This is a genomic window from Hymenobacter montanus (assembly GCF_014699115.1).
Lineage (GTDB): Bacteria > Bacteroidota > Bacteroidia > Cytophagales > Hymenobacteraceae > Hymenobacter > Hymenobacter montanus.
This window is the reverse complement of sequence record NZ_JACXAD010000001.1, coordinates 344,975-402,645: the sequence shown is the minus strand read 5'-3', so window position 1 is coordinate 402,645 and position 57,671 is coordinate 344,975. Positions and strand designations below refer to the sequence as shown.

47 protein-coding genes (2 of these 47 running past the window's edge) are annotated in these 57,671 nt (G+C 60.2%); 23 read left to right on the top strand and 24 right to left on the bottom strand.

What is annotated here, in order from left to right; translation table 11 throughout:
• Positions 1-472, top strand: the 3' portion of a protein-coding gene (locus tag IC235_RS01575; protein WP_191003396.1) for an NAD-dependent epimerase/dehydratase family protein. It extends 206 nt beyond the left edge of the window; 472 of the gene's 678 nt are visible here — the last part of the coding sequence; the start codon falls outside the window, past its left edge; it ends in the stop codon at positions 470-472.
• 70 nt (positions 473-542) lie between these two features.
• Entirely contained in the window at positions 543-1,136 is a 594-nt protein-coding gene (locus IC235_RS01570) for a hypothetical protein (protein ID WP_191003395.1), read from the top strand.
• Between the two features lie 172 nt (positions 1,137-1,308).
• Here the strand turns inward: IC235_RS01570 and IC235_RS01565 are convergent, their stop codons facing one another.
• Positions 1,309-1,668: a DUF3140 domain-containing protein gene (locus IC235_RS01565; protein WP_191003394.1), complete on the bottom strand. Its 360-nt coding sequence runs from the start codon at positions 1,666-1,668 to the stop codon at positions 1,309-1,311.
• Between the two features lie 133 nt (positions 1,669-1,801).
• Positions 1,802-3,037 carry a serpin family protein gene (locus tag IC235_RS01560; protein WP_191003393.1) on the bottom strand — a complete coding sequence of 412 codons (1,236 nt, stop codon included), beginning with the start codon at positions 3,035-3,037 and terminating at the stop codon, positions 1,802-1,804.
• Positions 3,038-3,632: 595 nt separating this feature from the next.
• Between IC235_RS01560 and IC235_RS01555 the strand changes: the two genes are divergently transcribed.
• From IC235_RS01555 to IC235_RS01535, 6 genes are all read left to right on the top strand, one after another.
• Complete coding sequence (locus IC235_RS01555; protein WP_191003392.1) at positions 3,633-4,118, top strand: hypothetical protein; 486 nt, start codon at positions 3,633-3,635, stop codon at positions 4,116-4,118.
• Between the two features lie 403 nt (positions 4,119-4,521).
• Entirely contained in the window at positions 4,522-4,998 is a 477-nt protein-coding gene (locus IC235_RS01550; protein ID WP_317173511.1) for a plasmid recombination protein, read from the top strand.
• Positions 4,914-5,345: a recombinase family protein gene (locus IC235_RS22540; RefSeq protein ID WP_191003451.1), complete on the top strand. Its 432-nt coding sequence runs from the start codon at positions 4,914-4,916 to the stop codon at positions 5,343-5,345. The genes IC235_RS01550 and IC235_RS22540 overlap by 85 nt, the downstream gene beginning before the upstream one ends.
• 132 nt (positions 5,346-5,477) lie before the next feature.
• Positions 5,478-5,606 carry a hypothetical protein gene (locus IC235_RS22420; protein WP_262892808.1) on the top strand — a complete coding sequence of 43 codons (129 nt, stop codon included), beginning with the start codon at positions 5,478-5,480 and terminating at the stop codon, positions 5,604-5,606.
• Positions 5,596-6,102, top strand: coding sequence for a hypothetical protein (locus IC235_RS01540; RefSeq protein WP_191003390.1), 507 nt, complete (start codon positions 5,596-5,598; stop codon positions 6,100-6,102). The genes IC235_RS22420 and IC235_RS01540 overlap by 11 nt, the downstream gene beginning before the upstream one ends.
• 836 nt (positions 6,103-6,938) lie before the next feature.
• On the top strand, positions 6,939-7,316 hold the full coding sequence (locus IC235_RS01535; protein ID WP_191003389.1) for a VOC family protein: 378 nt from the start codon (positions 6,939-6,941) through the stop codon (positions 7,314-7,316).
• Positions 7,317-7,346: 30 nt separating this feature from the next.
• On the opposite strand, the gene IC235_RS01530 is transcribed toward IC235_RS01535, so the two are convergent.
• From IC235_RS01530 to IC235_RS01505, 6 genes are all read right to left on the bottom strand, one after another.
• Positions 7,347-7,961: a hypothetical protein gene (locus IC235_RS01530; RefSeq protein WP_191003388.1), complete on the bottom strand. Its 615-nt coding sequence runs from the start codon at positions 7,959-7,961 to the stop codon at positions 7,347-7,349.
• Positions 7,962-8,171: 210 nt separating this feature from the next.
• On the bottom strand, positions 8,172-8,459 hold the full coding sequence (locus tag IC235_RS01525; RefSeq protein WP_191003387.1) for a hypothetical protein: 288 nt from the start codon (positions 8,457-8,459) through the stop codon (positions 8,172-8,174).
• A gap of 150 nt (positions 8,460-8,609) precedes the next feature.
• Positions 8,610-9,293: an OmpH family outer membrane protein gene (locus IC235_RS01520; RefSeq protein WP_191003386.1), complete on the bottom strand. Its 684-nt coding sequence runs from the start codon at positions 9,291-9,293 to the stop codon at positions 8,610-8,612.
• A gap of 695 nt (positions 9,294-9,988) precedes the next feature.
• Positions 9,989-10,945 carry a succinylglutamate desuccinylase/aspartoacylase family protein gene (locus tag IC235_RS01515; RefSeq protein ID WP_191003385.1) on the bottom strand — a complete coding sequence of 319 codons (957 nt, stop codon included), beginning with the start codon at positions 10,943-10,945 and terminating at the stop codon, positions 9,989-9,991.
• Between the two features lie 207 nt (positions 10,946-11,152).
• Positions 11,153-12,100 (bottom strand): 30S ribosomal protein S6--L-glutamate ligase, encoded by a 948-nt coding sequence (gene rimK / locus IC235_RS01510; protein WP_191003384.1) that lies wholly within the window; start codon positions 12,098-12,100, stop codon positions 11,153-11,155.
• A 64-nt stretch (positions 12,101-12,164) separates the two neighbouring features.
• On the bottom strand, positions 12,165-12,647 hold the full coding sequence (locus tag IC235_RS01505) for an ATP-dependent zinc protease family protein (RefSeq protein ID WP_191003383.1): 483 nt from the start codon (positions 12,645-12,647) through the stop codon (positions 12,165-12,167).
• Positions 12,648-13,266: 619 nt separating this feature from the next.
• Here IC235_RS01505 and IC235_RS01500 point away from each other — a divergent pair.
• Positions 13,267-14,397 (top strand): glycosyltransferase family 87 protein, encoded by a 1,131-nt coding sequence (locus IC235_RS01500; protein ID WP_191003382.1) that lies wholly within the window; start codon positions 13,267-13,269, stop codon positions 14,395-14,397.
• A 14-nt stretch (positions 14,398-14,411) separates the two neighbouring features.
• Here the strand turns inward: IC235_RS01500 and IC235_RS01495 are convergent, their stop codons facing one another.
• Complete coding sequence (locus tag IC235_RS01495; RefSeq protein WP_191003381.1) at positions 14,412-15,569, bottom strand: PQQ-dependent sugar dehydrogenase; 1,158 nt, start codon at positions 15,567-15,569, stop codon at positions 14,412-14,414.
• Between the two features lie 31 nt (positions 15,570-15,600).
• Positions 15,601-15,903, bottom strand: a complete 303-nt coding sequence (locus IC235_RS01490; protein WP_191003380.1) for a 2TM domain-containing protein — start codon at positions 15,901-15,903, stop codon at positions 15,601-15,603.
• Between the two features lie 247 nt (positions 15,904-16,150).
• Between IC235_RS01490 and IC235_RS01485 the strand changes: the two genes are divergently transcribed.
• The 3 genes from IC235_RS01485 to IC235_RS01475 all read left to right on the top strand — a co-directional run bounded on the left by IC235_RS01485 (position 16,151) and on the right by IC235_RS01475 (position 18,574).
• The gene (locus IC235_RS01485) at positions 16,151-16,687 is read left to right on the top strand and encodes an O-acetyl-ADP-ribose deacetylase (RefSeq protein WP_191003379.1); all 537 of its coding nucleotides are present in this window, start codon (positions 16,151-16,153) and stop codon (positions 16,685-16,687) included.
• Between the two features lie 217 nt (positions 16,688-16,904).
• Positions 16,905-17,999, top strand: coding sequence for a mechanosensitive ion channel family protein (locus IC235_RS01480; protein ID WP_191003378.1), 1,095 nt, complete (start codon positions 16,905-16,907; stop codon positions 17,997-17,999).
• A gap of 56 nt (positions 18,000-18,055) precedes the next feature.
• Positions 18,056-18,574, top strand: coding sequence for a hypothetical protein (locus IC235_RS01475; protein ID WP_191003377.1), 519 nt, complete (start codon positions 18,056-18,058; stop codon positions 18,572-18,574).
• A 126-nt stretch (positions 18,575-18,700) separates the two neighbouring features.
• On the opposite strand, the gene IC235_RS01470 is transcribed toward IC235_RS01475, so the two are convergent.
• Positions 18,701-19,591, bottom strand: coding sequence for a 4-hydroxy-3-methylbut-2-enyl diphosphate reductase (locus IC235_RS01470; RefSeq protein ID WP_191003376.1), 891 nt, complete (start codon positions 19,589-19,591; stop codon positions 18,701-18,703).
• 702 nt (positions 19,592-20,293) lie between these two features.
• On the opposite strand from IC235_RS01470, the gene IC235_RS01465 reads away from it, so the two are divergent.
• The 4 genes from IC235_RS01465 to IC235_RS01450 all read left to right on the top strand — a co-directional run bounded on the left by IC235_RS01465 (position 20,294) and on the right by IC235_RS01450 (position 26,445).
• Positions 20,294-21,445, top strand: a complete 1,152-nt coding sequence (locus IC235_RS01465) for a DUF4856 domain-containing protein (protein WP_191003375.1) — start codon at positions 20,294-20,296, stop codon at positions 21,443-21,445.
• A 92-nt stretch (positions 21,446-21,537) separates the two neighbouring features.
• Positions 21,538-22,650: an imelysin family protein gene (locus IC235_RS01460; protein ID WP_191003374.1), complete on the top strand. Its 1,113-nt coding sequence runs from the start codon at positions 21,538-21,540 to the stop codon at positions 22,648-22,650.
• Positions 22,650-24,014, top strand: coding sequence for an HTTM domain-containing protein (locus tag IC235_RS01455; RefSeq protein WP_191003373.1), 1,365 nt, complete (start codon positions 22,650-22,652; stop codon positions 24,012-24,014). The genes IC235_RS01460 and IC235_RS01455 overlap by 1 nt, the downstream gene beginning before the upstream one ends.
• Entirely contained in the window at positions 23,995-26,445 is a 2,451-nt protein-coding gene (locus tag IC235_RS01450) for a TonB-dependent receptor (protein WP_191003372.1), read from the top strand. Before IC235_RS01455 ends, IC235_RS01450 begins: the two co-directional genes overlap by 20 nt.
• Before the next feature lie 266 nt (positions 26,446-26,711).
• On the opposite strand, the gene pbpC is transcribed toward IC235_RS01450, so the two are convergent.
• Positions 26,712-29,126: a penicillin-binding protein 1C gene (pbpC, locus tag IC235_RS01445; protein WP_223847010.1), complete on the bottom strand. Its 2,415-nt coding sequence runs from the start codon at positions 29,124-29,126 to the stop codon at positions 26,712-26,714.
• A 390-nt stretch (positions 29,127-29,516) separates the two neighbouring features.
• Positions 29,517-35,006 (bottom strand): alpha-2-macroglobulin family protein, encoded by a 5,490-nt coding sequence (locus IC235_RS01440; RefSeq protein WP_191003371.1) that lies wholly within the window; start codon positions 35,004-35,006, stop codon positions 29,517-29,519.
• Positions 35,007-35,334: 328 nt separating this feature from the next.
• Here IC235_RS01440 and IC235_RS01435 point away from each other — a divergent pair, with 328 nt between their 5' ends.
• Complete coding sequence (locus IC235_RS01435; RefSeq protein WP_191003370.1) at positions 35,335-36,198, top strand: M28 family peptidase; 864 nt, start codon at positions 35,335-35,337, stop codon at positions 36,196-36,198.
• 80 nt (positions 36,199-36,278) lie between these two features.
• Here IC235_RS01435 and IC235_RS01430 read toward each other — a convergent pair whose 3' ends face one another.
• On the bottom strand, positions 36,279-39,281 hold the full coding sequence (locus tag IC235_RS01430; protein ID WP_191003369.1) for a YCF48-related protein: 3,003 nt from the start codon (positions 39,279-39,281) through the stop codon (positions 36,279-36,281).
• Between the two features lie 101 nt (positions 39,282-39,382).
• A complete protein-coding gene (locus IC235_RS01425; RefSeq protein WP_191003368.1) occupies positions 39,383-41,953 on the bottom strand; it encodes a T9SS type A sorting domain-containing protein in 2,571 nt (856 codons plus the stop codon).
• Positions 41,954-42,790: 837 nt separating this feature from the next.
• Between IC235_RS01425 and IC235_RS01420 the strand changes: the two genes are divergently transcribed.
• Positions 42,791-44,650 carry a polysaccharide deacetylase family protein gene (locus IC235_RS01420; protein ID WP_191003367.1) on the top strand — a complete coding sequence of 620 codons (1,860 nt, stop codon included), beginning with the start codon at positions 42,791-42,793 and terminating at the stop codon, positions 44,648-44,650.
• A 228-nt stretch (positions 44,651-44,878) separates the two neighbouring features.
• On the opposite strand, the gene IC235_RS01415 is transcribed toward IC235_RS01420, so the two are convergent.
• From IC235_RS01415 to IC235_RS01390, 6 genes are all read right to left on the bottom strand, one after another.
• Positions 44,879-45,934: an alkane 1-monooxygenase gene (locus IC235_RS01415; RefSeq protein WP_191003366.1), complete on the bottom strand. Its 1,056-nt coding sequence runs from the start codon at positions 45,932-45,934 to the stop codon at positions 44,879-44,881.
• 97 nt (positions 45,935-46,031) lie between these two features.
• Complete coding sequence (locus IC235_RS01410; protein ID WP_191003365.1) at positions 46,032-46,307, bottom strand: DUF167 domain-containing protein; 276 nt, start codon at positions 46,305-46,307, stop codon at positions 46,032-46,034.
• A gap of 219 nt (positions 46,308-46,526) precedes the next feature.
• Positions 46,527-47,267 carry an endonuclease III domain-containing protein gene (locus tag IC235_RS01405; RefSeq protein ID WP_191003364.1) on the bottom strand — a complete coding sequence of 247 codons (741 nt, stop codon included), beginning with the start codon at positions 47,265-47,267 and terminating at the stop codon, positions 46,527-46,529.
• A 216-nt stretch (positions 47,268-47,483) separates the two neighbouring features.
• Positions 47,484-48,452, bottom strand: a complete 969-nt coding sequence (locus IC235_RS01400; protein WP_191003363.1) for a hypothetical protein — start codon at positions 48,450-48,452, stop codon at positions 47,484-47,486.
• A gap of 317 nt (positions 48,453-48,769) precedes the next feature.
• Positions 48,770-49,180, bottom strand: a complete 411-nt coding sequence (locus IC235_RS01395; RefSeq protein WP_191003362.1) for a response regulator — start codon at positions 49,178-49,180, stop codon at positions 48,770-48,772.
• Positions 49,181-49,273: 93 nt separating this feature from the next.
• Positions 49,274-50,764: a sensor histidine kinase gene (locus IC235_RS01390; RefSeq protein ID WP_191003361.1), complete on the bottom strand. Its 1,491-nt coding sequence runs from the start codon at positions 50,762-50,764 to the stop codon at positions 49,274-49,276.
• An 82-nt stretch (positions 50,765-50,846) separates the two neighbouring features.
• Between IC235_RS01390 and IC235_RS01385 the strand changes: the two genes are divergently transcribed.
• The gene (locus IC235_RS01385; protein ID WP_191003360.1) at positions 50,847-51,668 is read left to right on the top strand and encodes a TrmH family RNA methyltransferase; all 822 of its coding nucleotides are present in this window, start codon (positions 50,847-50,849) and stop codon (positions 51,666-51,668) included.
• A gap of 114 nt (positions 51,669-51,782) precedes the next feature.
• Here IC235_RS01385 and IC235_RS01380 read toward each other — a convergent pair whose 3' ends face one another.
• Both IC235_RS01380 and typA read right to left on the bottom strand, forming a co-directional pair.
• Positions 51,783-52,301 (bottom strand): DUF6630 family protein, encoded by a 519-nt coding sequence (locus IC235_RS01380; protein WP_191003359.1) that lies wholly within the window; start codon positions 52,299-52,301, stop codon positions 51,783-51,785.
• Positions 52,302-52,405: 104 nt separating this feature from the next.
• Positions 52,406-54,217: a translational GTPase TypA gene (typA, locus tag IC235_RS01375; protein ID WP_191003358.1), complete on the bottom strand. Its 1,812-nt coding sequence runs from the start codon at positions 54,215-54,217 to the stop codon at positions 52,406-52,408.
• Between the two features lie 236 nt (positions 54,218-54,453).
• Between typA and msrB the strand changes: the two genes are divergently transcribed.
• The 3 genes from msrB to IC235_RS01360 all read left to right on the top strand — a co-directional run bounded on the left by msrB (position 54,454) and on the right by IC235_RS01360 (position 56,384).
• Positions 54,454-54,999 (top strand): peptide-methionine (R)-S-oxide reductase MsrB, encoded by a 546-nt coding sequence (gene msrB, locus IC235_RS01370; RefSeq protein ID WP_191003357.1) that lies wholly within the window; start codon positions 54,454-54,456, stop codon positions 54,997-54,999.
• A 161-nt stretch (positions 55,000-55,160) separates the two neighbouring features.
• Positions 55,161-55,952, top strand: coding sequence for a DUF3050 domain-containing protein (locus tag IC235_RS01365; protein ID WP_191003356.1), 792 nt, complete (start codon positions 55,161-55,163; stop codon positions 55,950-55,952).
• A gap of 75 nt (positions 55,953-56,027) precedes the next feature.
• Positions 56,028-56,384, top strand: coding sequence for a hypothetical protein (locus IC235_RS01360; RefSeq protein WP_191003355.1), 357 nt, complete (start codon positions 56,028-56,030; stop codon positions 56,382-56,384).
• Positions 56,385-56,676: 292 nt separating this feature from the next.
• On the opposite strand, the gene IC235_RS01355 is transcribed toward IC235_RS01360, so the two are convergent.
• Positions 56,677-57,426, bottom strand: coding sequence for an OmpH family outer membrane protein (locus tag IC235_RS01355; protein WP_191003354.1), 750 nt, complete (start codon positions 57,424-57,426; stop codon positions 56,677-56,679).
• 231 nt (positions 57,427-57,657) lie between these two features.
• On the opposite strand from IC235_RS01355, the gene metG reads away from it, so the two are divergent.
• Positions 57,658-57,671: the 5' end (the start) of a methionine--tRNA ligase gene (gene metG / locus IC235_RS01350; protein ID WP_191003353.1), read on the top strand. The gene runs 2,029 nt beyond the window's last position; 14 of the gene's 2,043 nt are visible here — the first part of the coding sequence; its start codon is at positions 57,658-57,660; its stop codon lies off the right edge, out of view.

Sequence of the window (57,671 nt, the reverse complement as noted above, 5' to 3'; positions counted from 1 at the left end):
GCTCATCGCCGACGATGTGTTTTGCTGCCTGGGCACTACCATGCGGCAGGCGGGCTCTAGGGAAGCGTTTTACCGGGTCGATTTCCTGTACGTGGTGGCTTTGGCGGCGCTAACGGCCAGTAATTTCGCCGCCCAGTTCCTGGTGGTGTCGAGCCTGGGAGCTGATGCCGAGTCGCGGGTGTACTACAGCCGGGTGAAGGGCGAAATGGAGGCGGCCGTGCGCTCGTTGCCGTTTCGGGCCATTCATATTTTCCGCCCCTCACTGCTGCTAGGCCAGCGCGCGCAGCTCCGCTTGGGTGAGCGCGTCGCGGCGGTAGCGCTACGGGTGTTGCGGCCATTGATGCGCGGGCCCTTGCGGCAATACCGGGCGGTAGATGCCGCTACCGTGGCCGCAGCCATGCTGCGCGCCGCCGAGGAAGAAGGGGCTGGCGCCCACGTTCATCTATCCAATAAAATCGCGGCGCGAGGGTAGACTATGCGAAAAGTCTGCGGCTGATTGCTTAGTTTTGTTCAAATTATCAGTTATTCCGATTAGCTACCATATGAGAGAGTTACAGTTTACCTTATTTTTTCTATTTTTATTATTATCCGGTCTAGGGGCTCAGGCCCAATCCAAAAAGAAAAGCAGCTCCGGAGGTGGCAGTAGCAATTCCGGCTATAACACGGGCCTCGGCCTACGCGGCGGTGGCTACTCTTCGGGGCTTACCCTCAAGCATTTTCTGAGCGGTAAAAACGGGATTGCTATTGAAGCATTGATCACGACAGAGTACAAAGCTCACGGGGCCCGCCTCACCATTCTGGGCGAAAAGCATAAAAGCATCGCCGACGCGAAAGGGCTGCAGTTTTACTACGGGGCGGGCTTTCACGCCGGGGCCTACCAGGGGCGCTACTACTTCGCCGACGACCGCTACTACTACAAAGGTCGCAAAGGCGACATCTATTTGGTTCGGGGCGATTACCGCTACGACGAGGCTACTTACATCGCGTTTGGTGCCGACTTGATTCTGGGCTTAGAGTACAAGCTCCAGGATTTGCCCTTCGTGGTGGGCGTCGACTACAAGCCGTTTTTCGAGGTCTTCAATGGTTATACCGGGTTTTACAACGACGCCGCGATAAGCCTGCGCTACACCTTCTAGCTGCTTTTGCGCCGGATGCTGATTCCGGCTCCAGCCAATCAATAAAAAGCCCCGTCAGCTGCTGACGGGGCTTTTTATTGATTGGCTTTTTTCTCAGCTCTTACTATAGTAACCGGCCGCTGCCTCCTCTTACGGAGAGGGGTGGGGGCGAGGCACCGGTCGGGCTGGGCAATTACTGGCCTTGTTTACTCTTCTTCAGTGGGTCGTGGCCCCAGTTCATGAGGGAGTAGCGCCAGCGGGAGGTTTCCACGTCGGCGGCGTGGTGAGGACCTTGGGCCGAGTGGCGACTCACGTAGCTGTGTACCTTGTGCATGTGGGCCTCGTCGTCGGGCGTGAGGTCGGCTTTGGACTTGTGCAGGATGCTGACAATGCGTTCGCCCGAGTGGTGGCCAATGCTACTGCCGTCGCTACTATCCTGGCCCACCGACTTAGACTCGTCGGTTTTAAGCCATTTTTCTAGTTCCGAAGCCGTCATGTTGACGTCGTGCTGGAAGGAAGCGTAGATGTTGCCCGAGTCGGAAGAGGCTGCCATGGTGCGGAGAGAGTTTGGGGTAGCGGAAATACTTATCCCTACTCAGCCCCACGCCGTATGGTTGCGCTTGGGGCCGCCCGGGCTTTCGCGGCCCGGGCGGCCACCCCGTGGGGAGTTCCCGCACGGCTCCCCACTAAGGGTTCATTATCTGCCCGATAAACAGAATGGCATTCGACGACTTCTCCCGAATGAGGAACAGGAAGGGCCGATTCACCAGCACTACCTCGGGTATACTAGTGACCGTGACGCCAACCGAGGTCGCGGCCGCCGCCTCGGTGCCTTCCTCGTTCACTTCCAGAAACGTTTTGTGCTGAACCTCGCTGATTTGCAAGTTGATGGTCCTACCAGCCAGCATACGACCAAAATTGGCCTGGTCCGTAAAGGCTACGCCCATACCCAACTGGGCGAGGGCATCGTTGAGCTTCTGCGCGTACTCGAGCCGGAATTTGGGTAGGCGCAGTTCGAGAGAGGTCACGTTGGCTGCGGCCAGGCAGGTATCGAGCTGGGAGCGCGTAAGACGGCCAGCGACGTCGGCGAGAGTGCTTCGGCCCTGCGGCACCACCAGCGTCATGCTAAAATGCTGGTTGCCATAGGGCAGGTCCACTATTAGCTTCTGGCCATCGGCGTAGCGCCGGTACCGGCCCCTGGTCAGGCTCATGAAGTTCTTGGTGATGGGGCTCCCATTCTCCCGGTAGAATGGTCCGGGCTGGGTACTCTGCGGATCGAAGCGGTAGGCCCAGGTGCCTTTGAAGTACAGCGCATTGATCAGGTACATCACATCATCGGGCTTGGTCGCCTCCACAATGGTCGGGATCTTGCCGCCGGTTTGGGTATTCACCCAATTATTGATAACGTCCTTGGTGGCGGACGAACGGAAATCTACCCCCCGCACCGTGGCGCCGAAATAGGTCTGGTTTTGCTGCACGAACGGCGTTTGCAGTTGGTACTGCTGCCCGTACCAGATGGAGTTGCCAGTAGTAAAGGTCACGTTTGGGTCCAGGCTGCCCAGCCAGCTGAACAACGAACGAAACGACTCGTTGATTTCGGAGTCGGTCTGCGGCTGAAAGCCCAGGGCTTGTTTCATGGCGGTCTTGGTGGTGCCGTCGGCGCCGTTGTAGGCCATGGTGAGGGCCGCCGAAATACTCAGCGGCGAGATGCACAGGTTATCGGCCGGTGCCGCGCCGCGCAGCGTACCGAAGGCTCGAAACGCAAAGTCGTTGGCGTTGGCTACGGTACTCCTCTCCGCGTCGCTCAGCTGGTGCACGTACGGCGGTTGGTCGGGCGTGGCGCCATTTTTTTGGCAGGCCGTGAACAGCAGTGCCCCGGCCAATAAACTGGGCAGGAACAGCTTGGAAGAAGAAGTGAGCATGATACAAAGGAGTAAGGTTGTAAAATAGAGTTGTGGCCACCCAAGGCCACTCTCTGAGCGCCTGACCGGTGCGGGCGCGTCTTGGTTGCACCGCTACTATCTCGCTCGGCCGTGCTACGCTTTTTCGGGGGCATGCTCGTCTTACCCAGTTCACCCCGGTCTGGCTTTATAAGCTCCAGGGCTCTCTTTAAAAAAAATGCGGGAGGCTGTAACGTTCTCTCTTATCGTCGGTACCCACTCTTGAAAGCGCCTATTAATCTTTTCGCTGTACGAATGATGCTCTCCCACCGCGGCCTCTCTCGCAAACGTCAGTTGATGTTCTCAGCCGGCTCGCTGGAACGACGGTCTCTTTTAAGCCAAGCTGGGAGCCGGTTAGCTTAGGAAAGGCGAATTATAACTCATCCGACAAATTTTCCAGAAAAATTTTATCGCTGATAATCAGTAAGTAATACAGATTGATTGTCGGAACGTGTAGAGTTTTTGAAACAGTACCTTGCTTTACAAAGTACCTACCATACATTTGTACTGTTCCTGACCCAGTACTATAACCAAAAGGGACCTCTCATTTTTTCATTTCACTTTTTTCTCTGTACTCATGAACCGCTCAATCCTCCTCCGTTCCGCTCAGTCGATGGCCGTTGCAACTGCTACGACCCGTACTCAAATTCTTACCTTAAAGCCATATCTGCGGGCCGCGCTGCTCAGCGGCCTAGTTTTGATCGGCAGTATCGGCTCAGCCCTGGCCCAGGAAGGTCCGTCGGTAAAAGCGAAGCAGGGCAACGCTCACAGCTTGTACCTGACCATCGAGAACCCCACGCAGCAGCGGCTGCAAATGCAGGTTCTCTCCTTGTCCCAACCTCAATACACCTGCCTGGTGGATGAAGTGAATCACCAGTCGTCTTACGGCAGCCAACTAAACTTTAACGGGATGCCCGCCGGACACTATGCCGTCCTGCTACGCATAGGGCGTGAGCGCTACCGCTACACCGTGCAGGTGCCAAGCCAGCCTAAAGCTCCCATCCTGGTCAGCGAGCTAACGCCAGCCCTAGCCTCAGAAATGGTTGCCTCGGCCGCCCACTAGCCGCACCCGAGAACGTTGCCGCTAGTACTTAGGCTTTACGACAACTGTCGGCCCCTGATGATGTGAGGTTATCTTCGTACCATCAGGGGCCAGCAGCTGTCACGGCAGCAGTCCTGACCTCGGTTAAAAGTTTGGTACAGAAGTTAAGCGGGTCACTTCCAAACGAGGCACCTATATGTTAAAAACCCGCATCTAGGGCTTGTTAGGGCCGTTTGTTCAGTGAAATCTCCCTATAACTGTACGATACTTCAAAGGCCAGTACCGAGCAACCTGGGCAGGAAACGCACCAAATTGGTTCAGATACCTTGTTCAGCAATCGAACTACAATGAACCCTGCCTGTACGACAGGAAAACTGTACTTTAACTCCGAAAATGGCCGTCTGAATGCACTAAATCAGCTTTTTTGCTGTGCGAACTCACTGTCAATATCTATTCTCGTATAGAAAAGTGGCGGTTGACAAGCTCCACAATTAACCTTTGTACCAAACTTTTAACCGAGGCCAACGTTGTGAATGCGGTGCTGCACCTCGATGAGCAGACTCCGCACATCCACGCCACGGTCGTGCCCATCGACGCGGCTGGCAAGCTCAATTGCCGGGCGATGCTGGGCGACCGGCAGAAGATGCGCAGTATGCAAACCAGCTTTGCCGCCCAGTTGGCCCCACTCGGGCTGCAGCGTGGGGTGGAGGGCAGCCAGGCCCAGGACCAGGAAGTGAAGCGCTTCTACGGGTTGGTGAAGGAACTCAACCCGCAGCTCGAGCAGGAAGCGCAGCGCCAGCGGGCGACACGGTCTACATCTACAAGCTCGACCGGCTGGGCCGCTCGCTCACGCACCTGCTCGACCTGGTGGCCGACCTGCAGCGCCGCGGCGTCGGGTTGATTTCGCTGACCGACGCCATCAACACCTCGTCCGCCCAAGGCCGGCTCGTGCTCAACCTGTTTGCCTCGCTCGCGGAGTTCGAGCGCGAACTCATCCGCGAGCGCACGCTGGCCGGGCTGGCGGCGGCACGTGCCCGGGGCCGCGTCGGCGGCCGCAAGCCGGGCTTATCGGACGAAGCTCAGCGCACGGCCCGCGCGGCCGAGCTGCTCTACAAGGCCCGCGAGCTCAGCGTCGACGACATGGCCCGGAGCCTGCGCATTTGCAAAGCCACCTTCTACAAGTACCTGCACCACCGCGGCGTGGCCCTGCACGTTCAGCCCTTGTCCAGTCCGGTGGCGCCTGCGTGAACCCCCGCCCGGGAACGCGACTCGTGCCCCCGTGGTTAGCGTCGTGCGTATCTTTATCCCGTTGCCGGCACGGTCGCTGGCCTCCTTCCCTCCGTTATGGCAAAGCTGACGCGTCACCCAAGCTTTCAGGCCTTGAAATCGGACGTCCCCCCGGTCCGCGTGCCGGCCGCGGCGCGCGGCCAAGCCCACGCTGCGTTCGAGGAGTTTATCCGGCAAGCGCAGCGCGCACGCGCCAAGCCCCGGCCCACCGATGAACGGTAGCCTACTGGAGCGCCTGCTGGCCGTGTGCCGCGTGCTCAACGACCACGGCGTGGAATACCTCACGGTCGGCGGCACGGCCGTCGCGCTGCACGGCTACTACCGCCTCTCGACGACCCCCGCCGGCGCGGTGACCGACAAACCCGACGTGGACCTGTGGTACCGCCCCACCTACGGCAACTACTTTCGGCTGCTCCAGGCCCTGGAAGCGCTCGGGCAGGACGTGCGCGCCTTCCGGGAGGAGCAAGCGCCCAACCCCAAAAAGTCATTTTTCAAGTACGAGTTCGAGCAATTCACGCTGGATTTGTTGCCCGCGTTGAAAGCCCCCTTGTTGTTTGGGGCGTCGTATCGGAACCGGGAGGTATTCGCGCTGGAGGACGTGGCCATTCCCCTGATTAGCCTCGACGATTTGCTCACCGATAAAGCCGCGAACGCGCGACCAAAAGACCGTGTCGACATCGCGCACTTGAAAGCGAACCGAAAAGAGAGCAAAGAATAGGGTGAGTCCCTCCGTACACGGAAAGGAGGGATAATTAATGGTCGGCTAGTACCGAACGAGTCATGCTTTCCCCTATATACGCTGGTACATTTGGGCGCTTAAACTCAACTCATTCTACATGAGCGACTTCTCCTCCTGTTATTAATGGTCGGCCCCGCCCTGGCTCAGGCGCAAACCGTCAAGAGTGGCCTCAGTTAAAAGTTTGGTATAGAGGTTAAGCGGGTCACTTCCAAACGAGGCACCTATATGTTAAAAACCCGCATCTAGAGTTTGTTAGGGCCGTTTGTTCAGTGAAATCTCCCTATAACTGTACGATACTTCAAAGGCCAGTACCGAGCAACCTGGGCAGGAAACGCACCAAATTGGTTCAGATACCTTGTTCAGCAATCGAACTACAATGAACCCTGCCTGTACGACAGGAAAACTGTACTTTAACTCCGAAAATGGCCGTCTGAATGCACTAAATCAGCTTTTTTGCTGTGCGAACTCACTGTCAATATCTATTCTCGTATAGAAAAGTGGCGGTTGACAAGCTCCACAATTAACCTTTGTACCAAACTTTTAACCGAGGCCAATCCTTAAGCGGCTAGCCTGTCTGGCTTAATCTACGCCTGCTCCCCAGGCCCAGCCCCAAAGCCACGCACTGTCGCCTACCTCTACTGACCACTGGCTACGCTATTTGAAGATCAGGATGTGATGCTCAGGCTAAAGAAAATACTTCCCAGCAGGACGGGCGTACTCATTCTCACTTACCACCCCGCCGCTGGGCCGCTTTAACGCTACCTTCACGGCCTTCAACATCCATCCCATAGCCCACTCCACTGTCTAGCAGAGCCATGCATCTAGAGCTTCAACTAATCCCCGTGCCGGTAGCCGACATCGACCGCGCCAAAGCGTTCTATGTCGAACAGGTCGGCTTCATTTTGGACCATGATGTGCGGCCCAGTGCGACGGTCCGGGTGGTGCAGCTTACGCCGCCGGGCTCGGCTTGCTCCATTGTGCTGGGCGCCGGCCTGCCCGGTATGGCCATGCCGGCGGGATCGCTCCGGGGCCTGCACTTAGTGGTGGCCGACATCAATGGAGCGCGCCGAGAGCTGGCTGGTCGGGGCGTAGCCATGGGTGAGGTTCAGGACCTGGGTCGCATTAAATACGCCAGCTTTGCCGATCTCGACGGCAATACCTGGGTGCTGCAGGAAATATCGCCGACGGCGTAGCGCCCCCGTTTTCCCAGCGTACTGGCGTGGCTATTTCTGCGCCAGCGGTGCGGCCACCACCGTCGTGTTGGCCGGGAGGGGAAGCTCGCGTGCGGTTTCAAAGGTCCCGGGTTCGGCGGCAGCTTCATCGACCCGGCGTTGCACAATGCGCAGGTAGCGGCCTTTCACTTGCAGCACGGCCAGATCGGAACTGATGCCCGACGAGGCTTGGTAGCTCCGAAAGCCCAGGAGCATGCCGCTGGGAAAGCCCGCCAGCTTGGCTTTGGTGGCGTCGACCAGGTCGGGCCGACCGGCAAACTTGCCCAGGTCAACATTCAGGGGCTTGCTGCCCTGGATCAGGAGGTGGACACTCGTTTGGGGGTGCGCCGGGTCGGCCGGATTAGGCACCGGCTTAAAGGCGAAGGAAGCCTTGAGCGTTTCGTTGGTTGGTAGTGCCGGGGCGTTGGGCGTGGCCGTTTTATCGGCGGACGGCGCCACAGCGGTAGGTGCCGCGGGGGAAGCAGTCGCAGAGCTATCGGCCGTGGAGCTATCAACTGCGGAGCTTGCTGCCGGGGCCGTAGCCGTGGGCGCGGAGGTGACCGGAGCGGTTTGGTTACAGCCCGCCAGCAGTCCGGCGACGCACAAAACCAGAGAACAAGATTTCATGGAGAACATAGCTAAAGCTTTTGTTTACGCAAGGGTAAGCATAATTACCGGACAATATGCCCCTGAAAGCCCACTTTCTTTATTCTCCTTCAGTGCCCATGCGCGCCCCCGACCCTGAACAACTTACGGCCGTACGTCTAAGTGAAAAGAGCCCCGCTACCAAAGTAGCGGGGCTCTTTTCACTTAGACGTACGGCCGTGTCAACCAGGTTTACCAGCGACGGCCAGGGCCGCGGTAGTAGGGGCGGGGCGCATAGTATCTCCGCGGGGGGTAGTACGGGGCCGGCACCACTACCACTGGTTGGGGCACGGCATAGACCACGGCCGGGCGGGGCGGATAGTAGAATCGCGGGCCATAGTACCCACGGGGTGGGGGGCAGTAATACCCTCGCGGCGGTCCGTAATAGCCACCCCACCCTACCACTTGGGCGTTGGCCGCCTGGCTGACCAGTAAGAGCAGGCCCAGGCTGAAAGCAAAAAACAAGGTTTTCGTCCGCATAATAATTCGCGCAGCGCGCGTCAGTAAATGATAGTAAGGATAATTATGGCTAATAGACGTAAATCCAACGCCTGGGTTTAATCGGGCCTTTCCTTAGCTTCAAATACAATACTATCGCGGGGGCTCCTGGCGGAAATCCGGCCAGGGCAGCTACTTTTTGCGGTATTCGGCGTTCAGGTACGCCAGTACCGGCGTGGTGATGTCGAGGTCCTTTTGGCCGTAGGCAATGGTGCCGCTGGGGGCCGCAATCAGGATCAGCTTGTAACCGTGGGCTTTGCCGTAGGCTTCCACTTTCTTATTTATGCTTTCGAGCACTTTCTGCGTCAGCTTGGCTTCTTCCTCCTGGGCCTGGGCCTGGAGCTGCTGCTGCTTCTGGCCAACTTCCTGCTGCTGGGCCTGCAGCTTCTGCTCGGTAGCGGCCCGCTGCTCGGCCGAGAGGGTAGGAGCTTGCTTCTGGTACGATTCCACGGCTGTTTTGAACGTGGCTAGCATGCCCTGATTTTGCTTTTCCCAACCCCGGGCCTTGGCTTCGAACGCTTTACGCGCGTCTTTCATGCCCTGATACCCGTCGAGCATCTTACCGGATTCCACGTAGGCAATTTTGCCTTCGGTGCTGCCGGCAGGGGCCGTCGTGGCAACGGGTTGAGCCGTTGTGGGAGCGTCGGGAGCCGCCGTGCTATCGGCAGTGTTCAGGCTGGGCGAAGCCATTACGACCGCGGGTTTGTTGGCGGCAGTAGCCGGCCCGGCCGCGCCGCGGCTGAAATGCAGGTAGTACAAAATGGCCACGGCCAGCAGCAGCACGCCGTTAATGGTAAGCTGAATCGGGTTTCTCATTGACGAAAGAAGATGAAGAAAAGACAAAAGTAACGCTTCGCCTCAGTCGTGCCGACCATCCGCCGCCTTCAGTAGCGCGGCCACCCAAGGCCAACATTGCTCATCGGCGGGAACCGCCACGACCATCCCAATGGCCCAAGTACTGGTTTCCTCCTTGCCGAAGAAGGACCAGAAAAGCGTGCCAAGACGTGCCTCTTGGCGTCCAGATGCGAAAGAGCGAGCATGTTCCTAATGCCTGCCTGATATTCGGCGGAAGGAGCCAGACAGGTTGCCTGGCGCTAAGAATACCTGACAAAACTGCTTGAGACGCTGCGACTGGAGCCACTATCGGGTGTGCCGCTTGTTTTCTGAAGCAGGTCCAAAGGTTTTGTTAGAGCGGTTCTCCAGTCAGGGTACGGTTTTTTAGGAATTAAAAATTAAAAATGAAGAATTAAAAATCGGCTGGTCAATTTTTAATTCTTCATTTTTAATTTTTAATTCTTAATTCTTTTCCGAGAACTGCTCTAGGTGCTCTAAATAAGGCTTATACCTTCGATTTCCGGCCTGGGTGCCTGTGGTCGGCCCCCGTTCTCCGTGCTTCGCGAATCCGGCTAAGCAGGGGCTGGCCGGGTACGCCCCGGCAATCGGCACGAGCGGGCCCCACGACTGCCCCAGCACCCCAACCCAGCAACCACTCTGAAAAATTGGTTGCGGCCTTATTCCGGCACGGCAAGGTGGAGCAGCGCATCGCCTTGGTTAACCACGGGCATGTGGTTCAGCCCAATAACGTAGCCGCTTACGGGCGATTCCAGTCGCACGGACTGCTGCCCGTACGGGTCGGCCACGGAGCCGTAAATCTGACCTTTTTCCACAAACTGCCCGTTCTCAACGTGAGCCCGGAACAACCCGGCAAACCGGGCCCTTAGCCACGTATGGCGCCGGCACACAATGCTGGGCCGGACCGGTTCCGGCCCGGCCGGCCCCATGCCCAAGTGGTGCATCACGCGCAAGGTGCCCGCCAGCGCTTCTTCAATGCCCGGCTCATCAAGCCGCAGGCTTTCGCCGGTTTCGTACACGATGGTGCGCTTACCCAGCCCCTGCGCCGCCTCCCGGAACGAGCCCGGCCGCAGGGCGGCGTGCAGGGTAAACGGGGCCGCGAAGGCCGCCGCCAACGCATCCACCTCCGGATCGACGCCAAGCTGACAGCGGACCTGCGGGTAGTTAGCCCGCGCGGCCCCGCCAGTGTGGAAATCGATGCCGTAATCAATCAGCGGCATGATTTCGCGCATGAAGCGGTGGGCGACCCGCCCGGCCAGCGACCCGCGCGGGAAGCCCGGAAATGACCGGTTCACGTCCTTGCCGTCGGGCACCTCGCGGCTGAAATTCAGAAAGCCGTAGATGTTGAGAATGGGAATGGCGATGATGCTGCCCCGCAACGGCCGTAACAGCTCCCGCCGCACCAGCCGCCGAATGATTTCGATGCCGTTCACCTCGTCGCCGTGCATGCCCCCCATTAGCAGCAGGGTAGGGCCGGGCTCCACGGCGCGGAAAACGTGCACGGGCACGTCGATCACCGTACCCGAAGGCAGCTTGGAAATGACCAGCCGCGTGAGTTTCTGCTCGCCGGGTTTGATGGCGTAGCCGTTGAGATGAAACGAGGATGCAGGGGGCATAACCCGGAGTACTGGTGGGATAATGACTTCCCCCTACTTGATTAAATAAAGCAGGGGGCGTAGGCCGAAAGAAGGCGCGCAGACGGAACTGCCCGTGCCCGCATTATTCAAGAATCGTTCCGGCCGGGCTAGGCCAAGGGCTTCCGACTCAGAGTCCTGCTCACCCCAATCCAGGAACTTAAGGCCCGCCGAGCGTTTGAAGCTTTATTACTCTGTGGGCACGTCCGACTGCGCGTCGACGGGGCGGGCGGTATCCTTGGCCTTTGCTTTGGCTTTTTTCTTGCCCGCCAGGTTAGCAGTGTATTCGATGATGCGGCCGGCAATGTCGTGCTGGGTGGCTTTCTCGATGCCTTCCAGGCCCGGGGAGGAGTTAACTTCCAGCACCAGCGGGCCACGCTTGCTCTGCAACATATCGACCCCCGCAATGGCCAGGCCCAGCGCCTTGGTAGCCAGCAGCGCCGCGGCTTTTTCGGCCCGGCTGAGCTTGACCAGGGTCCCTACGCCGCCGCGGTGTAAGTTCGAGCGAAACTCGCCCTCCCGGCCCTGCCGCTTCATGGCACCTATTATTTCGCCGTCGACCACGAAGGCGCGCAGATCGGCCCCCTTGCTCTCGGCAATAAATTCCTGCACGATGATGCGAGCCTTGAGGTTGTGGAAGGCTTCGATAACCGATTGCGCCGCCTTGGCCGACTCGGCCAGCACGACGCCCAGGCCCTGGGTGCCCTCCAGCAGCTTGATAATGACCGGCGCGCCCCCCACCTGGTTGATCATGGCCGGCACGTCTTCGGAGTAGTTAGTAAAAGCCGTTTTGGGCATGCCCACGCCGGCCCGGCTCAGAATCTGCATGGAGCGCAGCTTGTCGCGGCTGCGCACAATGGCCTGGCTTTCGACGGCCGTGCGCACTTTCATCATCTCAAACTGCCGTACTACCGCCGTGCCGTAAAAGGTTACCGAGGCCCCGATGCGCGGAATAATGGCGTCGAAACCTTCCAGCCGCTGGCCGTGGTAGATAATGCCGGGCTGCCCTTGCTCCAGCACCAGGTTACATTGCAGATGGTCGACGACCAGCGCCTCATGGCCCCGTATGGTGGCCGCCTCCACTAGCCGCCGGGTGGAATATGATTTCGGCTCACGCGAAAGAATAGCCAGTTTCACGGGAAGGTTGCGGTTGGGTGGAAGGAAGGAGAAGAAATGGCAACAAACTACGGCATAAACCGGCTCAGGAGCGGGTACGACGGGCCGCCGCGCGGGCCAAAGCTTTGTAGGAAAGGTTCCGCTTAGCTACGTCGACCACGAAGCGGCCCTGGCGCAACAGGCTGCGGCCCAGCAGCACGGGGTACTTCATGTCGGAGCGGTCGGAGAGGGAAAAGTCGGCTTCAAAATTTTCGCCATACAGCTGCACTACGGCCCGGATAACATAACGTTCCTGCACCTCACCGTTCGACGAACGGATGTCGCGCAGGGCAAACTCGCTAAACGTTAGCGGGTGGCCGTCGGTACCGTCGCGACCGGGGTCGAGCAGGTACACTACCAGCACGGGGCGTTGTTCAGCATCCGTCTCGATGTGGATGTTAGCGCAGTGAATGGCGCTGGTATAAGCTCCGGTGTCCACCTTGGCCTCTATCCCGCCCAGCGCGAACGTAGGGAAGTTGACTAGCTCGCGACGACCGAGCAGGCGCTTAGGAGAACGAGCAGAAGTCATGCGGCGAAAGAGAGGCGGAAGCAATAGTGAGCTCCCTGCGTTCAAAAATAAGGTAAGCCGCCCGGGCGCGGCCCTTCTACCCGGAGTATGAGTGCAAGACTCGGCCCAGTACAAGATACGGGTAGTGCCGCGTGAGCGCGGCTCCGGCCCGCCCACCAGCACTACCCGGCCAGGTAGATCGGGCGGGCTTTGCAGCGTCCTTCTACGGCATTGCCCGAATGTTGATGCACGAATGCCCGCTTAAATAACATTCGAGCGGCGCGTTGTAGCTACCGCTGGCGCGGCTATTCCGCCAGGTGTCGGGGCAAGGGCAAGTAAGCTCAGGCATTCATGGCGTGAGCAGTCGTTGAAGATCAACTGGCAGCTTACCCCATGCTTCCCAGCACGCCTTTTACCCGGACCCGGCAGGGCGGCATCTTCTTCATAGTTAAGAATGAGGGTGACACCTGATAAGCCCCTGAGCTTGGTGCAAGTTTCGAAGGCTTCTGCCAGGTAAAAGAATACGAGCATCCGGACTGTGGTCTGGCAATGTGGCTACCTTTGCCGCCCGCCTCTTGTCGTTTCCACCGTGCCCTCGTTAACCACCCGCTTTCCTGCGTTTTGGCTTCGCCCCCACGCTATGGGCTGGCTTTATGCCGTGCTCACTGTGTTCATCACGGCTCAGCATTACCTCAAGGGCCCGGGCTCTTACAATAATTACCTGATTTTCGTCAAGCCATTTTTCAACCTGCTGAGCGAGAAGAATCTCTATCTCGAATACCCGAACTACTACCAGGATACCTACAAGTACAGCCCCACCTTTGCCCTGTTTATGGGCCCACTGGCCGTGCTGCCCACCTGGCTTGGCCTTTTCTTATGGAATGCGCTGAACAACGCCGTGTTTTACTTCGCCGCCCGGCGGCTCTTCCCTGAGGCCCGCCGGCAGGCCCTGTTCCTGGTGCTCGTGCTTATCGACGTGCTCACGGCCCTGCACAACGCCCAAGCCAACTGCCTGCTTGCCGGCCTAATGCTATGGACCTACATCCACCTGCAAAACCGGCAAGCCGCCTGGGCTGGGCTGTGCCTGTCCCTGGCGGCCTTCATCAAAGTTTACGGCATCGCCATTGGCCTGCTATTTTTATTTTACCCCGGCTTCTGGCGCAATACGCTGTGGGCGGCCGCGTGGCTAGCCTTGCTGGCTCTGGCACCGCTGCTGGTGGTTTCCTGGCCAGCTTTTCTGATGCTTTACCAGGGGTGGTACGCCATTGTGCGCGAGTCGGCCACGGGCATTCAACTTTCCCTCATTGGCATCCTGCAAAGTTGGTTTGGCTTCCCCTTGCGGCTCAGGGGCGTGGTGCAAGCCGTGGGGCTGGGCCTGCTGGTGTTCCCCGTGCTCTATCGGCGGGCCTGGGGCGAAGCCGCTTACCGTCGTCTCTACCTGGCTTCCTTGCTCATCTTTGTGGTCATCTTCAACCAGATGGCGGAGTCGCCCACCTTCATTATTGCCGTAGCGGGCTTCATGTTCTGGTTTCTGCACTACGGACGCCGCTCCGCGCCGGGCTGGCTGCTTTTCTGGTTTGTGTTTTTATTCACTTCCCTCTCGGCTACCGACTTGCTGCCCCACGCCCTGCGCGAGGCTTATTTCGATTTCTACAAGCTCAAGGCTGTGCCCATGGTGATAGCCTGGATGGTGATTCAGGGCCAACTACTGTTTTACCACCGGTGGCCCGTCGCCGGAGAACCAGCAGATTCTGTTCTGGCCACTACCTAGCAACTGGCGGGCGTCTATCCCGCGTACCAAATCCGGAACACGGCCCCGCCCTGGTCGTCGCTTACCAGCATGGAGCCGTCGGGCAACATCAGCAGGCACACCGGGCGGCCCCAGCTTTGCTGGCCCTGCAGCCAGCCTTCGGCGAAGGGTTGATAGGCAATGGCTTGCTTTCCGGTGGCATCGAGCTTCACCATCGAGATGCGGTAGCCGCTCTTTTTGCTGCGGTTCCAGGAGCCGTGCTCGGGAATAAAGATCTGGTTGCGGTACTGGGCCGGAAACTGGGTGCCGGTGTAGAATTTCATGCCCAGCGCGGCGACGTGCGCGCCCAGCTTGCGGGCGGGCGGGGTGTACATATCGGCGGTTTTGCCGGCGCTCAGCTCGGGGTCTGGAACGTCGCCGGCGAAGAAATACGGAAAGCCGAAGTGCTGTCCCGGCTTGGCCAGCCGGTTCAGCTCATCAGCGGGCAGGTCGTCGCCGAGCAGGTCGCGGCCGTTATCCGTGAACCACAGCTCCTTGGTCACGGGGTGCCAATCGAAGCCGACGGTGTTGCGCACGCCCGTGGCGATGTTTTGAAAGCCGGTTCCGTCGGGCCGGAGGCGGTTGATGGTTCCGAAGATGGGTTGCGCGGGCTCGCAGGAGTTGCAGGGCGCGCCCACCGGCACGTAGAGCAGGCCATCGGGCCCGAAAGCAATGTAGCGCGGGCCATGCCAGGGGTTATCGGGCAACTGGTCGTACACGACCACGGGCTTGGGCGGCTTCCGCAAATTGGCCGCGATGTTGTCGAAGCGGATGATGCGGTTGAGCTCCGCCACGTACAAGCTGCCCTGCCGCACGGCCACGCCGTTGGGAGCCAGCAGGCCAGTGGCAATGGTGATAACGGCATCGGCCTGGCCGTCGTGGTTTTTGTCGGGCAAGGCGTACACCCGGCCCCCGGCGCTTTTGGTGCCCACGTACACCGTGCCGTCGGGCCCCAGGGCCAGCTCGCGCGCATCGGGCACATTCCGGGCGAAGTAGCTAATCCGAAATCCCTTGGGCAGCTTGATGTTGCTTAGGTTGCCGGGCGCCTTCGCGGGCGGCCGGGCCCCGGGCGGCGCCTGAGCCAAAGCCGGGCCCGCCGCCAGCAGCGACCCGGCCAGTAGGGGAGCCAGTAGGTGCGACAAGTTGGTTTTCATACTTGGGCAAACTGCCTCCCACGACCGAAGGTTACGCCTGGGGCACGGAATTACGGCCGTCCTGCTCGCGCAACAACCGCTCGTATTCCCGTTGGGTGCGCTGGGGCTCGCTCAACCCCCCGTAGGCCGCCAGGCCGTTCATTGCCAGGCCCAGCCCCCAGAAAGCCCCCGCCCACACCGGCCACGGCACCAGTCCGTCGCGCCCCTGGTCGGTCAGGGCCCAGATTACCCAAAAACCGGTATTTATGACCAGGTACACCACCAGGTGCGATTTAAATTTGGCGCGGGCTTTGGCCTTCTGCCACAGGTAAGGGTCGCGGTTCAGGGGTTCCATGAGCGTAAGAGTTTTAAGGGTGGAGTGATTAAACTTGCTGGTCAAAGCTACCGGGTCACGATAGGGAAGAGCCAATTCCTGTTGCCGAAGTGTAGCATTACCCCGCTCAAGCGTTGTTGGAGATGGCCGAAGCGCGGGCAGGCTGGCTTTGGAACGAACCGCGACCGATCTCGTTAACTGCGCTCACTGGCTTCAGTCCGAGTCCATTACCAAGGCATCCGTTCGGCTACTCTCTCAACGCTCCGCTATGTCCACCAACTCTTCTTCCGACCGCATTCAGCTCGTGCAAGGCGACATCACCCGCCAAGAAGTCGCCGCCATTGTGAATGCCGCCAACTCCAGCCTACTCGGCGGGGGCGGCGTAGACGGCGCCATTCACCGCGCTGGCGGCCCAGTCATATTGGAAGAATGTCGCGCTATTCGGGCCCGGCAGGGCGGCTGCAAAACCGGCGAGGCTGTCATCACCACCGGTGGGCGCCTGCCGGCCGCCCACGTCATCCACACCGTGGGCCCGGTGTGGCACGGCGGCCACCGGGGCGAACCCGAGCTGCTGGCCAACTGCTACCGTAACAGCCTGCGCCTAGCGGCCGAGCACCGCCTCGACAGTATAGCCTTTCCCGGTATCAGCACCGGCATTTACGGTTACCCGAAAAAGGAAGCCACCGTTATTGCTTTGCAAACAGTTCGGGCATTCCTGGCCCAGAGCCCGCTACCGAAAACGGTGGTCTTCGTGGTGTTCGATGACGAGAGCCGGCGCTACTACGAGCAGGAGCTACGCAGCTAGGCCGAAGGAGGGAGTAGCCCCGAGAGGCTCGGCGAAGTGGCTGCCCAAGGTAGGTTATTGCCTGGCTTATATGAGCCTGAAATAATTAACTGCCAACTGGATATCCCCAGAGCCAGCCGGACTTAGCCGTATAGTTTACGGCTCAGAAGCCAACCTTTCATGGGAGACCGGGGTACAAACCGCGATGTCTGGAGTAGGGCAGAACGGCTGGTAAGGCATGAAAGAAAACATCCTTCTCTTATTTAGGCAGTTGCCCGACGCGCTGACGACGCTGCTCATCGTGGTGGGCAGCATAGTGGGGGGCTTGCTGGTAAGAGGGCTGTTGTTTGGCGGGCTGCGGGCCTACGAACGGCGCCGCAAATCGGCCCTGGCCCGCTCGGTGTGCCAGCACCTGCGTTCCCCCCTGGGCTACTTCCTGCCTATTCTACTGCTGTCGATGCTGGTGCCGTTGATGCCGCTTGATGGGCGGCCTTTCGAGGTGCTACACCGCCTGGTGGAAACAGCCTTCATCGGCAGCTTCGCCTGGGGGCTGATCCGCACCGTGGACGTAGTTCAGGACAGCCTGCTGCGCCACTACCAGTTGTCGCGGGAAAATAACCTGTCGGTGCGCAAGCTTTTTACGCAGCTGCAATTCGTTAAGAAGCTGGTGGTTTCGCTTATCGTCCTCGTCGCCGTGGGCATGGTACTCATGAGCTTTGCCACCGTGCGGCGCATCGGTACGGGCCTGCTCACCTCGGCCGGCATTGCCAGCGTTATCGTCGGTTTTGCGGCCCAGCGCTCCATTAGCAACTTGCTGGCCGGCTTTCAGCTCGCCTTTACCCAGCCGCTGCGCATCGACGACGTGCTGGTGGTGGAAGGGGAGTGGGGCCGGGTGGAGGAGATTACCTTCACTAACGTGGTGCTCCGCCTGTGGGACGAGCGCCGGCTGGTGTTGCCGCTCAACTACTTCATCGAAAAGCCCTTCCAAAACTGGACCCGCTCGTCGTCGCAACTGCTGGGCACGGTGCTTCTCAACGTCGACTACACTATTCCGGTAGAGGCCGTGCGGGCCGAGCTACAGCGCATCGTGGCCGACACCGAGCGCTGGGATAAGCGGGTGTGCGCGCTGCACGTCACCGACGCCAAGGAGCGCACGCTGGAACTACGCGCCCTGGTGAGCGCAGCCGATGCGGGCGCTATCTGGGAGCTGCGCTGCGAAGTGCGCGAGAAATTGGTGGCCTTCGTGCAGCAGCATTACCCCGAGTGCCTGCCCAAAACCCGCTCGATGGTCGACGCGTCGGAACAATACTTGCAGGTGGGCACCGAAGTGTAGCGCCCCGCAGCACGTTAGCTGCTAATTAAAAAGCTGAATAACGATTACCCTTTCCGATGAAGAAAGATGGCCCTTTAGAAATATTGCAAATTGACTGGCAAAGTCACGAATATGGGCTGATTGCCTCAAAAGAAGTGTATATCGCGCCAATCGAAAGCCAGGTTGAAATTTGGATAAATAAAGAACGTAAAGCGCAAATTTTATTTAGCAGAAAACAAAAATTAGCTTTTGATAACTTCCTGGCTATAGATAGTGTAGAAATTCAAAAAATATATGCTGCCCTAAAAAAATATGCATCTGAGCTAATCTCCGACCAAAGAATTACAAAAAAGAGCATTGTTGGACCAACTGCATACAAGCTGAATTTTAGAGCGATTATTATTCCTAAGCAGAGTAGGACTTCGAAGAAGTATGTACTGGTTTTGGCTGATACAAATTGGAAAATCAAAGGGAGTATCTATGATTTAGAAATAGAAATATTGATTGAGAATAATAAATTCGAATTTTTGCAAGAATATTCGGGATTATGGACAAGGCTTGACTGGAACTATTGCTATAATACAAAAGAAAATTAGCGGTAAGGAAAACACCTGTTAATAAGGCATTTGCGTCAGGCAGTTGAAGTATAAACTTCAATAATAGTGCTCCGATTGCCAGCTCAAGCGTAAAGAAAGCGGCAGAGCAGAATGTACCGCTCGCGCTCAACTCACCGCGTCCATTTCTTGTACTCCCTCCACCCGCTGGGCCACTTGCTGCATCAGCCAGAGGGGAGTGCTGGTGGCCCCGCAGATTCCGACAGTACCCGCACCCGCCAGCCAGCACTCGTTGATTTCAGCTTCGCTTTCGATGAAGTAGCTGCGCGGGTTTACCGCGTTTACCACCGAGAACAAGGCTTTGCCGTTGGAGCTTTTCCGGCCGCTGACGAACAGCACCACGTCGTATTCCGTCGCGAACCGGGCCAAGGCAGGCTCCCGATTGCTTACCTGCCGGCAAATGCTGTCGTTTGCGTCAAAGCTTTCGAGGGCGCCGCCCGCGGCTTGAATTCGGGCTTCCATCAGGCCCTTCATTTTGTAAAAGCCCGCCGTGCTTTTGGTCGTTTGGCTGAACAGGGTAACCGGCCGGGAAAAGTCAATCTGGTCGAGGTCGGCTTCGTTCAGCACGATGATGGCGCGGTTGCCGGTCTGCCCGGTGAGGCCGGCAACCTCGGCATGGCCCGGCTGGCCATAAATCACGATCTGGCCGTCCTGGCGCTGGCTCAGGTCGAAGGCATGCTTCACGCGGTTTTGCAGCTTAAGAACCACCGGGCAGCTCGCGTCAATCAGCTCCAGGTTGTTTTGCAGGGCCAACTGGTACGTTTCGGGCGGCTCGCCGTGGGCCCGGATGAGCACCTTGCAGTCGTGCAACTCGGCCAGTTGGGTGCGGTCGATAATCCGCAGGCCCTGCTGATGCAAGCGCTCTACTTCCATGCGGTTGTGCACGATATCGCCCAGACAATACAGCTGCTGACCCTGTGCCAATTCGTCTTCAGCCATCTGGATGGCGAACTCAACGCCAAAGCAGTAGCCGGAATTTTTATCAATCGTGACCTTCATGTTAAATGCTTAACACTGCGCACCAGCAAGGGGTTCGCCGGGGCAAAGGTACTGCCTGCCTGCAGCGTACTCCGCAAAGCCGCCACTCATTTCCTGCGAATGATTGAGCTAAAGCGGAGCTGTATCGAACTTTATATTGTAGCCAAACACCCTGTCGAGCGCAGCTACTCTGGCCTTGAATAGCAGATTAGTCCAGCAGTCGCTATCAAAGAACAAGTTTGCGCGGTTGAAGCATAACAACAGACTTTCATGAACAGGTGAAATAGTTTCTAAATTATGGGAGATAAGATGTTGTAGAACAGTAGCTTCAAGGCTCGCTGAAGTTGTCTCTTAAGAATTAGAGCAGGCTTGAGGACGGCGCCATGCAAGCCGCAGACGGGACCGGAGGGGAAATTGAAGGTCGCATTATATAGGCTAGATCAGAGTTCGTTGATTTTTTAACGGGATTACCGCCATTAGAATCACATTAGCCTGATTAGAATCAAGCCCGCTTACTGGCTAGGTATGATACAACTGGCAGACTACTAGCTGACAAGCTATCAGCTTAGCATCATTCTTATGTAGCTGACTGTGTTTTGCATAGCGAGCACATAGTTTTTGTTAATTGGAATCTTTCTAAAATCGAAAGCTTATTTGTAATCATTCCAAATAAGCTTGCTACCTTTGGGGCATCATTCTACTCTTCCTGTTCATTACATCCCAATGACTTTTAAGTACGCTCCCGCGCTGCTCCTCGCTCTCGCCATTGGCTTTACTGGCTGCGACAAGAACGACAAAGAGGCCACGCCGTCGCTACGCCCTAAAATGGATGCCAGCACTCTGACGGCCTCGTCGAGGTACACGGAATCATTTAAGGATGCCAATGGGCAGTCGACTGTGGAAATGACCGCCTCCACCCAACGTCTGGACATGTTCTCGGAGTTTAACTCGTACATGGCCCTGGTGGCGGTGGCCTCGCCCGCCTCACCAACCGTCCTCGACGTAGCCCGGCTACGGGGGCTCTATGCCAACACCGGCAATTACTTCACCGGCCCGGGCCTGAACGCCTCGGGCCTGCAGCTGCGCACGACCACGGCGGCCTCGTTCCCGGCTAGCAATGCGGAGACCGTGCGCACCTACCTGGACCAGAAGATTACCCAGCTGGCCACCGCCAGCCAGTCCGTCAACCAAGTGGCCACGCCCGGCACTGCGGGTCGTCTGGGCCGCTACCTGGTTGACGGCCAAGGCTACGAGGTCAACCAAGTTATTCAGAAGGTTCTGATTGGCGCCGTGCTGCTCGACCAGATCGACAACGTGCTGCTAAGCAACAACGGCCTGCAAGCCAACAACAGCAAGGTGGTCGACGGCAAGCCCTACTCGGAGCTGGAGCACAATTGGGATTTGGCCTATGGGCTGCTCACGGCCAATCCCATCATGACCACAAACATCAACGACACGCCCCGCGAGCGGTTCCTGGCGAGCTACCTCAATGAGAAAAACGGGACTGCTTCCCCCGCCGTCTACCTGGCTTTCCTAAAGGGCCGCGCGGCCATCGTGAACAACGACGCGGCCGGCGTGAGAACCCAAGCCGAATTTATCCGCACCGAGCTGGAGAAAACTATTGCCTTGGCGGCAGTATCCTACCTGAGCAACTGGAAAGCTGCCTCGGCACTGGACGTAAAGGCCCACGCGCTGGGCGAAGGACTCGGGTTCGTCTACTCGTTGCGCTTCTGCACCAAGTACGGCGTGGATGCGACCTTCTCGGATAACCTCCTCAGCGGCCTGACATCGGGCAGCCAGGGGGCCTGGAGCCTGACCAACGCCCAGGCCGACGTGGCCATCAACGCTATCAAAGCCAAGTTCAGTATTTTATAATTCCCGGTCCGCTTGCCCTGAGCGGCTCAAGACGACGAATCCGGCCGTCCCGGTTGGGTGGTCGGTTGGCCTTCACCACGAAAAAAGCCCCGATGAAAAAGCCCGTTTTGTTTGCCCTGCTGCTTCTGCTCACGGCCGTGGGCGTGTTCAGCTGCCAGAAAACTTCCAGCGGCGATCCGCCCAGCCCTAACCCGTCGCTGGACCGCAAGGCCCTGCTTACGCAGTGGGCCGACAGCCTGGTGAAGCCCGGCTACCAGCGCTTCAACGACAAGCTGGATATTCTCAGCGCCAAGACGGCGGCATTTACTACGGCCCCCACCACGGCTTCGCTGGTGGAGGCCCGCCAGGCCTGGCAGGCCGCCTACCTGGAATGGCAGAAGGTGGAGCTGTTCGAATTTGGCCCGGCCCAGTCGGTGAGCCTGCGCAACCACTTCAACATTTACCCCACCGACGCGCCCGGCATCAACCAAAACATCAGCACGGGCTCCTACAACTTTGAGTTGGCTACCGCTATTCCGCAGCAGGGATTTCCGGCGCTAGATTACCTGCTCAACGGCGTGGCCTTGAACGACGCGGCCATCGTGCAGCAGTACGTGGCTTCGGCCAATCACCGTCGCTACCTCACCGACGTGGTGGCTAAGATGAGCCAAACCTTCGCCCTGGTGTATGCGCAGTGGAATGGCTCCTACCGCGACGCCTTTATCAATAACACGGGCACCGACGCCAGCTCCTCGCTTTCGCGGGCTATCAATGCCTACTCGCTGTACTATGAGCGCTACCTGCGCGCGGGCAAGGTGGGAATCCCCGCCGGCGTCATGACCGGTACTAGCCGCCCGGAAAAGATTGAGGCCTATTACCTGAAGGGTTCGCTGCCGCTGCAACTGGCCACCACGGCTCACACCACGGTGCAGCAGTTCTTCAACGGCCGCGCGGGCCGGCCTTCGTTGAAAAGCTACCTGGACGCGCTGGGCGCCAAGGACAGCCGCACGGGCCAGTTGCTGACTGACATCCTCAATAACCAATTCGGAGTTGCGTTTCAACGGCTCAACTCCCTCGGCCCGGACTTGTTCCCGACCATGACGGCGCGCAACGCCGATGCGGTGGCCTGTTACAACGAGATGCAAAGGGCCGTGCGCTTGATTAAGGTGGACATGACTTCGGCCTTGGGTATCACGGTGACCTACGTCGACAACGACGGCGACTAATGGGGGATAGGCTCCGGCGCTACTTTCAGACGTACACTTCTGCCGCGCCGCTGGCTACGTTCCGGATGGCGTTTGGCTTGCTGGTACTGGTCAGTGTGGTGCGCTTCTGGGCCAAGGGCTGGATTGCCGAGCTATACCTCAAGCCGAAGTTCTTCTTCTCCTACTACGGCTTTGAGTGGGTGAAGCCCCTGGGATCGTACACCTACGGGCTGTTTGTGGTTTGTGGACTGTGCGCGCTACTGCTGGCCCTGGGCTGGTGGTACCGCTGGGCCGCGGTGGGCTTGTTCGGGAGCTTCACCTACATCGAGCTCATGGATAAGAGCACCTACCTGAACCACTACTACTTCGTGAGCTTGGCGGCGTTTCTGCTCGTGCTGCTGCCGGCGGGCCGCTTTTGCTCGCTCGATGCCTACCGGAACCCGGCGCTTCGGCGCAGCCAGGTACCGCGCTGGACCGTGGATGCGCTGCGCCTGCTCGTGGGCATCGTCTACTTCTACGCCGGGCTGGCCAAGCTCAACTCCGACTGGCTGCTGCACGCCATGCCCCTGCGCATCTGGCTGCCGGCCAAAAACGACTTGTGGCTCGTTGGGCCGCTGTTCAACTATCCGTGGGTGGCCTACGTGTTCAGTTGGTTCGGGGCCTTCTACGATTTGACGACGCCCTTTTTCCTGCTCTACCGGCCCACCCGGGCCTGGGCCTACACCGCCGTGGTGGTGTTTCACGGGCTTACGGCCGTGCTGTTTCCCATCGGCATGTTTCCCTACGTGATGATAGCAGTGGCCCTGGTCTTCTTCCCGGCCGAAGTCCACGCGCACGTGCTGGCGCGGGTGCGGGGCTGGTGGAAGCAGGCCCCGACGGAGCCCGCTGCCGAGCTTCCCTTGCGCTATTCGCGGCGGACCGGCCGGCTGCTGCTCCTGGTGCTGGCCGCGTTTTTCGCGGTGCAGCTGCTTTTGCCCTTCCGCTACCTGCTCTACCCCCATGAGCTGTTCTGGACCGAGGAGGGCTACCGCTTCTCCTGGCGCGTGATGCTGATGGAGAAGATGGGCCAGGTGCAGTTCAAGGTGGTGGATTCAGCCACTGGCTGGGCCCGGCTCGTGAACAACGACGAGCACCTGAGCGTGCTGCAGGAAAAGATGATGAGCACCCAGCCCGACATGCTGGTGCAGTTTGCTCACTACCTGCGCGACTACTACGCCCGCCGCGGCGTTCACGCACCTAAAGTATACGCCGACGCCTACGTGAGCCTGAATGGGCGCCTGGGCAAAACCTTCATTGACCCTGCCGTGGACCTGGCCCGCGTCACCGACGACCTACGGCCCAAACCCTGGATTTTACCTTTTAACGATGAGATTTCCGGTTTCTAGCGTGGCCCTGGTGGTGAGCGTGCTGGCTTCCTTTTCGGCCCTGGCCCAGCAGGCCAGCTTGCGGGGCCGGGTGCGCGAAGCCGACACGGGCCGGCCGGTAGCGGGCTGCGAGGTGTACGTGCGGGGCTCCCGGCAGATTGCCCGCACCGACTCGGCTGGTCTGTTCACCATTGCCCGGCTCTCGGCCGGGCGCCAGCAGCTGCAGTTTTCCTCCATCGGCCACGAGCCTTTTAAGACGGAGGTAGAGGCCCCGACGGATGGCCTGGTCCTGGATTTTACGCTTACGCGCCGGGAGCGGCAGCTCAAGGAAGTAGTGGTGGCCGCCCCGGCCACGCGCTTTGGCCCGCAGCACCTGCGCGAGGTGGAAGGCACGGCCATTTTTGCGGCCAAGAAATCGGATGTCATTGTGCCCGACAACCTGGTGGCCAACCTGGCCACCAACAATGCCCGGCAGGTGTACGCGCGGGTGGCGGGCCTCAACATCTGGGAAAACGACCAGGGCGGCCTGCAGCTCAGCATTGGGGGCCGGGGGCTGGACCCCAACCGCACCAGTAACTTCAACGTGCGTCAGAACAACTACGACATCTCGGCCGATGCGCTGGGCTACCCGGAAAGCTATTACACGCCGCCCATCGAGGCCATCAGGCGGATTCAGCTGGTGCGCGGGGCGGCTTCGCTGCAGTACGGCACCCAGTTCGGCGGCCTGCTCAATTTCGAGCTACGCGCCCCCGAACCCGACAAAACCGTGTCGGTGGTGTCGCGGCAGACCGCGGGCTCGTACGGCTTCTTCAATTCCTTTAACAGTGTTAGCGGCACCATTAAGCGGCTGAGCTACTACACCTTCGCGCAGTACAAGCGCGGGGATGGCTGGCGCCCCAACTCCCACTTCGACTCCAAGACGGCCTACGCCGACGTACGCTATCAGTTTACCGAGAGCTTCAAGGTCGGAGCCCAAATCACCCACCTGGACTACCTGGCCCAGCAGCCCGGCGGCCTGAGCGACGCCCAGTATGCCGCGGATGCCCGGCAGTCGAACCGCGAGCGGAACTGGTTTGCCGTGGACTGGAACCTGTTTAACGCCTCGGCCGACTGGAAGCTCAGCCCCCAAGCCAACCTCAACGTGCTAGCCTTCGGGCTGCGGGCTACGCGGAAGTCACTCGGATTTCGGCCCAACCAAGTGGCTCTGCCCGACGACGACAGCTACCTACGCGACCTGATTACCGGCGACTTCCGCAACTACGGCGTGGAAGCCCGCTACCTGAGTCGCTACGCGCTGGGCCAGAAAACGGGCGTGCTGCTGCTCGGTACCCGCTACTACCACGGGTACAACCACAGCATCCAGGGCTTCGGCCCCAAGGGCCGGGGAGCCGATTTCCACTTTGTGGGCCCGGAGGGCGTGACGTTCACCAACAGCTTCTCCGACTTTGAGTTTCCCAATCAAAACGTGGCCGTATTCGCTGAGAACATCTTTTACCTGAGCGATAAGGTTTCGGTCACGCCGGGGGTGCGCTACGAGTACATCCGCACCACCTCGCGGGGCTCTTACGGCAACGTGATTCGCGACAACGCCGGCAACATCGACGCCATCAGGCAGACCGAAGAGCAGCGCCTGAGCCCCCGTGGCTTCGTGCTCGGCGGCATCGGGCTGAGCTACAAGCCGGTGGAGACACGGGAGCTCTACGGCAACATCTCGCAGAACTACCGCTCCATCACTTTCAGCGACATGCGGATTGCAAACCCTTCGGCCGTCATCGACCCCAACCTGCAGGACGAGCGTGGCTTTACGGCCGACCTGGGCTTGCGCGGCGAGCAGGGCCAGTGGCTTACCTACGACGTGAGCTTGTTTGCCCTGCAGTACGGCAACCGCATCGGCGAGGTGCAGACCTACGATGCCCTCGAGCGGGTGCTGCGCCGCCGTGGCAACATCGGGCGGGCCCTCATCCTAGGCGTGGAGTCCTACGCTGAAGTAGACCTGCTGCGCGCCGGGCGCCCCGCGGCCGAGCCCGGGCGCTGGTCGCTGGCCGTCTTAGGTAACCTGGCTTTAACCCGGGGGCGCTACACGCAAAGCGAAATCCCCGGTGTTACGGGCAAGCAAGTGGAGTTTGTGCCAGCCGTCAACCTCAAGGCCGGCGCCCGCGCCGGCTACGGTCCGTTCAAGGGCTCGGTGCAGATAACGCACCTCTCGAAGCAGTACTCCGATGCCACTAACGCCGAACTGGGCGGCATCTCGGCCGTTATTGGCCCCATCCCGGCGTACTCCGTGCTGGATGTCTCGGCCTCCTGGGAGCGGCGCTGGCTCAAGCTGGAAGGTAGCATCAACAACCTCGCATCCACCATTTATTTCACCCGACGGGCCACCGGCTACCCTGGCCCCGGCATCTTGCCCGGCGATGGTCGCAGCTTCTTTCTGACGGTGGCCGTGAAGTGGTAAGCAGAACGAGCCCGGTACGGGCCGTCTATTCAGCTTTCTTGCGTACATAACCGGCGCCATGTTAGCTCGGGCAGCGGTACGAACAGACCGTCTATTCAGCTTTCTTCGGCTACATCCATTGGCGCCGCGTACTGAAAGCTAACGGCAGGCAGGCCATCTATTAACTTTTGGCCCGAACCTCTAAAAGCAAGGGCGTTTACCTGCTGCCCACTCAAGCGCTATGACCGAGCCTAGTTAGTGGGGGCCAGTGGGGTAGCCCGTGCGGCTCACAGCTCGGCAATCTGCAAGTGAATGTCGACGTTGCGCCCGTGGTCGTCGGCGCAGGAAATTTTTACCGACCCGCTCGGTGGCTGAAAGAACACCCGCTCGGTGGCCGAAGCCGCCCGCAGAAACCGGTCGTTCACGTACCAGAACACCTGCCGCACCTCGCTCCCCGCCGCACAGCTGAGCAGCAACTGCTGCTTTTCGCGACGGTTGAGTAGGTATTCGGCATTGGCCACGGGTGAGGTAATGGCCAGGGCGGCGCCCCCTTCCTCATCGGGGTTTCGCACCAGGCGGCAGGCGGGGTTGTGCGGGGGCAGCCGGGTGGCGGGCAGGCCCTGCGATTCGCGGAAAGCCAGCACCTCGGGCAGCGGGTTAGCAAACAGCTGGCGTCGGAAGCCGCTGGCCGGCACGCAGGCCCGGCAATAGGAAATCGTGCCATCGGCCGATACCAGCGCCTCCTTCTGGTGCTCGCAATGCCGGGCGCTCGAGGTGCCCGGCAGGTAGTAGTCAATCAGCTGGTTGGGGCAGTGCTCGCCCGGCACCAGTCCGCTCTCGGCGCACACCAGCCGAAAATCGAGGCTGGCCGGTGGCGCGGCCCAGCGGTTGGGCGAATTGTACGCCAGGGAGTTGAACAAGTCGAATAGCAGGGGTGAGGCTACGTCGGCCCCGGTCAGCGCCGGGCTGCCTTCCCCGCTGAAGTTTCCCACCCACACACCAATGGTATAGTCCCGGTTATAGCCGATGCTCCAGGCGTCGCGGCGGCCGTAGCTGGTGCCGGTCTTCCACGCTATTTTGGGGAGGTGGCGGCTGTTTTCGTAGCCTACCGGCAGGTCGGGCCGGGTGCGCTGGGCCAGCATTTCGGTGATGAGGAAGGCAGCCGCAGGCGAGACGAGCTGCCCCCCGGAGCCTCCCCCCCCAACCCCCTCTCCGCAGGAGAGGGGGTTGGGGGGGGAGGCTCCGGGGGGTGAGGTCAGCCGCACGGCCTGGTACCGCCCCTCATCGGCCAGCGCGGCGTACAGGCCCGTCAGCTCCTCCAGCGTGGTGCCACAGCCGCCCAAAACCGTGCTCAGCCCCAGGCGGGGCGCATCCTGGGCCACCCGCCGGAACCCGGCGTCGCGCAGCTTTTCCGTAAACGTCCCGACGCCCAACTCCGCCAGTAGCCGCACCGACGGAATGTTGAGCGAGTACGTCAGGGCCCGCTCCACCGTCACCTCCCCGCTAAAGCTCTTGTCGAAGTTCTCGGGCCGGAAGCCGCTGAAGTTGGTGGGCACGTCGGGCAGCTTCAGCTTGGGCGTCACCAGGCCGCGGTCCACGGCCAAGGCGTAGAGAAAAGGCTTGAGCGTGCTGCCCGGCGAGCGGATGGCCCGGACCCCATCCACCTGCCCGGCGCTGGCCACCTCCCCAAAATCAGCGGAGCCCACGTACGCTTCCACCGCCCGGGTGCGGTTGTTCACCACCAGCACGGCGGCCTGCGAAATGCCTAGCTCGTGCAGGCGCCGCACGTAGTTGCGGGTGAGGTCCTCGGCCTGGGTCTGGGGGCCGCGCCGCAGCGTGGAGCGGATGATGGCCTGCCCGGGCAGCTGCGTCACCAGCCGGCGCGCCAGGTGCGGCGCCAGGGTGGGGGCCGCGTGGCGGTGGGCGTCCAGCGGCTCGGCTAGGGCATCGGCAATATCCTGGGCGGCAAACAGCTGCTGGGCCCCGAACCGCCGCAGCCAGCGGTTGCGCTCGGCCAGGATGGTGGCGTTGTTCTTTCCCAGCACCAGCCCGCGCGGCTGGTTGGGAATAATGGCTAGCGTCACGGTTTGGGCCAGGGATAAGTAGTCGGGTGGCTGCTGAAAGTACAGGAGCGCGGCCGACTTTACTCCTTCAATGTTGCTGCCGTACGGCACCAGGTTCAGGTACAGCTGCAGAATTTCCGCTTTGCTGTAATGAGCTTCCAACTGCAGGGCACGCAGCATTTCCAGCAGCTTGTTGCTAAACGTGCGCTCCTTGGGCTCCAGCAGGCGCGCTACCTGCATCGTGATGGTGCTGGCCCCGGTGGTGCGGCCATGCCGGAAAATATTCCGGCCCGCCGCCTGAAGGATCGCGAAGGGGTTAACTCCGCAGTGAAAGCGGAAATATCGGTCTTCCTTGTTGATGATGGCCGCTTGCAAGGCCGGCGTTATTTCCGATAGTTCGGTTTTCATCCGCCATTTCTGCGTGGGATTTAAAAAGGCGTGGAGCACGGTGCCGTCGGCCGCCAGCACCACGGGCGAGTACTGCGGGGTGGGCGGCAGCGGAAAAAGACGGTCCAGAGCAAAAGCCAGGAGCACGACGGCCATTAGGGCGACCCCCAGCCGGTTGGCAGCGCGTCGGGTAACAACGCGCCGCCCGCGGCCTTGGTCATTGTTGCCAACCGATGGGTTTCGGGCTCTCATTGCGGTGCGACGATGACAATAAGGATAAGTAGGCAGGAGGGACCCGGGATCATTTCCTACCGGTTTTGCAAAGGTCGGCCTACGGCGCGTTCCTGGCTATTCCCGGCCCCGTGTAGCCGATTTTCCAGGGCAGAAAAATGCAAAGCTCCGGGCAGAAGAATATCGGAGGCAAGGTAGAGCCAGGCTACGCCCGGCCGTTGCCGAGCCACTTCTCCGAGCCCTTGATTCTGACCCGCTAGCCGAAATCAAGCTTGCCTTTGCCCTCGTGCAGGGGCGATTCATTCACGGGCCTCACGGCGACGTATTCGGCCCGGCCAAGTAATTAAGCCGGACCGGATACGTCTCCATTGTGGTGCCGTTGAGCTCGTTGGGTCCATCCCCACATCAACGTTACTGCACCCGCACGGTGCCGGCCCCATTGTACGAATGGTATTCAGCATTATACATCGCGTCGGCGCTCACCGGGCCCAGCTTGAAAGTGCCTTTGCTTACTGCCCGGGCCAGGTAGTAGAACGATTTCGGCTCGCCCGTAGCCGTGGTGAAGAAGTTAATCCGGTCGTCGCGCACGTCGAGGTAGTCGGGCTGGGCGGCATTCTTGGCCCAGTCCAGCTCGCGCACGGCGCCGATACGGGAGTTTTCAATTTCAAGGCCGGCGGGCAGCAGGTCGGTGATGGCCACGTTCTTAACGGTGCCAGCCGCGTCGCCCGCTTCGATGGTGATTTTCACCACCACCAAATCGTTCTGGCGGAAGGTGGGCGTACCCAGGGGCTGGCCGGCCCGGTTCAGGAACTGGCGGCGCACTTTCAGGTAGCTGTCTTCCTCCTTCACGTAGCCGCTGGGGGAGATGCCTTCCACCTCCCAGAAGTAGTAGAGGTTGCCGCTACCGCTCGTGCGCAAGCTGAAGCTGCGATTGGCCACATTGCTGATGGTTATATCCTTGCCCGTGAAGCTACTGATGGTTTTCCTGCCCGCCGAGATCGTGGCCGTGGCGGTGCTTCTGGCATCGCGGCGGGCTACCTTCCCCAGCGCCAGCAGGGCGAACGCCCGCTCCTGGGTGCTGAGCCACCCGGCGTTGCGGAGCTGGCGGCTGAGCTGGCGGGCCAGTACCAGCACTTGCGGGTTATTGGGGTCGGTTTCGAGCAGGGCGTTCAGCACCAGGCCTTCGTCGCGGATGGGCGAGTAGAAGGACCCGTCCAGGGCGCGGCGGGCGGCAGTTTCGCCCCCGAACCGGGCGGGCAGTAAGGCTCGGAACTGACGCTGGTTGCCGAGCAGGGCGTGGGTGCAGGCCAGCAGGAACTTCGAGTCCTGGGCTAGCATCTCGCGGTTGGCGCGGTAGTAGTTCAGGGCCACGGCGTCCTGCCGGCCAGCCAGGGCCAGGACGTAGAGTGAGTAAGCAATTTCCTTGCTGGCAATGGTTTTCTCGCGGGCGATGTTATTGGCATCGAAGTATTGGTAGGACTCCGTTTCGCGCTTTTTGAGGCGGAATTGCAGGTAGCGCAGGGTTTTGTCGAGCACCGACTTGTTCACCGCGAAGCCCGCCCGCTGGGCTTCCTGCAGGAAGTGGGTGGCGTAGGCCGTGGCCCACCAGTTGTCGTAGTCGCCGCCCGGCCAGTAGCTGAGGCTGCCGTTGTAGAGCTGCATGGCCTCAATCTTGCGGATGGCTTCCTGCACGTTATAGTTGGGGTTATAGCGCTGGTTTTTGGCTGCGGCCCCCGTTTTCTGCTGTAGCGAGGCTGCCAGGTCGCCGTAGTACAGCTGCGGGAAAGCCGCCGATACGGTTTGCTCCAGGCAGCCGTAGGGGTACTGCAGTAGATAGCGCAAATCCTTGCTGAACTCGGTCAGCGGCGAGCGGCTGATAACCAGCCGGCTGGTGAGTGAGGTGGGCAGGAAGTCGGTCCTCAGGTTGAGCGGGAGCGAAGAGCCGCCGGCCAGTACGCCGCTGCCGGTGCGCTTTTCGAGCGAGGAAGCGGGGCGGATGGGCAGGTCGATGTTCTCCGAGAATTTTTCTCCGAGTGCTGCCATTGTCGTGGTCAGTCGGCCTTCGCCGATGCCCGCGGGGGCCACCACTCTGAAGAGTACCCGGCGCTCGGCCTTCGGGGGCAGCGTGACATTCTGGTTGGCCTCACCCACCATTCTAAGGGGGCCGGTAACCGCTACGCTGGCCGTGCCCGGCGCATTCCGGGTCGTGGTATTCGTGAAGGTGACCGGTACGTCAATCGTGTCGCCGGGGCTCATAAACCGCGGCAGCGCCGTGGAAATCACCACCGGGTCGGCCACCTTCATCGTGTGCTCGGCGTTGCCGAAAGCATCGTCCTTATACGCCACGGCCATGACGCGCAGCGCTCCCGAAAACTGCGGCACGCGCACTTTATAGCGCACTTTGCCCTCGGCATCCGCCGTGAGCACGCCGCTCCACTTGGCTACCAGCTTCACGCGGCGGTTGGGCACAGGGTTGGTACGGCGTCGCAGGTCCGCGGCGTCGCCCCCGCTGCTGCTCGTGCCCAGCTCCGGCAGCAGGAACGGGTACATGTCGAAGGCCTCTACTTCTAGGGCGCGCTTCTGGTAGAAGTAGCCGTAGGGGTCGGGCGTCTGGTAGTTTTTGATTTGCAGGATGCCCTCGTCTACTACCGCCAGCGTGACCTGGGCCAGGGGCGCGGTGGTAATTTCCACCGTCTGAAAGGTCTGGGAGCGGCTGGTGGCGGGTGCGGCAATGGCTACGGCGAGGCGGGCGCCCGGCTTTTCCACGGTCAGCGGCACGAAGCCGCGGGCCACGGTGAGCGGCACCCGGTTGTCGTTGATGGCGCGGATGGCCGTGGCCGTTACGTACACGTTGGGCACGTGCTCGGCCTTGATGGGGATTTTAACCTGGGCCGATTTCTGGTCCGTGTTCACGTAAAAGTGGTCGAGCACGCTGCCCCGCTCCACCGTTACGAGCAAGCGGCCGGCGAAGGGCGTTTTTAGCAGCAGGTTGGCAGTTTCGCCGGGCTCGTACTTGGCTTTGTCGGCCTCGATGGTTACCTCGCCCTCGTTGTTCACCTCGAAGGAATTAGCCTGGGTGTCGCCGTAGCCGTAGGCGTAGAAGCGCTGGGCCACGTAGCTCACGGCCCCGGGCCGGGCAATGCGCACCTCGTACTCGCCCGAGTTCAGCGGCGTGAAGCTAAACGGCGTGCCATTGCCCACGACCAGCGTACGGCTCAGGATGGTTTGCTCCCGTTGCTGCGAGTTGTACACGTAGCGGCCGCCCTGGCGCTCCAGTACGGTTTCCCAAAGCAGGCGCACCACCTTCACCTCGGCCGAGGCGTTGGTGGCTTTGCCCTGTGGGGTGAGGGCCAGCAGCCGCACGTTGGTAGCCTCCCGCGTGCTCACCAGCTCCGACAAGCGCTCAATGCCGAACAGCGTGGCCTGGGTGTGCACGTCGAAGGTGGCGAGGCGGTTCACGGGCCGGCCGGTCTCGTCGAACACCGTGGCGAACGCTGCTCCCTCCAGGATGCCCAGGTCGCGTAGCTCGGGTACGTCGAAGGTGGCCGTGGCATGGCCGGTGGCGTCGGTCACGCCCTCGCGCACGGTTTTCTCGAAGCGCGAGGTGGGCGAAGTCGTGTTATCGTTGCTGCTCGAGGTGGTTTTGCGCCGGTCGCCGTGGTTGATCTCGAACGAGTAGCCGGGGAAGTCCTTGGGCTGAAAGGTTTTTTCCTTCAGCGAGAATTCCACTTCAAATTTCCGGTCGGCTGCGGGGGGGCCGAACAGGTTTTGGGCGCTGATGCTGGCCGTCACGGTTTGTCCCGGTTTCAGCACCGTGGGCGCGGCGGCCACCGTTACCTTCAGCCGGTCGGGGATGAACTCCTCCACGCTCACTTGCCGGGTGGTCAGCAGCACATCGTTGCCGGTCAGCACTTCCAGCGTGTAGAGGCCGGTCATTACGGCTGGCGGCAGGATAAAGCGGCTTTCAAAGGAGCCGGCCGGGCTCAGCTTCTGCCGCAGGCTGCTATATTCTTTGCCTGTGGGCAGCAGCAGACGAATTTTTACGGGCAGGTTGGCCGGTGGGGTCTGCCAGTCCTCGGTGCGCACCACGGTGTTGGTGCGCACAGTATCGCCGGGCCGGTATAGGTTGCGGTCGCCGTAGAGAAAAGCTTGATAGCGGGCCGCGTTGCTCGTTAGCCCGCCCACTTCGAAGCGCGAAGTCTCGACCCGGCTTTTGCCCAAGTCCAGGAAGGTAAAGTCGGCGTCTTTCACCGCCGTCACCATGCCCAGCCGGAAGCGCTTCATGCTGGCCGCCGAGTCGAAGGCCGCCACCCCGGCCTCGTCCGTCGTGACCGTGCCGATAACTTGGTTGTTGCTGCTCATCAGGTTCACCGTCACGCCGCTCAGCGGCTGGGCTGTGCGGATGGAGTTGGCAAAGACCAGCGTGCCGCCCGTAGCGCCGTGCTTCACGATGAGGCCCAGGTCGGTCACGGCCACCAGCTTGCTTACTTGCAGCCACTGGCGCTCGGTATCCTGCACCCGCACCACGTACAGCCCTTTCATGGCCCCCTGGAATTCCAGGGCTTTGAGGTCGAGGTTGAGCAGGCGCAGCCCGCCGGATTTGGGTAGGCCGCTCACCGAAATGGTGCGCTCGGAAATAACGTTGCCGATGTTCTCGGTGTCGAAGTAACGGTAGCTACGGTCTACGTACTCGCCATCTTCGCCCTCGCTGCTGCCTTCGCCATCGTCGGAGTCCGGGTAGCCGTACGAGGGCTCGCCGCGCAGCAGCTGCTGAATGTTGTTAGCGTACACTTTGGCGATGGTCACCTTTACCTTCTGCACCTCGTTGATGCGCAGCCCCAGGTTGCGGGTACCCAAGGCATCGAGGTACATGGCTTTTTCAGCGCTGGCAAAGCTGAGGCTGGGCCGCTCCGCCGCGAAAGACACCGACTGGCTGTAGGCGTTGAGCAGCTGCCCGCCCAGCATGCCCCGGGCGCCCGCAGCCAGGCTTACCTGGTAGGTTTTACCCACCACGAAGCTGCCTTTCAGGGCAAAGCCGCTTTCCAGCGCCTCCATGGCAAACGACGAGCTGGGCGTCACCGTCAGTAAGGGTTGAATATCGTCCACGGCCACCGGCTGGTTGGTAAGCACCGTTACCACGGCCTCGCCGTTTACCAGCGTGGCCGTCAACTCGCGCACCTCCAGCACCTGCGCCTCGGGCACTTCGAGCTGGGCGGTCAGGGGTTTATCAGTGGCTTTGCCCCCCACGGCGGGTGGTAGGCCGGGGGCTACTTCCACGGTCAGGGACGAGCCGACGCGTATGTCCTGCGTAAAGCTGATACCCAGTAGCTTATCCGGCTCCGACGAGATGAGCTGCACAGCCACCGGCTTACCGTCCTGGGTTACGCGCAGCCGCGAGCGCAAGTCGGCGGGCCGCACGGGGTAGTTAAATACGAGGTTGGCGCGTAGCTCGGCCGTGCCCGCAGCTCGCGCCGAGCGGCCGTAGAACACCTGCGGCGTGGCCATGCTCAGGTAGGGCGTATGGAAACGCCGCCGGTTCAGCGCCAGGGCTTGCTTGTCGCTAGGCATGTTTTCGCTTCGCAGGGCTGCATCGAACACCGTGCTGGGCCGGAAGGGCTCCAACGGCGAGAACGTCAGCTCCCGGTCGCTGGTCCACTTAAACTTACCTTGCACGGCCGGGGTGAACTTCACGTACTGCGTGGTGTCCCAGCGGTTGAGCTGGGCGTCGTTCACCACCGCTTCGTCGAAGGTGAATACCAGGTTGGAGTAGGGGTCAATTTCTTCGCCGTCGGCTTGCTCGGCGGCTTGCTCCTGGGCCGTTTTTTTCGAGCAGGAAGCAGTGGCCAGGAGCGCCAGAAACAGGGTGAGCACCGGTAAGCGGCGCAGGGAGGAGAGGAGCATGAAAGCGGCGGAATTAAAGGGCTGGAAAGGTAGATATAATTTTTAGCTTTTTTAATTTGGCTTTTCAAGTTTGTGCATAATTAGGCGTCCGCCAATAAAATCTCAACTAGCCGTGGTCGGCAACCCTGCCTTTATCTTGCATAAATTACTGGTAAACATAGTGTTGTTGGTTGCGCTCAGGAGCGAAAGGGTAGAGTAGGTTTGGTGATTAACATCCTGCCGCTAAGGTAGGTGTGAGAAACGCGTCGCTCTATTTTATTAAGCTCGGCGGATTTACTGCCCGTATTTCACGCCGTATAATTCGCCTGTTTACCTAGCCCCACCCGCCATGCCCGCCGACCAAAGCCGTCTCCACGCCGATGTCACCTTCCTGACCAACCTGCACCCGGCCCGCAATTGCTACAACCTGTCGTCCTTAAACAAGGCGGCCGACTACATTAAAGGCTGCTTCCAAAAGCTCCACGGCACCGTCACGGAGCAGCCCTTCACCGCCGACGGCCGCCGCTACCGCAACATTATTGCCTCGTTTGGCCCACCCCAGGCCGACCGCCTCATCGTGGGAGCCCATTACGACGTGTGCGGCGACCAGCCCGGGGCCGACGACAACGCCAGCGCCGTGGCCGGCCTGCTTGAAACTGCGCGCCTACTCCACCTCAGCAAGGCATTGTTAACGCACCGCATCGATTTCGTGGCCTACGCCAACGAGGAGCCGCCCTACTTCGCGACCGAGCACATGGGTAGTGCCGTGCACGCCAAGTCCTTGCACGCGAACCAGGTAAAAGTCCGGGCTATGATCTGCTACGAAATGATTGGCTACTTCAGCGACCAGCCCGGCTCCCAAAAATTTCCCAACGAGGCCCTGGCCAAACAGTACCCTGATACCGGCAATTTTATCGTGGTCGTGGGCAAAGTGGGGCAGGAAAAATTCACTCAACGGGTGCAGCAGCTCATGCGGTCTCACACCGGCAGCCTCGATGTGCAGCGCATCAACCTGCCTGAGAGTCTGGGGCTGGCGAGCCTGTCCGACCACCGCAACTATTGGAGTCAGGGCTACGACGCCGTCATGATTAACGACACGTCCTTCCTGCGCAACCCCAACTACCACCAACCCACGGACACCATCGACACGCTGGATTTTTCGCGCATGGCCCAAGTGGTGGATGGGGTCTACGGGGCGCTGCTGGAATTATAGAGCATAGGAGTAAAGGCGGACACGTTCGTGGCGTCCACCGGAAAAAAGCCACCCCAGGCCCGGGGCTCGTCTCACGGTGGCTAGTGGCGCACCAGGACTTTCTGGGCAAGCATCTCCCCACTAGGTAGCTCTACCCGCAGCGTGTACAGCCCTTCTGGTAGCTGCCTTACGTCGAGTGTGCCGCCCGTCGCCGGGGCCACCAGTTCCCGCACGGTCCGGCCCAGCAAGTCGGCTAATGCCACGTGGGCCCAACCGTTGAAAGCCGGGAAAGCCACGTGCAGCACGTCCCCGGCCGGGTTGGGGTACACCGCCACTCCCGCCGCCTGTGCCGAGCGCACGGCCAGCACCACAGCCAGCGGGGCCGAAGCGGGAGAGGCACAGCCATTCACGCTACTTACCACGGTATAGATGCCGGCCGGAGCCGCCCCCGTTGTGGGGTACGTAGCGCCCGTCGCACCCGGAATGGGGGAGCCATTGAGCAGCCATTGATACGTAGCGCCGCTAACCGGAGCGCTGACGCTGAGCTGGCCGTTAGCCAGCCGTTGGAGCACTGGTTGCGCGGGCAGCGGTACCAGGGCGACGGTAACCGGGGCTGAGGCTGGTCCCAGGCAGCCCGCTGCCAGAGCTCCGCGCACGGTATATGTGCCCGCCGTGCTCACGGTGATGCTGCGCGTCGTGGCACCGGTGCTCCACAGATATTGCGTTAGGCCGGCCGGGGCGGTGAGCGTGGCCGTGCTGCCCTGGCAAAGGTTCAGGGTGGGGTCGGCCGGGGTGATGGTGGCCGTAGTCAGGGCAGTGACCAGTAGGTCGCGCTTGTTGTCGTCGCCCAACACCGAGCTGTCGGCGGCGATGACGCGCACTCGGTAGCGAGTACCGGCCGCTAGCGTAGTCGGCAGCACCACGCGTAGCAGGCGGGCAGTACTGCCGGCCGTGGGCGTCAGGGTTAAGGTTGCCCCGGCGCGGAAGCGTCCCATATTGTTGGAGAGCTGCACCCGATAGTCGGTAGGGAGCTGGCTCAGGCTGCCTTCCGTGGTAAAAGCCAGGTCCAGCATCTCGCCGGCGCAGTAGCTCAGCCGCTGCGTCAGGGCCGCGTCCGTCTGAATAAACTTCTCAGAGTAATGAATAATCATGTTGTTCTCCCCCGCCACCCAGCCGTTGTAGGCGTCTACGAAGCTGCCCGCCGTCGCTTGCAGGCCCAGGGTCCTGGGAGTCCAGGACTGGCCCCCATTGCTGGTCTGAAAGAGCTCCATCCCAAAGGCCCACCCGTTGCTCGCCGAGGAAAAAGCTGCCCCAACCAGCGGTCGGCCGAAGGTGTAGGTGCCCTGGCCCGTGGCTGCCCAGGTCGAGCCGCCGTTGGTGGTGCGGTAGATGGCGCTTGCGTTGCCATAAAAGCCGGTCGTGGCCGAGCTGAAATACAGGTTTTCCCAATTTGCTTCGGGCAGGTGGGCGGCAAAGGTGCTCGACACGATGGTCTGCCAGGTCTGCCCCCCGTTCTGAGTGGTCAGCAGGGTTCCCGCATCGCCCATGGCGTACGCCACCTGCGGGGCAGCCCAGCAGACCTTACGTAAGTGAGTAGTGGTGCCGCTCGTAGCACTCAGCCAACTGTTGCCCCCCGTCCGGGTGTAAAAAATGACGCCTTGGTTGCCCACCGCGATGCCGTTCTGCCCATCCCTGAATTTAAGGTCATTGAGAGCGGTAGCCGGCCCTAGCAGTTGTCGGTTCCAGGTCTGGCCAGCGTCCACGGTGCGCAAGATAAACGCCCTGGGAGAGGCCGTGTAGTCGATGCCGGCGACATAGGCCGTATCCCGGTCGGGAAAGGCCCCAGCCGTCAGCCGGCTGTCGAGCCAGTTGACGCCCGCCGCTCGCGTGGTCAGGTCCAGCCCCAGCCAGGTAGTACCCCGGTCGTGAGTCACGAACACCTGGTTATAATTGTAAGAAGGCTTGCCCATCGCCCAGCCGTGGACGGGCTCGGGAAAATGAATGGTGCCAAAGAAGGCCTCTGCCCCAGTAGTGCGGGCCTGCCCGGTCAGGCCAAAGTCAGTTGTAGTTCGAATGTTGCCCGCCGTGCCCACCGAAAAACCTACCCCGGATGGGCGGAGCTGCGTTGGGCCAGTAGAGAGCGTGCCGGTGCCGGGCGTCCAGGTCTGCCCGCCGTCCGAAGTAACGTAGTTGTTGATCACACCGTGAAGTGGGTCGGCAAACGCGATTTTATTGACGCCGGGAAAGGAGTTGCTGGCCGATCCGAGCAGACGCACGGGGGTCCAGGTCGTCCCCCCATTCTGTGTGCGAAACAGGTTAGGGCTGCTGCCCCCTGTGCTGCTGCCCACCCAGCCGTTTTGGGCATCGACAAAGTGTACCTTGTTGTAGCTGATGCCGGGCGCGGGCGTTATCAATTCGAAATTCTGCCCGCCGTTGCTGGTCTTTGTTACACCTCCATTGGCCGTAAAATAGCCAACCTGCGGGGTGACGAACTGCAGGGCGGTAGTACCGGCGAAAATAACTACTGGGTTCCAGGTCTGGCCCCCGTTATTCGTTACCCGCAGCCGGGGGGGGCGGCCAGTACCGGGGGCATTGTAATAGTAGAAGACGTAGCCTTGGGTGGCCGAAAAGAACCGTAGGTCCTGCATCTCGACAAAGTCCGCCTCGCCAATGGCCTGCGGGCTCCAGTTTCGCCCACCGTCTATGGTCTTGCGAACTTGGCCCGGGCCCGATAAGTCATTCCCGAAAGACGCGTTGGGGGTGTTATTAGCGAGCCAGCCCACTTGTGGGGAGATAAAGCTGAGGGCTTTGATGTCGTAAAGAGCCCCGCTACTCAAGGGGGTCCAGGTTTGTCCCTGGTCAGCGGTTTTGAATAGGGTTCCGCGCTGGCCCCCCACCAGGGCCGTCTGGTCATCGAGCGCGGCCACGGCTTGCAGAGGGTAGCCGGTAGGGCGGGGGGACTGCCATTCCCAGTAGGGCAGGTCCGCTACCGGGTAGGTAGGGGCCTGGGCCAAGGTTGGCAGGCTCACCAGGGCGGCCAGCAGGCCCGCCACGAGCCGTCCAATGGAATAAACTGATTTTCGGGAGTAAACAGCTAGCAGCATAGGCCCATAGGTTGTATTTACTCATACAAACACCCCGCAGCCACTGGCTACAGGGTGCGGTATGAAATAGAATCAGCAATATAGCTGATAATTATGTGCTGTTAGTGCTGGACCTGAATTTGTTGGCTCAGGGTTTTGCCGCTCGGTAGGATGGCCCGCAGCATATAAGCCCCGGTGGCAAGCTTGCTCACATCGAGCTGCGTATGGGCCTGCTCGGTGGTGGTCTGTTGGACAGTGCGACCCAGCATGTCGGTCACCAGGAGCTGCGCCGTGCCTTGTTCGAGTGTCAGGTCGACGTGGAGCTCGCTCTTGGTTGGATTAGGGTAGCTGCTCAGGGATTCGCCCCGCACCGGGGCGGGCGCCTTCCTCGCCTCACGGCTCGCCAGCGCCATCCGGGCTACACCACCCACCGTCACATCCAGGCAGGTGTTGGCATCCTGAATGCGTACCGTGATGGCGGTGTTCGGGGGCACGGTCTGCGGGAAAAGAACGGCCGGTCCACCGTTGGCAACAGTGGTAGTTTGACTGCCAGCGGTCCACGTATACGTAATGCCAGAATTAGCAGCGCCATTCCCGTCGGGCAAGCAGGCCGCGTTGGCGTTATCCAAGTAGAAGTACTTGGGTCCCCCTCGGTAGACGGAATAGGTACTAGCCGGGCAGTTACCTACGCCCGATACAACCACGCTCTTCACGCTGCCCCCGGTGCACCCGGCCGCGGTCGTGGTGACATTACCACCAGTAGCACCAACCGTGGCTGTAATAGTAGTGCCCGTCGAATTAGGCGAAGTAATCACCCAGTCAGCACCAGGCAAAGTCCAGGTTAGGGTCGTGTTGGTCGGTGCGTTAGCCAGTGAGAACGTCACGGTACTACCCGGGGCTAAGCAGCCAGTCGGACTGACCGTGATGGGGTTAGCAGTAGTGGTGATCAGCGGTGAAACAGCCACACTCTTCACGCTGCCGCCGCCGCAGCCCGCCGCGGTCGCGGTGACGTTGCCGCCACTGGCGCCAATCGTGGCCGTGATAGAAGTAGCGGTACTACTGGTAATAGCCCAGCCCGCGCCAGGCAACGTCCAGGCCAGGGTCGTGTTAGCCGGGACGTTCGCCACGGAGAAGGTTACCGAATTACCGGCGATTAAGCAGCTAGCCAGGCTAACCGTGATGGGGTTGGCAGAGGTGGTTATCAGCGCTGATACAGCCACGCTTTTCACGCTGCCGCCGCCGCAGCCCGCCGCGGTCGCGGTGACGTTGCCGCCACTGGCGCCAATCGTGGCCGTGATGGAAGTGCCCGTAGAACTAGGTGAAGTAATAACCCAGTCTGCGCCAGGCAGCGTCCAAGTTAGGGACGTGTTGGCTGGTACGTTCGCCACCGAGAAAGTGACGGAATTACCGGCAGTTAAGCAGCTAGCCGGACTAACAGTGATAGGGTTGGCAGCCGTGGTTATTAGCGGTGATACGTCCACGCTCTTCACGCTGCCGCCGGTACAGCCACTGGCGGTCGCGGTGACGTTGCCCCCGCTGGCACCAACCGTAGCCATGATGGAAGTGGCTGTACTACTGGTAATAGCCCAGTCAGCGCCAGGCAATGTCCAGGTTAGGGCCGCATTGGCTGGTGCGTTTGCTACCGAGAATGTAACGGAAGTTCCTGGGGTTAGACAGCTAGCCGGGCTAACCGTGATGGGGTTGGCAGCCGTGGTGAGCTGGCGCGTTACTCGAAAGGGTAGCGAAGGAGTCTCCGAGCAAGAGCCCGAGCCATACTTAGCTGTTACGCTTATATCCTCAATACTAGCCGTGGTAGGCGTAATGGTTACAGTCTGTGTTGGAGAGGCAGTTAATTGCGCAGAGGTATAAGAAACGCCTACGCCAGTGTTAGCTCCAACCGGGGAAATGGTCCAGCCAGAAGGAATGCTCCACAGATAGTTCACGGCTGGCTGCGGAGTATAAGATATGGTAAAAGCTGCCAAATCCGTCTTGCACGTGGCCGTACCAGCAACCAAAGTTAAATCAGGTCGAGTGGGCTGAAAGTTCACCGTCCGTTGCATTATCTGCCCATTGTTGCACGTGCCAATTTGTACTTGTACTGTGAAAGAACCACTGAGAGATGCAGGCATAGTGACAGTAACTGCGCTGCGATCGCCAGAATAGGTTGATTTAGAGCCTTCTGGAAATCCCACCCACGTGTAGGAGTCAATGCCGATTTGCGCCGCTATTTGCGCGGCGGAACTGACGATGGGTGGCACAGTGAAGGCATACGTTTTGTTGGCCTCGATGCAGCCCGGGGGGATAGTGATAGCAGTGTCCGCCAGTTTAGCAAAGCTCTTGTTGACGGTTAACCCATAGGCAGTTGCCCCACAGCCCCCCGTCGAGACGTTGGCCTCAATCCGGCCCCGGCCGTAATCCGTGGCTATAACGTCCGCCGCGTAAATGTTACCCGAGGAATATGTTCCCACAACCTGTACGTCGCCCCTGGTAGTCCACGAGACGAAGGTTTGGTTGCTACCCAGCTGATAGGTGTAGGTATAGATTTGCTGCGTCGGGTTGGGAGCAGCTAGCGTAGGAGCGACGTAATCAATACAGGTACTGCCCACCACTTGCGCGTGGGAGACCGTCGCCTGGGCAATCACTAGTCCGGTGATAAGCGTCAGGCGTAGGAAGAATTGGTTAAAAAGGTACATGTTGCTTTCAAGAAGTTAGAAGTGGAAACTCGTAACTTCGGATGCCGTATTTGTGGCGGTGAGTCCTTGTTCCGGAGCCTTCACGTGAGGGCACCGGAACCGGCAATCCGAAGCGGGTGGGGCGGGCGCGGCAATACGTCCGGCCCCGGTAATCCCAGCCAGGCGGAACAACCGGCCCCCTGTTAGCGCAGGGGTGTTCGGTTGTCCGCCGGACTTCGGTATTCCGTGCCACGGGTGCGAAAGCCGTATCGCCCCAGCCCGGCAACCAGGGCGGGGTGGCCCGGGCAGGAGAGAGCCCGGCTTTGCTGCCAGACCTTGCCAGCCCGGAACTGATGGCAGGAAAGCATCGCGGGCGCCGCTAAAGCAGGCACTACTCGAAACAAACCAGAGGAAACGAGGGGTAGAGGTAATACCATAAGCCAACGAGAGCAGGGAGTAGAGTAAGGAGGCAAAAACCAGTTAATACCCTGCGGGTAGGCCAATTGGGCAAGGGCGGGGGGCTGGCAACGAAAGGTTGCGCTCACGGCCATACCTCGGAAAAGCAGTTAGTCCAGGCCAGCGTGCCGAACGCCCACCTTGGAAATGAGGCGGTGTTGGGAATTGAAATATAACAGTAAAAAAAGAGCCGCCAAGCCCCTTATTTCAAGTTTAATTTATATGTTATATAATATATTGTAAATCAACAATAAAAAATTTTTATCCCCCACGTTATAAGTTAGTTGCCGCTTAAAGCGGTTGGTCGGTTCGCCCATTCTCCGGGGCTGGATGTGCGAAGCCCCGCAAGGGCGACCTGACAGGCTGCGAGCAAGACGTTACCCAGGGCAATACCTTTGCGCCATGCGTATTCTCCACGTTTTTTCGGCAGAGTTCTTCGCCGGCTCCGTGGCTTATGCTTTGCAGCTGGCTCAGGCTTATTCTGCCCAGGGGCACGGCGTATGGCTGGTGTCGGATACCGACCAGCTGCCTACCCCCGCCACCCAGCTCAAAGCCCCCATCAGCAACCGCCGCTACGGGCAACGGCTGCGCAACAGCCAGCTCATTCGGCAGCTGGTGCGGCGCGAGCGCATCGAGGTGGTCCACGCGCACTCGCGGGCGGCCAGTTGGGTTAGCTACTTGGCCCTGCGGGGCCTGCAAGTGCCCCTGGTGAGTACCGTGCACGGCCGGCAGCATTTGCACGCTTCCACTTCGCTGTTTGATATCTACGGCGATAAGGTTATTGCTATCTGCCGCAACCTGCAGGAGCACCTGGCGGCGGAAGTCAAGATGGCCCCCTCCAAAATCGTGGGTATTCCGAACGGAATTAACTTTAACGCCGCGCGTGGTGAGGAATTAAAAAGAGAATTGCTCGTCGATACCACCTTATTTCTCCGGCTTGCGTTTATCGGCCGTTTCAACGGGGGCAAAGGCGAACGGGCCGCGGGGCTGTTGCAGCAGGTGTTCCCGCAGCTACTACGGGAGTTTCCGCAGCTGCGCGTAGCCCTGGTCGGCGGCGAGCTGGAGCACCTGCCGGAGGAAGGAAAAACGGCGTTGGCGCGGTTGCAAGCGGAGTTTGGGGAACGGCTGGAGGTGGTGGGCTTCAGCACCGACATCCCGGGCTGGTTGGCCCGAACCACGCTCGTTATCGGCGCGGGGCGAGTAGCCATCGAAGCGCTCGGCGCGGGCCGGGCCGTGTTGGCGCTGGGAGAAGCCACGTACGAAGGACTGGTAACCAGCGAGTCGTTTGCTGCTGCCGCCGCTTCTAATTTTGGCGATATATCGGCCCGGCAGAGTGGCTCCTCCGGCGTTGATTTCGAGGTAATTCTAGCGGATACCCGGGCCTATCTGCGGGCTCCGCAGCCGGTAACGGCAGAACTGCAGCAGCAAGTGCGGGCGCATTACAACTCCGCCACCGTGGCCGCCCGGGTGCTGGAAACCTATGAGTCAGCCCGAATGCGCAAGGCTGTACCAAATTTTATCCCGGTACTGATGTACCACAAAATTCCCGACGCGCCGCCGGCGACCAAGCACCAGATTTTCGTCACCAAAAAAAACTTCGAAAAGCACCTGGCCTATTTTCGCAAGCGGAAATTAACGCCCATCACCTTTGCCGATTACCTGAAATTCGCCAAGGGCGAACTCCCGTTAGAAAAATTCCCCGCCCGCCCCATCATCCTCACTTTTGATGATGGCTACGCCGATAACTACACGAATTTGCTGCCGCTGATGCAGCAGTACGGTTATCGGGGGGTTATTTACTTACTGGGCGACTTCAACGTCTGCTATAATAAATGGGATGTGGCGGCAGACCCCACCGAGCCCCGCGCCGAGCTAATGAACCTCCCGCAAAAGCAGGCTTTCGTGGCGGCCGGCTGGGAAATTGGGGCGCATACCATGTCGCACCCCAAACTCACTACCTTGCCCCTGGCTGAGGCCACCAGCGAAATCGAGCGCAGCAAAACCGAATTAGAACGGGTTCTGCAAACCCCGGTAGTCAGCTTTGCCTACCCCTACGGCGCCCTCAACGACTCCCTGAAACAAGCAGTGTGCGCCGCGGGCTTCGCCCTCGGGGTTGCCACTGACAGCGGCGGCATGCACCTCGAGGACGACCGCCTGCAAGTGTTTCGGGTGAACATGTTCCCCAACGAAAGCCCCAGCAGCCTCTTCAAAAAAACCTCGCCCTGGTACCGAAAATATTACCGCTGGAAACGAGGTAGGTAGTATCGAAAACCTCATGCTGAGCGGAGCAACTGGTGACCAGAGTTCCACGAGTAGCACCGTCTTCCGGCCCGCGTGCCTAACATCTGGCTTCCCTCTGCTGCGGAGAGTTCGGTGCCCCGGCCGGCATCCTTATGTAGAGCCATTTTCGCATAGGAGGAAGGAATTAAAAATGAAGAATTAAAAAATTGACCAGCCGATTTTTAATTCTTCATTTTTAATTCCTAAAAGTTACTGCTGGCTCACTGCTACTGGCACTCGTTTATTCATCACCCGAAACCAGAGCGGGGGAATAGTAGCAATCAGCATCATTCCCGGATAGCCAGTCGGCATCTGCGGGCTGGCCGGCTGATGGCGTAGGGTCTGGTAAGGCCGTGACGCCTGGTAGTGGTGGTCGGAGTGGCGTGTCAGCTCATACAAGATGATGCGGCCCAGGGCGTGCTCCGAGTTCCAGGAGTGATGGGGTTGCACCCGCTCATACACGCCGGGGGCCGTTTGGCGACGCAGCAGGCCGTAGTGCTCTACGTAGTTTACGAGTTGAAACAGCACGTAGCCCACCGCTGCCGCCGCTAGCCAGGCCAGCAAGCCTGTCACGCCAAAAAAGGTCAGCACCAATCCTACCAGGCCGGCCTGGGCCGCCTGAAACTGCAAAAAATGGTTCTGAACCGACCACACCGGCAAATCCTGCCGGCGCAGCCGCTCGGCTTCCAAAGCCCATGCCGACCGGTATTCGCCGAGCACGGCGCGGGGCAGAAAATGCCAAAAGGACTCGTGCAGCCGGGCCGTGGCGGGGTCGAGTGGCGTGGCCACGTGGCGGTGATGCCCGCGGTTGTGCTCAATAAAAAAGTGGGGGTACCAGCTACTCAACAGCAGCGCCTGCGCCAAGCGCTGCTCCCAGCCCCGGGGGCGGTGGCCCAACTCGTGCGCTACGTTGATACCCAGCGCCCCGCAGCAGATGCCAATGCTTAGAATGGCGCCGACTATTTCGGCAACCGAAAAGCTGCGCGTGTGCAGGGTGTAAAGGAAGGCTGCCAGCAGCCCGTATTGCAACGGCACGTTCAGATAGAGCAGCCCATCGAAGAACGCGTGCCGCTTGGTTTCCGTCGCCGCGGCCACACCCGGCTCAACCGCGCCGGGGGGGCGCAGCCACTCCAACAGCGGCAGCAAGCCAAACGTGTACACCAGCGTAAGCCAGGTAAAAGCGCCGCCCAACCACAAGCCAACGGCCGCCGTGAGCGGCACACTGTAGGCTATCAGATAGCGCAAGTCACGGAAAGAGGGGAGCATGATTTGGTATGCGTTTATGATGGAAGCAGTTAGATACGGCAAACAACCCCTTAAATATACAAAATCCAGCGTCGATACCGGCTAAATTGCTTTCGGGCTAGGTTGGTTCCGTGCGGTGGCGACTGAGTACGGCGGCCAGCGTTTTCTCGTCGACATCCTGCAAATCTACTTTCTTAAAGGGAGCCGCGTGCCCGCTCAGCAGCGCCACGCGGCTTTTGCTGGTGCCGAATACTTCCGCCAAATACGCCAACAGCACCGTATTGGCCTGGCCTTCCTGAGGCGGGGCCTTCAGGCGCACGGTTACGGTGCCATCGGCCGCCACCAACAGCTGGTTGGCCCGGGCATTAGGCTTGGCCCGAAGATGAATAACCATGCTTGCGGCTAATGGCTGATTAATAGATTCGTTGGTTGCACGCTTGTCGTCAGCCCGTGCACCAGCAACATCCTGCGGCCCCGCAGTTCCCAGGGCGGGGTTTCCCGGCGACGCTCAAAAGTACTTCCCGCTAGTGAGCATCGACGCCAAATCGGCAACTGCGCTATTAGCTGCTGGGAAGTTAGGTGGGCAACCCTTCACAACCAGCAACACGAACAATTACTGAATTCGGGCCTGCCCGAACGGGCACTGGGCCAGCACCACGCAACGGTGGCAGGCGGGGGCGCTAAAGTAGCAGCATTTCTGGCCGTGAAACATGAATGCCTCGTGGTGGTCGTACACCTGCTGGGCGTCCCAGCCGGGCGGCAGCAGGGCCTCCAGCAGCTTGTGAGCCGGCCCTTCGCCCACCTTGGGGCCAATCAGGGCCAGGCGCTGGGCTACCCGGTGGTGATGGCTATCGACGGGCATAGCCGGGATGCGAAGCGTGCTGAATAGGAGGGTAGCGGCACTGGTCTTGGGCCCTACCCCACTGATGCTTTCCAACCAGGCCCGGGCTTCCGCAATGGGCATCCCGGCCAAAAAGTCCAGCGAACACGGTGCCCCGGTGCCGCAGCGCTGGCTGATTTCGCGCAGCACGGCCTGAATGCGCGGGGCCTTCTGCTCGGGCCAGGTGCAGGCCCGGATGGCGTGCTGCACCGTCTCGGTTGGGGCCGTCAGCAGGGCTTCCCAGGTTGGAAAGGTGGCCCGCAGCTCCTGGTAGGCCCGGTGCGAATCGGCGTTTTTGGTGCGGTGCGAAAGCAGCGCGCTCACCAGCTCACTCAGCGGGTCCTTGGTGCTGAAAAAGGGAAACGGCGCCCCGTATTCGGCGCACAGCCGCTCGTGCACCAACAAGGCCTTGGCTTGGCGGATGGCAAAATCAGCAGCTATTTCGGTGGGGGCAGGCGCGGTGGCAGGTTTCATGCTTCAGCCTACGCGCGTCAGTAGTGCGGAGGTTGCCCGGCGCCGCCATATAACTCCAACAATCCCCGGTACTCGCTGCTACTAGAGGGCTGGCCGGACTTAACAGCCCCACCGTCCTCTGACTGATACCCACTAAGCTCGTTCAGAAGGTAGGGCTGCCAAGTGTGGGCTGGAAAATGACCGTTTGCTGATTCCTGGACTTCAGCCCGCTAGGCGTCATTGGGTCGCATTGTACAGCGCAATCGCCTGGCGCTGGTTATCGGCCTGCCGGCCTTGCAGTACGAGGGGCACGATAAGCACCGGAATGGCCACGTATATCAGGGGGGAGACGCTGAATCGACCGTCGTTGGGCCGCAAGGTCTGCAGCATACCTGCCACCAGCAAGCCGCCGCCCACCACGTAGCTGGCCAGGGTTGCCCGCTGGTAGCGCTGGGCTTCGGCCAGCAGTTGCTGAGCCCCGGCGTTGTCGCTGGTTGCCAGCATCAGGTTCCGGCTGTTGAGGTTCTGAACCGGGCCGTTGTCTTTGGAAAAGTACTCTGTTTTGATGGTGCGGTAGCCACCGAAAGGATAGCCGCCGTAGCCTCCCATGCCGTAGCCGCCGTAGCCATAGCCAGGGTAGCCGAACCCGCTCGGGCCGGTGTACTGCGAAGTGGTGATGGAATACAGGCTGATGCGCCCGGTTTTTTCGCGTCGTAGGGTGCTCTCGCGCGACGACCCCGGTAACGTAGTCCGCACGTAATGGCCGGTTTCATCCTCGTAAAAACCTACTTCGCTGAGGTCGAACCGGCGCTGCCCATCGAGCAACAGGTAGGAGCGCCCGAACAGCGGAGACTTCGTCTCCACGTCGGTGGCGTTGTACACCATGCCATTTTTCAGTCCTACCTGAAAGCGAGCGGCCCGGGTGTTATTGCCCGGCAACTGGCCAGCAGGGGTTGGGGCGTACACCGGCGCCGGCGCTGACGTGGGGCCCGGCGAAGGTGTTGTTACCACGGCGCGACGGGTCGTATCGGGAGGCGCGACGGGGACAGACCCGAGTTGGCGGGGGGCCGGGCTAACCCGCGGACGGGCCGGGGCGGGCAGAGCCGGTGGGGCCCCTAGCTGACGCGGACCATCATCCTGTGCCCGGGCGGGCCGGCCGCCCAGCAATACCACCAGCAGTGCCGGAAGAAGAAGTGAGAATCTCATGAAAATAACGGAAAAAGCAATGAGGCTGAACAAGGTAACAACGCCCGGTAACTATTCCAGGCCCGCTCCCGAAGGCTCAATAGTAGGTGCAGACCAGACAGCAACGCAAACGACAGGCAATTAAGGTAAATTCCGCCCCAGCCTCGTGGAGTTCGAATAAACCAAGCGCCCTGGCGTGGCGGCCGGCGGGGTTTCTTTATCGGTTGGTGCCAGAACCAGCGAAGGGCCGGGGCAAGCCCTGGCACTAAAACGAGTTTCCGCAAATATCGGAGCATCTAGACAGGTTGGCATCCAGGGGCGAATTCCGATAACTGGGTCTAATTCAGCAGCTTTTCCAGCAGGCTTAGACTGTCCGACAAGTCCGTGGTCGTCTCAAAATCCAAGGGTTTGACAATGTAGCCGCTCACGCCCAGCTTTTCGGTGCTCAGGCGGTCCACGTCCATGCTGGAGGTAGTGGTGATGAATACCGGAATGTCCTGAAATTGATCAGTGGAACGCAGCTCCGTCAGGAACTCAATGCCATTCATGCGGGGCATGTTCAAATCGAGCAGGATAACCTCCGGTAGCGGCCGGATGGCCTCGACCCCGTTGCGGCCCAGCAGTAAGTCCAGGGCCTCCTCGCCGTTGAAGGCCGTGTGCAGCTGGTGGGGCACGTTGAACTTGGCAAAGGATTTCTGCGCAGTCATCGTATCAAAAATGTCATCTTCCACTAACAAAACCGAACGCATAGCAGGGAAAGGGTTTTTGAGGCTTTGTTTGTAATCGTCTGGGCCCGTTTTTACCGTAGCTAGGGCCTGCTTCTGAATAACAGACGCGCAACCTCACTTGGGCCAGGTAAAGATAAAGCCAGCACCCTGGCCCGGACTCGACTCAACGCGAATGGTGCCTTGGTGCTCGTTTATTATTTTCTGAACAATACTTAGGCCAATTCCCGTGCTCTCGGCCGTGTGGCGGTCCCGCAGCGTTTGAAACAGCAAAAAAATCTTTTGGTGATACTCCGGCGCGATGCCCGGGCCGTCGTCCTGCACCCGGAATTCGTAGTGGGAGCCTTCGTCCTGGCAAGTCACTGCCAAGTTACCGGCCCCGCGCTGGTGGTACTTCACGGCGTTGCTGAGCAGGTTGGTAAACACCTGCTGCAACCCCAGCCGATCCGTTAGGAGCGTCGGCATGTTGGGCCCTACCGCGAGTGAGAAATCCGGGGGCACCACCAGCTCGGCTACTTCGGCCAGTAGCTGGGCCACGTCCACGGTTTCGGTGGGCTGGGCAGTGCGACCCACCCGGGCGTAGGCGAGCAAGCCGTTTATCAGGTCTTCGAGCCGGCTGAGGCGGCCCTTCATTTGGTCGAGGTACGTGCGGAGCTGGGGCGACAGCTCGGCCGCGAGCTCCTCCTCAATCCACTTCACAATGGTGGTTACGCCGCGCAGGGGGGCCTTTAAATCGTGCGAAGCCACGTAGGCAAACTGGTCGAGCTCCTGGTTGCGTTTTTCCAGGGCCCCGAAGCTGGCATCCAGGGTCTGGGTCATGCGGTTGAGCGACATGGCCAGGCCGCCGATGTTGTCGTCGTTGAAATCGGTAATTTTCACCGTGTAGTCGCCTTGGACTACTTGCTCGGCCAGCTCCCGAATTTGCGCGATGCGCCGGCTCACGGTCGCGTTGATGTCGGCCAGCTCGCCTTGCAAGCGGCGGTTATCGGCCAGCTCTTTCGTGATTTTTACGACGAGCAACACCACAATCAGCACCGCCAGCACCGCCGATAGCAGGACTACAACGGGCGTGGCTTGCTCAAATACGTTTTGCAGGGCGCTCCGCTGGGCTAGCAGCGCCATCTCACTGCTTTTGATGCGGTCGTAGAGGAGTCGGACCTGGCGCAGGGTTTGGCGGTCGGTATCGAGCAGGGTTTGCATGGCCGCCTGGCCCATGGATTTATTAACCTCCGTGAGGGGCCTCAGAATGCGAAATTCCTGCTCCACCAGCAGGCGCAACGAGTCGAGGCGGGCCCGTTGAACGAGGTTATCGACTGTCAAGGACTGAATGCGCTCCAGGCTGGCCGGTAGCTGGCCGATGGCAATGCTGTAGGGCCGCAGGTAGGCGGTGTCGCCGGTGAGCAGGTAGCCCCGGGTGCCCGCCTGGGCATCTTTCAGCGCGGCGGTGATGCTTTCGGCTTCCTGCAATACCTGGTAGGTGTGCTCTACCCGCTCGGTTTGCACACTCAGGCCCCGGACGCTCCAAAACGACGCCGCGGCGGTGAGGAGCAAGATGCCAATGGCCAGGGCAAACCCGGCAATAATTTTAGGGTCAATTCTTGATTTCATCGCCCGCGAAGGTAATGGACCACCCTGCGCGGGAGCCCTGGCTACCGTTGGGGCCCGCCGCCCCACCGGTATCTTTGCGCCCATGCCGTTTGCTCCCTCCGACCGCCTCAGCAGCCCCCAAAACCCCCGCATCAAGCAACTGCTGCGTCTCCAGCAAAAACCGGCCGAGCGTCGCAGCCTGGGGCTGACCTTGGTCGAAGGCCTGCGCGAGCTGACCATTGCCGTGGAGGCCGGCTTGGCCGTAGCCACCCTGTTTACCTGCCCCGAACTGGCCGGCGCAACCGGTCTTGCTGCCCTGCCCCACTTACTTTCCGCCAGCCCGACCGCGCCCGAGTGGTTCGAGGTCAGCCGCGCCGTTTTCGAGAAAGTAGCCTACCGCGAGGGCTCCGACGGGCTGCTGGCCGTGCTGCGCATCCCCACTCGCACTCTGTCCGGCCTGCACCTGCCGCCCAACCCGCTGGTTATCGTGCTCGAAGCCGTGGAAAAGCCCGGCAACCTCGGCGCCATCCTCCGCACTGCCGATGCCGCCCCGGTCGATGCCGTGCTCATCGGCGACCCGCGTACCGATTTGTTTAACCCTAACGTCATCCGGGCCAGCATTGGCTGCGTATTCACCGTGCCCACGGTAGCGGCGCCGGTGGCCGATATTCTGGATTTTTTGGGCGCTAAGGGCATTCGTTCCTACGCCGCCGCCCTGGCTCTCGGGGCCCGGACGTACACCGACTGCGATTTTCGCGGCCCCACGGCCTTGGTCATGGGCACCGAGGCCGATGGGCTCACTCCGCAGCTGCGGGCGGCCTGCGACGAAACCATTATCGTACCCATGCGCGGCCGCATCGACTCGCTCAACGTGAGCGTGGCTACGGCGGTCCTCACCTTTGAGGCCGTGCGCCAGCGGCAATAGCACTGCCGCTGGCGCACGGCTAGGTGCGGCACAACTGCCGGGTAGGAGGCAAACAGGATGCATCAGGGCCGGGATTATTAGCCTTCTTGCAGTTGCACCGAGCCAGCGTTTCGCTCAGTAAACCGTCACTCCGAATCCCAGCTCCCGGGCGCTTTGCCGTAGGTTTTCCGCCTGCTCATCGGCTACTATGCTCAATGGGTACGAGTCGCTATCGAGCGTAAATAGCACAAGAGCCAGGCCCTGCGCCTCCAAAGCGTCCTGCACGGTGTCGAGCTGTTCGGGGCCGGGTTCCCCGCGTCCACGGCCCAGCGCGCTCGGCCGCAGAGGGTGGGGGCGGTTTTGACAGCTTAGGATTTCGTTCAGGCCCTCGGCCATATCCGCGGCCGTGTCCTTCCAGTCGCTTTCCCAGGCCAAGTCTTCCGCCAGCAGGGCGTCAATCAGGGCAATGTCGCGCAGTTCCTGGGGCGGTAGCTCAGCTACAATGCCGCGCTCCCCTAACTCTTCCGCAAACTGCTCCTGGTAGGCGGCCGGGTCGCGAAGCCCCAGTCTCAGCCGCTCACTTATGCGCTCAGTAGCCGCCGCGTCCGTGAGGGTGAAGAACTGAACAAACTCCTTTAGCAATACTGAGTTCATACGGAGAAAAAGAGCTTAAAAATAGAGAGATGCCCACAAAAAAGGGCGCGACCAAAGTCGCACCCTTCTTACAAATAATCCGTGGAATCTGGCGAAGACCGGACTTAATCAGCCTGCTTGGCGTAGCGTAGCCGCTCGTTTTCGTCGAGCAGAATCTTGCGCATGCGCACCGATTTCGGCGTTACCTCCAGGTACTCATCCTTCTGGATGTATTCCATGGCTTCCTCCAGCGAGAACTGGCGCTTAGGCACAATCTTGACGTTGTCGTCCGAGCCCGAAGCCCGCATGTTCGTTAGCTTCTTGCCCTTCTGAATGTTGATGGTCAAGTCGTTCGGGCGGGTGTGCTCGCCGATAACCTGGCCCGCGTACACTTCCTCCCCCGGGTCCACAAAGAATGAGCCGCGGTCCTGCATCTTATCGATGGTGTAGGCAGTACCGGGGCCCGTTTCCAGCGAAATCAGCGAACCCGCGATGCGGCCCGGAATGGGCCCCTTGTGCTCCTCGTAACCAATGAAGCGGTGGTTCATGATGGCCTCGCCGCCCGTAGCCGTCAGCACGTTGTTGCGCAGGCCAATGAGGCCGCGCGACGGGATGTTGAACTCCAGGTGCTGCAAGTCACCCTTGGGCTCCATGATAGTCATTTCGCCTTTGCGCATGCTCACCAGCTCAATCACCTTGCCCGCCGATTCCTCGGGCACGTCCACTACCAGCAGCTCCACCGGTTCGAGGCGCTTGCCATTCTCGTCTTCCTTGAACAGCACCTGGGGCTGGCCTACCTGGAGCTCGTAGCCTTCGCGGCGCATGGTTTCGATCAGAACCGACAAGTGCAGAATGCCACGGCCGAATACCAGGAAGGTATCTTCCTTATCGGTTGCCTCCACGCGCAGGGCAAGGTTCTTCTCGGTTTCTTTGAAGAGGCGGTCCCGCAGGTGGCGCGAAGTCACAAACTTGCCCTCCTTGCCGAAGAACGGCGAGTTGTTGATGGTGAACAGCATGTTCATCGTCGGCTCGTCGATGCTGATGCGCGGCAGCGCTTCGGGGTTTTCGAAGTCGGCCAGCGTGTCGCCAATGTCGAAGCCTTCGATGCCCGACACGGCGCAGATTTCGCCGCTGCTTACCTCGTTTACTTTCACGCGGCCCAGGCCTTCGAAAACGTGCAGCTCGCGGATTTTTACTTTTTTGATGCTGCCGTCGGCCTTCATCAAGCTCATGTTCGCGCCTTCTTTCAACGTGCCGCGGTGTACCCGGCCAATGGCGATACGCCCCACGAACGACGAGTAGTCGAGCGAGGTAATCTGCATCTGCGGCGTGCCTTCCAGGGTTGGAGCGGGCGGAATAGACGCCACCACGGCGTCGAGCAGCGGGGTGATATTGTCGGTTTTAACTTTCCAGTCGGTGTTCATCCAGCCCTGCTTCGACGAGCCGTACAGGGTCACGAAGTCCAGCTGGTCTTCGCTGGCACCGAGGTTGAACATCAGGTCGAACACCTGCTCGTGCACCTCGTCGGGCCGGCAGTTTTCTTTGTCTACTTTGTTCACCACCACAATGGGCTTCAGGCCCAGGTCGATGGCTTTGCCGAGTACGAAGCGGGTCTGGGGCATGGCGCCTTCAAAGGCATCCACGAGCAGCAGTACACCATCGGCCAGCTTCAGCACGCGCTCCACTTCGCCGCCGAAGTCAGCGTGACCAGGCGTGTCGATGATGTTAATCTTTACGTCTTTATACCGAACTGATACGTTCTTGGAAACGATGGTGATGCCGCGCTCGCGCTCCAGGTCGTTGTTGTCTAGGATGAGGTCGTCGAAGTGCTGGTGCGCGTCGAAAATCTTAGATGCGTGGATGATTTTATCCACCAAGGTGGTCTTGCCGTGGTCAACGTGAGCGATGATGGCAATATTCCGAATGTTCTGGGCCATGTGTTGGGTTTTTGCGGGTGCAAAGGTACGGAAAAAAAGGCGCAAAGCCTGGTGTTACTCAAGTATTAACCCAACCCCCGGCCGGGACGCGGGCTGCACCGCCCCCGTACGGCGAGGCTGCCCGCCCTGAATTGATTACCAGAGGCGGAACGTTCCCGGCAGTTTTTGGCTACCCCGCCGACCGAACCGTCGGGCCCCCTCGTATGTTGGGCTTTCGTCACTTAACCTCTCCCTCTATGCGTGTCTCTCTGCTGGTGCTTTTGGTCTCAGTCCTTACGCTAAACTCCGCCTGCTCGCAGCAACGCGACGTGGCCGTGAATACCCCTCCAACTCGTACGGTAGGGGGCAAAACCTATTTCCAACCCAAGCCAGTAACGGGCAAGCCGGACGAATTCCCCGTGCGTAAAACCGAGGCCGAATGGAAAAAGGTCTTAACCCCCGAACAGTTCTACATTCTGCGGCAAAAAGGAACGGAGCGGCCGTTCACGGGCAAATACCACGACAACCACGCGGCCGGCAGCTACTACTGCGCCGCCGACCATAATCTACTTTTCTACTCCGAAACCAAATTTGAATCGGGAACCGGCTGGCCCAGCTTCTTCGCGCCCGCTACGGCTAACAGCGTGAAAGTAGCTTCCGACAACACCTTCGGGATGAGCCGCGACGAGATAGTGTGCGCTAAATGCGGCGGTCACCTTGGCCACGTGTTCGATGATGGCCCCAAGCCCACCGGTCAGCGCTACTGCATGGATGGCAACGCGCTCGTATTCGAGAAGAAATAGATAAGCTGGTATTTTTCTAGGAAATTCACAATTAGAAGGCCGCTGGAAATCCATTTCAGGGGCCTTCTTCGTATTTACATACTATTCTGGTGTTATCTTGACTATCGTTGATAAGAGGTTATCAGATTCTGTTAGACTATTGCCATTTAATTTTACACTTTATGACTGCTATCTCTGACCCCATCGACTACCTGCAACGTGAAGTGGCGCACTCCCGTTGGATGTTGCTCAACAACAACCTCTATTCCCGCATCCAGACCCTGCCCGACCTGCGGCGTTTCATGGAGCACCACGTTTTTGCCGTTTGGGATTTTATGTCGCTGCTCAAGTCCTTGCAGCGCGAGCTGACGTGCGTGCAGGTGCCGTGGGTGCCGACGGCCAACGCGACCACGCGGCGTCTGATCAACGAAATAGTGTTGGAGGAGGAAACCGACGTCGACCCGAACGGCCAGCCGGTCAGCCACTTCGAGCTGTACCTCCGCGCAATGGAGGAATGCGGCGCCGACACCGGGCCCATCCGCCAACTGTTGGCCGCCCTGGCCGAGGGCCGCACCCTCAGCCAGGCCCTGACGGCCGCTCAGGTGCCCGGCTCCGTGCGCCAGTTCGTCGAAACCACGTTCGATATCATTCGCTCCGGTAAGCCGCACGCCGTGGCCGCCGCCTTCACTTTCGGCCGCGAAGACCTGATTCCGGCCATGTTCCGCCAACTGGTAGGGGAGTTGCGCGACCGGTTTCCCGGCCAGCTCGACACTTTTATTTACTACCTCGACCGGCATATTCAGCTCGACGAGGAGGTGCACGCCCCCTTGGCTCAACAGATGGTACGCGAGCTTTGCGGCGATGACCCCGAGTCCTGGCTCGACTGCCAGCGCGTAGTTATTCGGTGCTTGGAGGCTCGGATGGAGCTCTGGGATGGGATCTCGACCAGCAAACCCCGTCGCTCGGTGGCGTAGTACCGCCAACCCCCGGGGCCCCGCCCGCGTTTGAAGCAGACGGCTCTGCTGGCCGGTCTCTTTTTCGCGTTGGCCATGATGAACATTCGCTTATCTACCGGGGGCCCGGCACTGGCTTTGGGCGCCCTGCTGCTGTCGGCCTGCACCGCTGCCGAGCAAACCACCGAAACTTCGGCGCCCTCGGCCACGCCTACTCAGGTGCGCACCGATGCCGACCGGCGCGCCATTTATAACGGCAACGGTGCCGGTAGTAGCTCCGCCGTACCCGACGCCACCCCCAACCGCGTGCGCCTGGGCGAGCAAGCGGCCGACATCAACCGTGAGAAGCGCATCGAAACCCTCAACACCAACGACCCTAATACCACCACGCCCGAAACGCGCATGCAGCGCCTCAATAACGACCCGCCCGTGGACAACCCACGGCGCCCGTAAGAAAGCCCAGGCCAGGGTTGACGCAACGCAATGTTGTAGCGGCAGCAAAGCGAGTTGGGCATCGACGTTAGCCTGAGCGCACCGTAGCTGTCAGGTTGCCTTCACCGGCCTTTAGGTGGGCCTGTCACACGTCGTGAACTGTCGTGCCGTACAGCCCTGTCTTTTTCGCGCCCTGAGTACCCGAGATACTGGAAACCCGGTTTTCAGGCAAGTATCGTCCAACGAAAAAGCCCGCTCCTGGCTAAACCGGAAGCGGGCCCTTGCCGCGGGAGCTTTTAGTGGATACGCGAAGCTAGGCGCTTACTTCCCCAGTGCCGGGGCTGCCGGCCGAATTCAGCACGTCGTTGCCTGCGGGCTGCGAAGCCGCCTGGGCGCGTGGTTTCGGGCCGCGGCGAGCACCCGTGGCGGGCGTGCCGGGCTTGGGGCCGCGGCGAGCGGCCGGGGCTGGGCTAGCCGCCGCGGTAGCCCCGGCGGGCTTGGGGCCGCGACGAGCATCGGTGGAAGCCGGGGCCGCCGGTTTGCGGCCGCGAGTTTTGGGGGCTGAGGCATCCGCCTCGGCGTTGCCAGCGTCCGGAGCACTGTTGGCGCGGGCCTTGCCCGGCGAGCCGTCCTTGCTCAGGGCCGGGCCTTTCTTGCGGCCACGGGTGGCTGCGCCGTCGCTGGCACTTCCGTTATCTGCGCGGCTATCGCTCCCCGTTATGGAGTCGTAGTGCCGCACAATGGTTTGCAGGGCCTGTTCGAACATGCGCTCGGTATCGCTGTCGAGGCGGCGCGTCGCCTCTTTCACTACTTCCTTCAACTTCGCCTTCGTTTCTTTGCGGATGCGAGTCACCACTTCGTTCATGCGGTTGTTTAACTCTTTTTGCAACTGCTTAGCGGCGGTTTTGAGGGTCTTCTTCTGGCTAGCCTTTTTTTCGGCGCGGTCATCGTTTAGATCCGAGGCGGCGCGATCAGCTTTTTTCGCTGACTTGCGGGTTGCCTTTTCTTCCGGTGTGCGTTTTGCGGGCTTTTCCGTTTTGGGCGGGGAAGTAGGTTTTTTCATGTGGGATAATGGTTGTTGAAGAGTAAAAAAGGTGTGATACTACTTTTCGCGCGATGATATTTAATTAGTTGCGCTCAAATATAAAACGAATTAACTGCCAAACGCTTTACTCGATTTTTTGCCGATTTAATTCGGTGCTTCTTTCTGTCGTTCCTTTGTCTAGCCCCGTAGCCGCCCTTGCTTCTTATCAAAAAGCAGGAGCGCGTTTACTACTTCTTTTCTTTGTTTAGCATGTCGTTTCTTCC

Coding starts and splice junctions, on each gene's coding strand:
- IC235_RS01415 (WP_191003366.1), bottom strand. CDS start 45,934: ATGCTCCCCTCTTTCCGTGACTTGCGCTATCTGATAGCCTACAGTGTG.
- IC235_RS01450 (WP_191003372.1), top strand. CDS start 23,995: ATGAGATTTCCGGTTTCTAGCGTGGCCCTGGTGGTGAGCGTGCTGGCT.
- IC235_RS01440 (WP_191003371.1), bottom strand. CDS start 35,006: ATGCTCCTCTCCTCCCTGCGCCGCTTACCGGTGCTCACCCTGTTTCTG.
- IC235_RS01455 (WP_191003373.1), top strand. CDS start 22,650: ATGGGGGATAGGCTCCGGCGCTACTTTCAGACGTACACTTCTGCCGCG.
- IC235_RS01405 (WP_191003364.1), bottom strand. CDS start 47,267: ATGAAACCTGCCACCGCGCCTGCCCCCACCGAAATAGCTGCTGATTTT.
- IC235_RS01555 (WP_191003392.1), top strand. CDS start 3,633: ATGAACCGCTCAATCCTCCTCCGTTCCGCTCAGTCGATGGCCGTTGCA.
- IC235_RS01395 (WP_191003362.1), bottom strand. CDS start 49,180: ATGCGTTCGGTTTTGTTAGTGGAAGATGACATTTTTGATACGATGACT.
- IC235_RS01520 (WP_191003386.1), bottom strand. CDS start 9,293: ATGAGAAACCCGATTCAGCTTACCATTAACGGCGTGCTGCTGCTGGCC.
- pbpC (WP_223847010.1), bottom strand. CDS start 29,126: ATGAGAGCCCGAAACCCATCGGTTGGCAACAATGACCAAGGCCGCGGG.
- IC235_RS01480 (WP_191003378.1), top strand. CDS start 16,905: ATGAAAGAAAACATCCTTCTCTTATTTAGGCAGTTGCCCGACGCGCTG.
- IC235_RS01530 (WP_191003388.1), bottom strand. CDS start 7,961: ATGAAATCTTGTTCTCTGGTTTTGTGCGTCGCCGGACTGCTGGCGGGC.
- IC235_RS01425 (WP_191003368.1), bottom strand. CDS start 41,953: ATGTACCTTTTTAACCAATTCTTCCTACGCCTGACGCTTATCACCGGA.
- IC235_RS01500 (WP_191003382.1), top strand. CDS start 13,267: ATGGGCTGGCTTTATGCCGTGCTCACTGTGTTCATCACGGCTCAGCAT.
- IC235_RS01505 (WP_191003383.1), bottom strand. CDS start 12,647: ATGACTTCTGCTCGTTCTCCTAAGCGCCTGCTCGGTCGTCGCGAGCTA.
- msrB (WP_191003357.1), top strand. CDS start 54,454: ATGCGTGTCTCTCTGCTGGTGCTTTTGGTCTCAGTCCTTACGCTAAAC.
- IC235_RS01490 (WP_191003380.1), bottom strand. CDS start 15,903: ATGGAACCCCTGAACCGCGACCCTTACCTGTGGCAGAAGGCCAAAGCC.
- IC235_RS01460 (WP_191003374.1), top strand. CDS start 21,538: ATGAAAAAGCCCGTTTTGTTTGCCCTGCTGCTTCTGCTCACGGCCGTG.
- IC235_RS01565 (WP_191003394.1), bottom strand. CDS start 1,668: ATGGCAGCCTCTTCCGACTCGGGCAACATCTACGCTTCCTTCCAGCAC.
- IC235_RS01495 (WP_191003381.1), bottom strand. CDS start 15,569: ATGAAAACCAACTTGTCGCACCTACTGGCTCCCCTACTGGCCGGGTCG.
- IC235_RS01355 (WP_191003354.1), bottom strand. CDS start 57,426: ATGAAAAAACCTACTTCCCCGCCCAAAACGGAAAAGCCCGCAAAACGC.
- IC235_RS01385 (WP_191003360.1), top strand. CDS start 50,847: ATGCCGTTTGCTCCCTCCGACCGCCTCAGCAGCCCCCAAAACCCCCGC.
- IC235_RS01570 (WP_191003395.1), top strand. CDS start 543: ATGAGAGAGTTACAGTTTACCTTATTTTTTCTATTTTTATTATTATCC.
- IC235_RS01465 (WP_191003375.1), top strand. CDS start 20,294: ATGACTTTTAAGTACGCTCCCGCGCTGCTCCTCGCTCTCGCCATTGGC.
- IC235_RS01365 (WP_191003356.1), top strand. CDS start 55,161: ATGACTGCTATCTCTGACCCCATCGACTACCTGCAACGTGAAGTGGCG.
- IC235_RS01515 (WP_191003385.1), bottom strand. CDS start 10,945: ATGCCCCCTGCATCCTCGTTTCATCTCAACGGCTACGCCATCAAACCC.
- IC235_RS01360 (WP_191003355.1), top strand. CDS start 56,028: ATGATGAACATTCGCTTATCTACCGGGGGCCCGGCACTGGCTTTGGGC.
- IC235_RS01380 (WP_191003359.1), bottom strand. CDS start 52,301: ATGAACTCAGTATTGCTAAAGGAGTTTGTTCAGTTCTTCACCCTCACG.
- IC235_RS01420 (WP_191003367.1), top strand. CDS start 42,791: ATGCGTATTCTCCACGTTTTTTCGGCAGAGTTCTTCGCCGGCTCCGTG.
- IC235_RS01470 (WP_191003376.1), bottom strand. CDS start 19,591: ATGAAGGTCACGATTGATAAAAATTCCGGCTACTGCTTTGGCGTTGAG.
- IC235_RS01390 (WP_191003361.1), bottom strand. CDS start 50,764: ATGAAATCAAGAATTGACCCTAAAATTATTGCCGGGTTTGCCCTGGCC.
- IC235_RS01410 (WP_191003365.1), bottom strand. CDS start 46,307: ATGGTTATTCATCTTCGGGCCAAGCCTAATGCCCGGGCCAACCAGCTG.
- IC235_RS01540 (WP_191003390.1), top strand. CDS start 5,596: ATGAACGGTAGCCTACTGGAGCGCCTGCTGGCCGTGTGCCGCGTGCTC.
- IC235_RS01560 (WP_191003393.1), bottom strand. CDS start 3,037: ATGCTCACTTCTTCTTCCAAGCTGTTCCTGCCCAGTTTATTGGCCGGG.
- IC235_RS01400 (WP_191003363.1), bottom strand. CDS start 48,452: ATGAGATTCTCACTTCTTCTTCCGGCACTGCTGGTGGTATTGCTGGGC.
- IC235_RS01435 (WP_191003370.1), top strand. CDS start 35,335: ATGCCCGCCGACCAAAGCCGTCTCCACGCCGATGTCACCTTCCTGACC.
- IC235_RS01525 (WP_191003387.1), bottom strand. CDS start 8,459: ATGCGGACGAAAACCTTGTTTTTTGCTTTCAGCCTGGGCCTGCTCTTA.
- IC235_RS01535 (WP_191003389.1), top strand. CDS start 6,939: ATGCATCTAGAGCTTCAACTAATCCCCGTGCCGGTAGCCGACATCGAC.
- IC235_RS01485 (WP_191003379.1), top strand. CDS start 16,151: ATGTCCACCAACTCTTCTTCCGACCGCATTCAGCTCGTGCAAGGCGAC.
- IC235_RS01430 (WP_191003369.1), bottom strand. CDS start 39,281: ATGCTGCTAGCTGTTTACTCCCGAAAATCAGTTTATTCCATTGGACGG.
- typA (WP_191003358.1), bottom strand. CDS start 54,217: ATGGCCCAGAACATTCGGAATATTGCCATCATCGCTCACGTTGACCAC.
- IC235_RS01475 (WP_191003377.1), top strand. CDS start 18,056: ATGAAGAAAGATGGCCCTTTAGAAATATTGCAAATTGACTGGCAAAGT.